This window comes from Mycobacterium attenuatum (genome assembly GCF_900566085.1).
In the GTDB taxonomy this organism is placed as follows: Bacteria; Actinomycetota; Actinomycetes; order Mycobacteriales; family Mycobacteriaceae; genus Mycobacterium; species Mycobacterium attenuatum.
Genome location: NZ_UPHT01000021.1, coordinates 1 through 48,944 on the forward strand (window position 1 = coordinate 1; position 48,944 = coordinate 48,944).

A 48,944-nucleotide genomic window follows, 5' to 3' on the forward strand; every position below is an offset into this window, starting at 1 on the left:
CGTGGGGGCTGGGGTTCATCGCGGTAGCGCCGGTGCCGAATATGGCCGCCACCGCCGCTACCGCGATGAACCCCAGCCCCCACGCGACGTCGACGACGTTGTAGCGGCCCAGCCACCGGCCGATCAGGAAGGTCGTCGAATGCACAGCGACCAGTGCCAGCGCCGAGGCGCCCGACACCAGCACGATGCCGGCCTCGCTCACCGGTCGTCCTTGCGCTCGAATGTCCATTGGACGACATCCAGATAGCCGGCCCGGAATCCCGCCTCGGAGTAGGCCAGGTAGAGCTCCCACATCCGGGCGAACACCTCATCGAAGCCCAAGTGCGCCAACCGATCCCGCCGCTCGACGAACCGCTCCCGCCACAGCCGCAGGGTCTCGGCGTAGTGCGGTCGCAGCGAGGCGGTGTCGAGGGTGCGCAGGCTGGTGTGGCGCTCGGTGATCGCTGTGATGGCTTCCGTGGACGGCAACAGCCCGCCGGGGAAGATGTACTTCTGGATCCAGGTACGGGTGTTGCGGGTGGCCCGCATCCGGTCGTGGGGCATCGTGATCGCCTGGATAGCTACCCGTCCACCCGGGCGCACCAGCTGGTCGAGCACGCCGAAATAGGTTGGCCAGCAGCGGTATCCGACGGCTTCGATCATCTCCACCGAGAGTACTGCGTCATAACGGTCGGCGCCCTGGCCCGCGTCGCGGTAGTCGCACAAGTCGATCTGCACCCGATGGGACAGACCCGCCGCGGCGACGCGCTGACGCGCCAGCCGCTGCTGCTGCACCGACAAGGTGAGGGAGCGCACCCGGGCGCCGCGGCCGGCCGCCCGGATGCACAACTCGCCCCAGCCGGTGCCGATCTCCAGTAGCCGGCTACCCGGTCCCACGCCGGCCATGTCGAGCAGCCGATCGATCTTGTGTCGTTGAGCCGCCGCCAAATCCGGCCACGAGGCCGGCAGATCGCGGAATAGCGCGGACGAATAGGTCATGGTCTCGTCGAGGAACTCAGCGAATAGGTCGTTCGACAGATCATAGTGCTCGGCGACGTTACGCCGGGCCTGATCGCGGCTGGGATCGCGCCACGTCGGCTCGAACGCGGGCGCCAGCGGGCGCAGCCACTGCAGCGCGCGCGGCACCAGGTCGGCCACCGACTGAGCCAGGACCGTCAGCACCGCAGTGAGGTCCTGCGACGACCATTCGCCGGCCATGTAGGACTCGCCGAAGCCGATCAGCCCGTGACGCCCGATCCGGCGTGCCAGCGCCTGCGGTCGGTGAACCGTGAGTGTCGCCGACATCGCGTCACCAGCACCGATCACCGTGCCGTCCGGATAGACCAGTCGCAGCGGTAGCCGGGCGACCGAGCGCCGTAACAGCCAGTCGGCGACGGCGCCCGACACCGCGGCGACAGATCCGGCCGGCACCTTGGCGACGGCCGGCCAGCGCTCGTAATCGACTGCAACGGAATTGGTTTCGCTAGCCTCGATGCTCATCGCGATACCACTGGAACTCGACGTAACCACAGTGTGATCCCCTGTATCCGGATTCGGGCGGCCACCACCAGGGGGGCCAGCGGAGAGATGATTTGCATGATCGCGACTTCTTTGGTTGTCGCGGGCCGCCGCGTCCCGCGAAGGTTCGCGGTGAATACCGGGAACGCCGGGTGCTTTTCGCCGTGCAGTGTCACCGTCACGTCGACTTCGTGGTCGGGCCGCGGCGCTCGCACCACGTAACGCCCATCGACGTCATTGAACGGCGAGACATAGAACGCCTTGGCCGTCACCACGGGCAGATCGGCCGGCGGCAGCAGGTAGGCGTGGCGTTGGCCGTAGGTGTTGTGCACTTCGGCCACCACATGGCGTAGCCGGCCGTCGCGGTCGTGACACCAATAGAGGCTCAACGGGTTGAAGACATGCCCGAGCACGCGGGCCTGGAGCAATGCGGTGATCCGGCCGTCGGGAACGGCGACGCCGCGCTCATCGAAGAACGCCTCCAGCCGGTCACGCAGCGAACCGTGCGGCCTGCCCGACGACGCGGCGGCGAAGTGATCGTCGGCGCTAAACCGTGCGAACGGCCGCAGCCACCACGGCAGTCGCGGCAGGTCGTCGACGTCGACATACCAGCTGTAGCTTCGGTATTCGAAGGCGTGGTGCACCGGGGCGCGTCGCGCGTGGGTGATGGTGGTGCGGTAGATCGCCGGAGTCAGCATGACACCACCGCCTCCCGCCGGGTCGATACCGGCCAGTCGGCGCCGAGCCGCCGGGCCGCGCGCAGCCCCGAGGCGGCACCGTCCTCGTGGAATCCCCAGCCGTGGTATGCGCCGGCGAACACCACCCGATCGTCATCGAGGGTCGGCAACGCGCTTTGGGCGGCAACCGATTCCGGTGTGTAGAGCGGATGGCTGTAGGTCATCTCGGCAAGCACCGACGCCGGATCCACCCGGTCATGGCCGCCGAGGGTGACCAGGAACCGTCGCTTGTCGTCGATGCGCATCAGCCTGCTGACGTCGTAGCTGACCACCACACGGTCGCTGCCCGGTGTCACCAGGTAGTTCCAGGACGCGCGCGCGCCACGGTGGCGGGGCAACACCGACTCGTCGGTGTGCAGCTGGGCCCGGTTGGTCGAGTAGGGGATCGCCCCCAGCACGTGCCGTTCCCAGGCGGTCGGCGCGTCGAGGAGCAGCAGGGCCTGGTCGGGATGCACGGCGACGACGGCGGCGTCGAACAATCGCGGCGCGTCGTGACCGGCTTGCACCACCACGCCATCGGCGACCCGGCGCAGCGAATGCACCGGGGTCCCCGTCGACACCTCGGCCAGCCGCGAGGCGATCACCTGCACGTAGGTGGCCGAGCCCCCGGTGACGGTGCGCCAGGTGGGCGAGCCGAACACCGACAACATGCCGTGATGGTCGAGGAAGACGAACAGGTACCGGGCCGGGTAGCGCAACGCGTCCTCGCTCGCACACGACCACACCGCGGCCACCAGCGGAGTGATGAAATAGTCGACGAAAAACGACGAGAAGCGGTGCCGCTTGAGGAACGCCTCCAATGTTTCGAGCTCGTCGCCCGCTTCCGCGCGCAGCAGCCGCGAGGCCGCACGGTGGAAGCGCAGAATCTCGGCGAGCATCAGCAGGTAGCGGGGGCGCAGTGCCTGCCGGCAGGCGAACAGTCCCCGAAATCCCAGAGCCCCGGCATATTCGAGGCCGATGTCATCGGCTCGCACCGACATCGACATGTCCGACTGCCGGGTGGCCACACCCAGGTCGTCGAACAGCCGGCACAGCGTCGGGTACGTGCGGTCGTTGTGGACCAGGAACGCCGAGTCGACCGCGATGAGGCCATCGTGGGTCCCGTCGTCTCGATCGACGTAGTGGGTGTGGGCGTGTCCGCCGAGCCGGGTGTCGGCCTCGTACAAGGTGACTCGGTCACGGCCGGACAGCACGTAGGCGGCGGTCAGGCCGGCCACGCCGCTGCCGATGACCGCTATCGAGCGTTCTGAGGGGTGTCGTTGCTGCACATCAGGTATTCGGAACCGTCGGCAGCTCGGACGGGATGGACCAAACCGGCGTTAGTGTTCGCCGCTCATCGCCATCAGCCGGTCGGTTTGCGGCTCATCCCCGGAACCGCTTGGTGCCGACCGGATTCGGGCCGGGCGTGAACGCACCTTCATCGGCCACCAGAACCAGCGGCCCAGCAGTGCGGCGATCGACGGCGTCATGAACGAGCGCACGATCAACGTGTCGAATAGCAAACCCAGGCCGATGGTGGTGCCCACCTGGCCGATCACCCGCAGATCGCTGACGGCCATGGACGCCATGGTGAACGCGAATACCAGCCCGGCGTTGGTCACGACCTTGCCGGTACCGCCCATCGCGCGAATGATGCCGGTGTTCAGCCCGGCGCCGATTTCCTCTTTGAACCGCGAGACCAGCAGCAGGTTGTAGTCAGACCCCACGGCCAGCAGAACGATCACGGACATGGCCAGCACCATGTAGTGCAACTCGATGCTGAGGATGTGCTGCCACAGCAGCACCGACAGCCCGAATGAGGCACCCAGCGAAAGCGCCACCGTGCCCACGATCACCGCCGCCGCAACAAAGGCGCGCGTCAGTATCAGCATGATGATGAAAATCAGGCACAGCGAAGAGATCCCGGCAATAAGGAGATCCCATTTGGCGCCGTCGGCGATGTCGTAGAAGACGGCCGCCGTACCGGCCAGATAGATCTTGGAATCCTCGAGCGGGGTTCCCTTGAGCGCCTCTTCGGCCGCGGTGCGGATCGCATTGACGCTGGCGATTCCCTCGGGTGATTGCGGGTCTCCCCGGTGCAAGATGATGAAGCGGGCGCTATGCCCGTCGGGCGACAGGAACGATTTCATGGCCCGCTGGAAGTCTTTGTTCTTGAAGACCTCGGGAGGCAGATAGAACGAGTCGTCGTTCTTGGCCGCATCGAACGCCTTGCCCATGGCGTTGGCGTTTTCGCTCATCTCGTTCATCTGGTCGTAGAAGCCGGCCATGGTGCTGTGCATGGTCAGCATCATGGTCCGCATGCTCTCCATGCTGTCGATCATCGGCGGGAAAGTCGCGAGCATCTGCGGCATCAGCCGGTCAATGTTCTTGGTGTCGGCCACCAGGGCGCTGAGTTTCTCGTCCACCTGGTCGAGTCCGTCCAGCGCGTCGAATATCGACCTGAAGGACCAGCAGATGGGAATGTCGTAACAGTGCTTCTCCCAGTAGAAGTAGCTACGGATCGGGCGCCAGAAGTCGTCGAAGTCCGCGATATGGTCGCGCAGTTCGTTGGTGATCTGCTGCATCTCTTCGGTGTCGGTGACGATGTGGTGAGTGTTGTCGGCCAGCTGCGACATCAGGCTGTACATCTGCTTCATGATCGTGATGGTCTTGGCCATCTCGTCGGCCTGCTTGAGCATGTCGTCGATCCGGTCCCGCTGATACTTCAGGGTCTGCACCTGACCGGCGTTTTGCATGCTGATCAGAAACGGGATCGACGTGTGGTCCATCGCCGTTCCGTCGGGCCTGGTGATCGCCTGCACCCGGGATATGCCCGGAACCCGGAAGATGCCTTTGGCCAGCCTGTCCAGCACCAGAAAGTCCGCGGGATTGCGCATGTCGTGATCCGACTCGATCATCAGCACGTCGGGCTTCATCCGGGCCTGCGAGAAGTGGCGCTCCGCGGCGGCGAATCCTTCGTTGGCGGGGATGAAGTTGGGCAGGTAGGAGCGGTCGTTGTAGTTGGTGCGGTATCCGGGCAATGCGAGCAGGCCGACCAGGGCGACGGCGCAGGTGGCGGCCAGCACCGGCAATGGCCACCGGACCACCACCGTGCCGACCCGGCGCCAGCCACGCACCTTGAGTAGCCGCTTGGGGTCGAACAGTCCGAATCGGCTGCCCACGTTCAGCACCGCGGGCCCCAGCGTCAGCGCTGCGAACACCGCCACCAGCATGCCTACCGCACAGGGGATGCCGAGGGTTTCGAAGTAGGGCATCCGGGCGAACTTGAGACAGAACGTGGCTCCGGCGATGGTCAGGCCCGAGCCGAGGATGACGTGGGCGGTACCCCGGTACATCGTGTAGAAGGCCGTTTCCCGGTCTTCCCCGGCCTGACGGGCCTCCTGGTAGCGCCCGAAGATGAAGATGCCGTAGTCGGTGCCGGCGGCGATGGCCAGTGAGGTCAACAGGCTGACCGCAAAGGTGGACAGTCCGATGGCCCCGGTGTGCCCGAGCAGTGCGACCACTCCCCGGGCCGCGGTCAATTCCACCCCGACCGTCAGCAACAGCATGACGACGGTGATCGGCGAGCGGTAGACCAGCAGCAACATCACGAAGATCACCACGACCGTCGTCACCGTGATCTTGACCATCGACTTGTCGCCGCTGTGGTGCATGTCCGCGACGAGCGCCGCGGCCCCGGTGACGTACGTCGTGACCCCGGGCGGTGCCGGCGTGTCCGCGACGATCTTGCGCACCGCTTCGACTGACTCGTTGGCCAGCGGCTCGCCTTGGTTACCGGCGAGATTCAGCTGGACGTAGGCGGCTTTGCCGTCGTTGCTTTGCGCTCCGGCGGCCGTGAGCGGGTCCCCCCAGAAGTCCTGGACGCTCTGGACATGTTTGGTGTCGGCGCGCAGTTTGCGGATCAGAACGTCGTAATACTTGTGGGCCGCGTCGTCGAGCGGCTGTTTGCCCTCCAAGACGATCATGGCGACACTGTCGGTGTTGCCCTCGTTGAACGCCTGACCGATGTGCTTCATGGCCTGATACGACGGCGCTTCCTTGGGGCTCAGCGATACCGAGCGCTCCTGCCCGACTTCTTCCAGCGACGGCACGAAAACGCTGAGCGCAACGCAGATCACCAGCCAGCCGAGAATGATCGGCACCGCGAGCGCGTGGATGATCCGCGCTATCAGCGGCTTTTCGGCGTGGCTGCCGGTGTCGGGGTCGTTCGCGTACTTGATGCTCACGCCGACTTCACCAAGCAGTAGGTGTACGCGTTGACCTCGTGTGAAACCTTCTCCGCCTTGACCACGCCGTCCACGGTGATCCGGCAACCGATGCTGTTGCTGTCACCTTGGGCCACAAGGTTTCCCATCACCGCCGCCAAATTCGTGGTGAACTGCAACGACCACGGCAGCACGGCTTGATCGACTCGCTGCGGATCGGAATTGACATCGAAATAGCTGATATCGGCCACCGTCCCGGGCGGACCGAAGACTTCGTAGGCGATCTTCTTGGGGTTGAAGGGTTTGCTGTCGAGGTTGCTGTCGGAATAGGACTCCCGTTTTTCGGACGCGAAAAAGCCCCGGATTCGGTGCACGGTGAACCCCCCGACGACGATCACCGCCAGGATTACCAGTGCGATCCACGTCCGCGACAGCGCCTTGAAGATCTCAAGTTCCCTTCGCCGGTTGGTATTTGCTACGGGCGAACCATACCCGCCTCGTAGAGGTCCTTCCGAACTTTCCCAGGCTTTCAGCGGCTTTCGCAGCAACAGAGCACCACGACCACGCAGCCGATTCGTCCGGACTCAAGGCCAACGGTGATCGCCGCATGCCGCCGTGGGTCATCGTGAATCACCTCGAGTCGGTAATACTGTGCCTAGCCTTACCTAAGTAAATCATTGCCGTCTGGGCGGCGACTCCTTCCCTGTCGGGCCATGGTGTAACGCATATCACGTGCGTAACGGGACGCTACTCGGTTGGCCTACCACTCGCAAATCACATGATGTGCGTTATCCTCGGCCCGTGGCGCAACTCACGTTCCGGCGCGCCCGCACCGAAGAGAACAAGCGTCAGCGTGCCGCAGCGTTGATGGAAGCGGCGCGTTCGCTGGCGTCCGAAACCGGGGTGGCGTCGGTGACCTTGACCGCCGTCGCCAGCCGCGCCGGGATTCACTACTCCGCGGTGCGCCGCTACTTCACCTCCCACAAGGAGGTCCTGCTGCACCTCGCGGCCGAGGGATGGGTGCGCTGGTCGAAGACGGTATGCGACAGCTTGAGTGAGCCCGGCCCGATGTCGCACTCGCGGGTGGCGCAGGCTCTGGCCAACGGTCTGGCCGCCGATCCGCTGTTCTGTGATCTGCTGGCCAACCTTCACCTGCACCTCGAACACGAGGTGGATGTCGACCGGGTGGTCGAGGTGAAGCGCACCAGCACCACCGCCGTGATCGCGCTCGCGGACGCGATCGAGAACGCGCTGCCGGCGCTGGGCCGTTCCGGGGCCTTCGATATCCTGCTAGCTGCTTACTCGTTGGCGGCGACGCTGTGGCAGATAGCCAATCCGCCGGAGCGGCTCACCGACGCCTACGTCGAGGAGCCGGACGTCCTGCCGCCTGAGTGGAATCTCGACTTCGCCTCCGCGCTTACCCGGCTCCTCACCGCGACCTGTTTCGGCCTCACCGCCGAATCTCCCTGAGCCACCGAGGATGGAAAGCTTTGTGACCAGACCACAACCGGTTGAGACCATGGCGGGGGCGAGCTTCAGCTGCCCGCCCGGGGTACGTCTAAGATACTTAGTGCAACAAACCATCGGGATGGGGTGGTCACCTACACCGGCCGTTGCCGGCCGCCTCGGGTTTGCTCCCCGGATCCCTTCGACAAACCCGGCGCGCGCGGTGGCTCGAGCGCTGCGACGCATGGTCCCGGTCCCGGCGAGCGGAAGGTGATCGGTGGCAAGGATTTCGGTTGCCGGCGCGCTGAAGCGAGTGTGGATCCCGCTCGTCATCATTGCCGTGGTCGGGGTGGCTGGTTTCAGTGTCTACCGGCTACGCGGCTTTTTCGGCTATACCGACAAGGGACCGATCACCAGCGGCATTGCCGACGACATCAAGCCGTTCAACCCCAAGCACGTGGTTTATGAGGTGTTCGGTCCCCCCGGAACCATCGCCAACATCAACTATTTGGACATCAATGCCCAACCCCAGCGGGTCAGCAATGTGCCGCTGCCGTGGACGCTATCCGTCACGACGACATTGCCCTCGGTGAGCGTGAACGTGGTGGCGCAGGGCGACAGTAACCAGATCGGTTGCCGCATCATCGTCAACGGCGAAGTCAAGGACGAAAGGTCCGAGAACGAAGTGAACGCCCAAACCTTCTGCTTGGTGAAATCGGCATGAGCGATATCCCGACGGCCACCGAAAACAGTCCCGCGGGCCTAACCGAAAACGGGGCCGGCAAACGGCCGTCGTTGGCCCGGATAATTCACCGTCTTGCGGTGCCAATCGTGCTGCTCTGGATTGGACTGGTCGTCGTTCTCAGCATTTTCGTCCCGTCGCTGGAAAAGGTGGGTAAAGACCACACCGTGTCGTTGAGCCCCAATGACGCGGAGTCGATGGTCGCGATGAAGCGTGTCGGAAAAGTCTTCCATGAGTTCAACACCGACAGCTCGGTGATGATCGTGCTGGAAGGCGACCAGCCGCTCGATGACAAAGCCCACCACTATTACGACGAACTGATCCGCAGGCTTTCCGCCGACACCAAACACGTTCAGCACATCCAGGATTTCTGGGGTGATCCCCTGACGGCGGCCGGTTCGCAGAGTCCCGATGGCAAGGCGGCCTACGTCCAGCTGAACCTCGCCGGCAACCAGGGCGAGTCCCTGGCCAACGAGTCCGTCGAAGCGGTGCGCGAGATCGTCGACAGCGTTGCGGCCCCGCCGGGTGTGAAGGCATATGTCACGGGTGCGGCCGCGCTCACCGCCGATCAGTCCACGTCCGGCGACAAAGGCGTCAAGAAAGTCACGATGATCACCTTTCTGGTGATTATCGTGATGCTGCTGTTCGTATACCGATCCATTGTCCAGGTGCTGCTGGTCCTGGTGATGGTCGGAATCGAGTTGATGGCGGCCCGGCAAGTCGTCGCTTTCCTGGGGCATTACAACATCATCGGGCTTTCCACCTTCGCGGTTAATCTGCTGGTGCTGATGGCGATCGCAGCCAGTACCGACTATGCGATATTCGTGCTCGGCCGATATCAAGAGGCGCGCGGCCTCGGTGAGGACCGGGAAAAGGCCTTCTACACGATGTTCCACGGGACGGCGCACGTGGTCCTCGGCTCCGGCCTCACGATTGCCGGCGCGATGTATTGCCTGAGCTTCACCCGGCTTCCGTATTTCCAGACCCTGGGCGCCCCGTGCGCCATAGGGATGCTGGTAGCGGTGCTTGCCGCCCTCACCCTGGGGCCGGCCGTGCTGGTCGTCGGAAGCTACTTCAAGATTTTCGATCCCAAGCGCAAGATGCGGACCCGGGGCTGGCGTCGGGTGGGCACCGCGATCGTGCGCTGGCCCGGACCGATCCTGGCCGTGTCCATCGCGATCGCCCTGATCGGGCTGCTTGCCCTGCCGGGGTACAAGACCAATTACGACAGCAAGAAGTATCTGCCGCCGTGGACCCCCGCCAATGTGGGTTACACAGCTGCCGGTCGTCATTTCTCTCAGGCCCGGATGAATCCGGAGCTGCTCCTGGTGGAAACCGATCACGATATGCGCAATCCGGCCGACATGCTGGTCATCGACCGGATCGCCAAAGCGGTCTTTCATGTGCCCGGTATTTCGCGGGTGCAGGCGATCACCCGGCCGTTGGGCAGGCCAATCGAGCACACCTCGATTCCGTTTCAGATCAGCATGCAAAACACTGTCCAGGTCGAGAACATGCAGTACATGAAGCAGCGGATGGCCGACATGCTGACCCAGGCCGACGCGATGCAGCAGTCGATCGACACCATGCAGCACATGTACGACATCATGGCCCAGACGGTGAAAGTCACCCACAATATGGATGTCTTGACGCACGAAATGGTCGTCATCACCAACCAATTGCGGGATCACATAGCCGATTTCGACGATTTCTGGCGGCCGATTCGCAGTTACTTCTATTGGGAGCGGCACTGCTACGACATTCCGATCTGCTGGTCGCTGCGGTCGATATTCGATGCGCTGGACGGTCTGGACCAGATCGACGAGAAGCTGGCGGAACTTTCCGGCAACCTGGATCAATTGGACGTGTTGATGCCGCAGATGCTTGCCCAGTTGCCGCCGCAGATCGCGACCATGAAGACGATGAAGACGATGATGCTGACCATGCACAGCTCGATGTCGTCGCTGTATGACCAAATGGACGAGATGTCCAAGAATTCGACGGCGATGGGGCAGGCGTTCGACGCGTCGCGTAACGACGACTCGTTCTACATTCCGCCGGAGGTTTTCGACAACCCCGACTTCAAGCGGGGCCTGAAGATGTTCTTGTCGCCGGATGGGCATGCGGTTCGCTTCATCATTTCCCACGAAGGTGACCCGGCCACCCCCGAAGGCATCTCACACGTCGAACCGATCTTGAAGGCGGCCAAGGAGGCCATCAAGGGAACTCCGCTGGAGGGCGCCAAGATCTATCTCGGTGGAACCGCCGCGGTCTTCAAGGATATGCGCGACGGCTCCAAATGGGATCTCATGATCGCCGGAATTGCCGCCGCCAGTTTGATTTTCATCATCATGCTGGTCATTACCCGAAGCGTGGTGGCGGCCTTCACCATTGTCGGTACGGTGCTGTTGTCGTTGGGTGCCTCATTCGGGCTTTCGGTTCTGGTCTGGCAGGACATCCTCGGTTTCGAATTGCACTGGATGGTGCTGGCGATGTCGGTCATCCTGCTGCTGGCCGTCGGATCGGACTACAACCTGCTGCTGGTATCGCGCTTCAAGGAGGAAATCGGCGCCGGGATAAAGACCGGGATCATTCGCTCGATGGCCGGCACCGGTGCGGTGGTGACTTCCGCGGGCCTGGTCTTCGCCGCCACCATGGCCTCGTTCGTCTTCAGTGATCTGAAGGTGATCGGACAGGTGGGAACGACGATCGCACTGGGTCTGTTGTTCGACACGCTGATTGTGCGGTCGTTCATGATGCCGTCGGTGGCGGCGCTGATGGGCCGCTGGTTCTGGTGGCCGCAGCGGGTGCGCACGCGCCCGGCCAGCCAGCTACTTCGGCCTTACGGCCCGCGACCCTTGGTTCGTGCCCTGTTGCTGCCCCGCGACGGCAAGTCCGCAAACCCCTCCGGAACCGCGGACACCGATCGATTCCCGGTGAGCACTCCGCATTACTGAATTACTGACGGGGATCAATCATTTTGAGCGACAGCGTGATTGACTCCAGCCGCAAGAACATGCGAAAACCTCGCGCTGCCGTCGACCTCGGCGAACGGCGGCGCCTACCCCCAGTTCCACACCGACATGTCGCCGGGCGGGTATTGGTTGCACACCTCGGTGGACTTGGCGACCACGCCCTTGTTGTTGAAGAAAATCTTCATGTGGTTGCGCCAGCCCCACCACAGCGGATCGATGGAGTCGTAAAAGTGCTCGGAGTAATCCCGGCGGTCCGCGGGTGACAACGAGAAGAACCAGTGCACCTTGTCCTGGGTCGCCTGCTGGTACTGCGCATGGTTGTTGTAGTCGATCATGTACCGCTCGTAGTACACCGGACTGGTATCCCTGGTGGCCGCCAATATTTGTTCGGCATCGCAGGTGGTGGCGATCATCCGGCGAGGGATCGGAAAGTCGTCCGTGGAATCGGCCGCCGCGGTCGTCGGGGCGACCACTGCGGCGACGCCCAACGCGAGAAAAACAACGCCTGCGCGCAGGCCGGAACTCAGCCGAGACATAGTTGTCACCGTAACACTTTCGGGGCCCGGGCATAGCGTCGGCAGTCACATTCGGTCACATTGCTAGCCCGTCTCACTATGCATTGCCATCAGGGACGATCACGTGGTTCGGGTCGGGCCGCAGCTCCGGCGGAGCTTGGCTGTAGTCGCCGAACGGGCCGTCGCGGCGCTCGATCGCGGCCCGTACCCCCTGGGTTTCGGCGGTCTTGATGAACTCGAGTGCGTCGGGGGTGTTGCGCATCAGGCCGTCGAGAATGCCGCCCAACGTCTGGGTGGACGCCAGTCCCATGTTCTCGTAGGCCTGATTGACGATCAGCTTCTGGGCCTGTAGCTGCGACAACGGGATTCGCGCCAGCTCGGTGGCGATCTCGGCGACGCGGGCCTCGAGGCGCTCGAAGGGCACCGCCTCGTTGATCAGCTCGACTTCGGCGGCCTGGACACCGGTGAGCGGCCGGCCGGTCAGCGCGTGCCATTTGACCTTGGCCAGGCTCAGCCGGTACAGCCACATCCCGGTCAGATAGGCCCCCCACATGCGGCTGTACGGGGTGCCGATCACGGCGTCGTTGCTGGCGATCACGATGTCGGCGCACAACGCATAGTCGCTGGCGCCGCCCACGCACCAGCCGTGCACCTGCGCGATCACCGGCTTCGACGCCCGCCAGATCGCCATGAACTTCTGGGTCGGGCCCGTCTCGCGGGCGCTGACCATCGCGAAATCCTTACCCGGATCCCACCTGCCGTCGGTCATCATGGCCTCACTCCAGTGCTGGAAGCCACCGCCGAAGTCGTAACCGCCGGAGAAGGCGCGTCCGGCGCCGCGCAGCACGATGACTTTGATGTCCCGGTCGCGTTCGGCCAGCCCCACCGCGGCCTCGATCTCGTCGGGCATGGGCGGAACGATGGTGTTGAGGTGTTCCGGGCGATTCAACGTGATGGTGGCGACCGGCCCGGCCGTGGCGTAGAGCAGCGTTTCGAAGTCGGGTATGGACGGGGGAACAGGCCGGGAAAAAGACATAGCCGAAGCGAAGCCGCTGGGGGACTTCAGTGTCAAGCAGTCTCAAGCGCGGTTCAGCGGGAGACACCAGCGCATGTGGGCCACCCCGGCAACGATCCCGTCGTCCTGGCGCAGCCCGTCGATGAACCGTGCGCCGGCCACGAAAATGGCGCCGCGCCTGGCGAAGAAACGCTCGGTCGCCAGGATGCCGAGCGCCAGGACGGCCACGAGGTTCAACTGTCCGGTGCGGGCGTACAGCCCGGCCGCGATCGGGATCGTTTGGCCGGGCAGCGCTACCCCGAAGCCCTCCACCCTGACCAGCGCGATTGACGGCCGCGTAAGGGTGCCCAGAGATCGGCGCCGCTAGACGTCGCGACCACGACCAGTGCGGTTACCCGCGGCCGCCCAGCATCTGGTGCAGGAATGAGTAACTCAGCGCCGATCTGAAGGCCAGCTGCTCGTTGTCGGCCGCGCCGGCGTGCCCGCCCTCGATGTTCTCGTAGTACCAGACACGATGGCCGGCGGCTTCCAGCGCTGCCGTCATCTTGCGAGCGTGGCCCGGGTGGACGCGGTCATCACGCGTGGAGGTGGTCAACAGCACCGGCGGATACTGCCGCTCGACCGAAATATTCTGGTACGGCGAGTATTCGGAGATGAATTCCCAGTCTTCGGGATTGTCGGGGTCGCCGTATTCGGCCATCCAGGAGGCTCCGGCCAACAGCAGGTGATAGCGCTTCATGTCCAGCAGCGGCACATCGCAGACCAGCGCGCCGAATTTCTCCGGGTACTTGGTCAGCATGATTCCCATCAGCAGCCCGCCGTTGCTGCCACCCCGGGCGCCGAGCTGCGCGACGGTGGTGATCTCGCGTTTCACCAAATCCGTTGCGACGGCGGCGAAGTCCTCGGCCACCTTGTGCCGGTCCGCGCGCATCGCCTGGGTGTGCCAGCCGGGTCCGTACTCACCGCCGCCGCGAATGTTGGCCAGCACGTAGGTGCCGCCGCGGGCCAGCCACAACCGGCCCAGCACGCCATCGTATGCGGGTGTCCTGGGCACCTCGAATCCGCCGTAGCCGCTGAGCAGCGTCGGGCCGGGTCCGTCGGCGTTCGCGGGTCGCACGACAAAATACGGGATGGGCGTCCCGTCGTCGGAGTCGGTGAAATGCTGTGCCACCGTGAGATTTCCGGCGTCGAAGAACGTCGGTGCAGATTTGATCTCGGCGAGTTGCCCGTCGTCGGTGCCGCGCAGCAGTCGTGACGGCCGGTCGAACCCGCTGGAGTCGAGGAACAATTCGTTACCGTGGCTGTCGGCGGTGACGACGACGGTGTGGGCCGCTGCCGGGATGCCCGACAACGGTTCGCGGCGCCAGTCGCCCGGGGCGGCGATTTCGACGCGGCTGGCCACGTCCGCCAGCGTCACGATCAGCAGCCGGTCACGGGTCCACGTGTACTGATACAGGGCGGTATGTGGGTCCGGCTCGAATACCACGTTCAATTGCGCCGTGCCAGCAAGGAATTCGTCGTAGTGAGCGGCCAGCAGGCAACCTGCGGTATAGGTGGTGGCGCCGAGCGTCCAGTCGGTGCGCAGTTCGATCAGTAGCCACTGGCGGTGCACGGACACGCTGGCGTCGGTGGGCGCATCGATACGGATCAGCTCCGCGCCGCGCAGCTCGTAGACCTCGTCGTTCCAGAAGTCGAGGGCACGCGCAATCATGGTGCGCTCGAAGCCAGGGGTTCGATCCACCGACGCCATGACGCGCACGTCGGCGCGGGCGCCCTCGAACACCGTCTGCGCCTCGGCCAGCGGGGTGCCCCGGCGCCATCGCTTGACCACGCGGGGGTAGCCGGATTCGGTGAGCGAATCGGCGCCGAAGTCGGTGCCCACCAGCACGGTATCCGGGTCTTGCCAGGTGATTTGGGACTTGGCTTCCGGCAGCTCGAATCCGCCGTCGACGAATTGGCGTGTGCGCATATCGAATTCACGCACGACGGACGCATCCGACCCGCCTGGGGACAGGCTGACCAGGGCCAGGGTGTGGTCGGGCTCGATGACGCCGGCGCCGGCCCACACCCATTTCCGGCCGTCCACCCGACCGAGTTCGTCGACATCGATCAGGACATCCCATTCCGGCTTGTCGGCGCGGTAGCTGTCCAGCGTGGTGCGCCGCCACAGCCCGCGCGGGTTGGCGGCGTCGCGCCAGAAGTTGTACAGGTAATCGCCGCGGCGCACCACGTAGGGGATTCGGGTGTCGGTGTCGAGCACCTCGAGCGCCTCGGCCCGCATCCGCTCGAACTCGCCGCTGCAGAACTGCGCCATGGCGGGCCCGTTGCGTGCGCGCACCCAGTCGAGTGCGCTCTCGCCGGTGACGTCTTCAAGCCACAAGTACGGGTCGTCCGGCGCCTCAGATGTCATGGAAGCCATTCTGACCCCGGCGGTAGTGTGAGCTGTATTACACGAGCTAACGAGGAGCCGAGCAGATGACCGTCTTTGCACGTCCGGGTTCCGCCGGTGCGCTGATGTCGTACGAATTCCGGTACGAGAACTTCATCGGCGGCGAATGGATGGCACCCGCCCAGGGCCGCTACTTCGAAAATCTCACGCCGGTGACCGGCCAGCCGTTCTGCGAGATAGCGCGGTCCGACGAAGCCGACGTCGACAAGGCGCTCGACGCCGCGCACGCCGCGGCGCCGGGGTGGGCCAAGACCGCGCCGGCCGCGCGGGCGGCGATCCTGAACAAAATCGCCGACCGCATCGACGAGAACCGGGCCGCTCTGGCCGTGGCCGAAGTGTGGGACAACGGCAAACCCGTCAGGGAGGCGCTGGCCGCCGACATCCCGCTAGCCGCCGACCATTTCCGGTATTTCGCCGCGGCGATCCGCGCCCAGGAGGGCACCCTCTCCCAGATCGACGAGGACACCGTCGCCTACCACTTCCACGAGCCGCTCGGCGTGGTCGGTCAGATCATTCCGTGGAACTTCCCCATTCTGATGGGCGCCTGGAAACTGGCGCCGGCGCTGGCGGCCGGCAACGCGGTGGTGCTCAAACCCGCCGAGCAGACGCCGGCCTCGGTGCTGTACCTGATGACGCTGATCGCCGACCTGCTGCCGCCGGGAGTGGTCAACGTGGTCAACGGATTCGGCTTCGAGGCGGGAAAACCGCTGGCGTCCAGCAACCGGATCGCCAAGGTGGCCTTCACCGGGGAGACCACGACCGGTCGGCTGATCATGCAATATGCCTCCCAGAACCTGATCCCGGTCACCCTGGAACTCGGCGGCAAGAGCCCCAACATCTTCTTCTCCGACGTGATGGCGGCCAATGACGATTTCCAGGACAAGGCGCTGGAGGGCTTCACGATGTTCGCCCTCAACCAGGGCGAGGTGTGCACCTGCCCGTCGCGCAGCCTGATCCAGGCCGACATCTACGACGAGTTCCTGGAACTGGCCGCGATCCGGACCAAGGCGGTTCGGCAAGGTGACCCGCTGAACACCGAGACGATGCTGGGCTCGCAGGCCTCCAACGATCAGCTCGAGAAGATCTTGTCCTACATCGAGATCGGCAAGGAAGATGGGGCCAAGGTCATCACCGGCGGCGAGCGCGCCGACCTGGGAGGTGACCTGGCCGGCGGGTTCTACCTGCAGCCCACGATTTTCGCCGGCAACAACGCGATGCGGATCTTCCAGGAGGAGATCTTCGGGCCGGTCGTCGCCGTCGCCTCCTTCACCGACTACGACGACGCGATCGGCATTGCCAACGACACTCTCTATGGTCTGGGCGCGGGCGTGTGGAGCCGCGACGGCAATACCGCCTACCGGGCCGGGCGCGACATCCAGGCCGGACGGGTGTGGGTCAACTGCTACCACGTCTATCCACCGCATGCGGCGTTCGGCGGCTACAAGCTGTCCGGCTTCGGCCGCGAGTGCCACAAGATGGCGCTCGAGCATTATCAGCAGACCAAGAACCTGATGGTGTCCTACAGCGACAAGGCGCTCGGGTTGTTCTGATGGATGCGCCGCCCGGTGTGGTCATCACCGCGTCCGCCGCCGAGTTGCTGGCCCGGTTGCACGACCGGCACGGTCCGCTGATGTTTCACCAGTCCGGCGGCTGCTGCGACGGGTCCGCGCCGATGTGCTACCCGCACGGGGACTTCCTCGTCGGCGACCATGACGTCCTGCTCGGCGTGCTCGATGTGACGGAAAAGGGCGTGCCGGTATGGATCTCGGGTCCGCAGTACCAGGCTCAATATCGAGACCAGCACACCCAACTGGTGATCGACGTGGTACCGGGCCGCGGCAGCGGGTTCAGCCTGGAAGCACCGGAGGGCGTGCGTTTTCTCAGTCGCGGCCGGGTCTTCACCGACGAGGAGACGTCTGCGCGGGAGGCAGTTCCAGTGATCACGGGTGCGGCTTACGCGCGCGGCGAACGGCCGCCGGTACGAGGTGAAGTCGTCGCCGACAACGCGCCGGGAGCGTGCCGGGCCACGCGCGGGTGACCGCAGTAAGGTCGTACAACGTGATTCCCCTTCCGCGAGCGCGGCTGCTGACGAGCGCGTTGCTGGTCGGTAATGCGGTCGGCTTGCTGGCGGGGGTGGCGGGAACCGTGCTGGTGCATACTCCGATCCGGCCAGATCTGGTCATTGCGCTGGTGGTCGCGATTCCCAGCGTGCTCGGGCTGGCGATCATCCTGTTTTCCGGACGCCGTTGGGTGACGACGCTGGGCGCTTTCATCCTCGCGCTGGCGCCGGGCTGGTTCGGTGTGCTGGTGGCAATCGAGGTGGCATCCCGTGGCTGACAAAGAGGCTGACCAAGATCAGGTTCCGGACCCGGGGACGGCACCGTTCGTGCCCGATTTCGACACCGGCTCGCAGCCCTTGCCCGTGTTGGCCGCCGACGCCGAGAAGGCGGACTCGGCAAGGCAGGGCAAGGAGGAACCTGACAGCCCGCCTTCCACCCCGCCTGTCGCGGAAGCACCCACCGACGCGTCGACGGGCGAGCCGGCTGCCGCACCCGTGCAGGTGCCCGGCCGCTACCAGTACCTGAAGTGGTGGAAGTTGTTGCTGGTCATCCTCGGCGTGTGGTTCGGTGCGGCCGAGGTCGGGCTGAGTCTGTTCTATTGGTGGTATCAGACGCTGGACAAGACGGCGGCCGTCTTTGTCGTCTTGGTCTATGTCGTGGCGTGCGCCGTCGGCGGCGTGATTCTGTCGATGGTGCAGGGTCGGCCCATGATCGCGGCATTGTCAATCGGGGTGATGTCGGGGCCGTTCGCCTCCGTCGCCGCTGCGGCACCGCTGTACGGCTATTACTACTGCGAGCGGGTGGGCCACTGTCTGGTCGGCGTCATCCCGTACTAGATGCTCGCGAGCACGGTGTGGGCAGCGTCGAGCGAACCTGGCTGCCAACCGGTCGGCAGCATGGGGACCTGCGCCCCGCCGCCTGACTCGACGCCGCCGATCGTGGCCAACCCGCCGGCCTGCATCAGCGCGCCGGTGGGTGTGGTCCCGGCGAACCCCATCGCGCCAGCACCCTGATCGGCAGCCGCCACCGGCGCCGATATGGTCGATATGGCCGGCGTTGTGACTGCCGACACCAACGGCGCTTGCGGCAATACCGCCGATGCACCTGCCAGCGTCCCTAGCGCGCCAGCAGCCGCCCCCGTCGCCGGCGCAGCGGTCAGCGCGCCCACGCTCGACTCGGCAGCGGTCATTGCCACTCCAGCGGTCGACAGCGCCATCCCGTCAGCAGCTGACGTCGCCAAAGCCGGAACAAGACCAAAGCCCGCGCCCCCGAGAATCCATTCGATTACCGCACCTATGAAAAAGAATGGATTGAGCACGAGGTAAAAGGCGTTTACGGCGACCAATTGCCAGAGCAAACCGAGGACCTGCAGCATGAGAAGTGCGGCAGCGGGCTGAGTCAATAATAACAAGAAGGCCTCAATGAGCATCGGCCCGGTAAATAGTGCTCCGATCAAAAAGTAGCCAACAAATTCCACCGCCGTGAACAGCTCTACGGTAAGAAATATCTGGAATGCTTGTAAAAATTGCTGCCATGGCGTGAGCCCGAACTGGACAACGCCGGCCGCGATGTTTCCGATGACGTCTGCTCCGGGTTTGACAATGACCGGTGCCGGACTCGTGTGCGGCACGGAGGATAGGACGGCGGCCGTGCTGATTTCGTAAACGCTCATCGTGGTGGCGGCTTGGATCCACATCCGCGCGTAGTCAACCTCATTCAGGGCGATGGGGATGGTGTTGAGGCCAAAGAAATTCGTCGCCACCAACACGGCGTGGGTGGCGTGGTTAGCCGCCAACTCGCCTAGCGTCGGCATGGTCGCTAAGGCACTCACATAGGCCGTCGCCGCGGCCTCATGAGCAGCAGCGGCTTGCGTACTGTCGGCGCTGGCCTGCAGCAACCACGCCGTGTACGGCGCGTAGGCCGCGATGCAACACTCCGCGGTGGGACCGTCCCACGTGCCGGCTTGCATCGCAGCGAGCACCGCGGTCAATTCCTCAGCAACCGACCCGTACTCCGCACTGAGCGCTGCCCAGGTTTGCGCCGCGGCCTGCAACGAACCCGGTCCGGGGCCCGTATGAAGTAATGCAGAATGCACCTCCGGCGGCGACGCCGACCACAGCGGCGCCGTCACTTCGCACCACTTGCGAGCACCTTCGAGACCATGGCGGCATCGCGGGCCGCGAAGCCACCAGCGTGGCGATGAGCGCCGATCCGCCAGCGGCCCAGTACCTGGCCTGCGGGTCTGTTCGCCGCGGCTTGCGCGGTGCTCGGCGATATCGGACTGCCCGCGGGGGCGCCCGGCGTGGTGGTCGCTGGCGTAGCAGCGGGGTAGGTCGTGCGCCGGATAGCACGCAATGACTCCCGCGCGGCAACGATGGCCGCCGGGGATGTCGGACCCACCGGATACGTCATTTCACTACTCCCGTTCGCTGGTTCGCCTAACAACCGATCTGACCACCAAAAAACAATTAGCTCACCGAAGTATTTAACCGCCAGCGACGTTCAATTGTTATCGGTGGAACCTGCGTTATTGAAGACGTCGGCTACGGTAACGTAATTGTCGCCGGCGCCGACTAGATTGCTATATTCCAACGCCGAAAGCGCCGCCACGCTCATACCGTGGTAGTCGGGTGTGTCGGCGTAAGGGTCGATCAACGGAATCTGCATTGAAGACTGCTCGGTATTCACCTCATAGTCGCCCGCGTTATAGTCAGGAATATTATTGTTCGAGAGGTTCGAGAGGTTCGAGAGGTTATCATTGGAAAGGCTGTTACCGAGAGCAACGAAGACGGAATTATCTTCTTCCCCACTCAATACCGTCGCGTCCGACTCAGAACTGTCACGCTGGTCTGACGCAGAAATCTCAGGTAAATTCGCGCGCAGGGTAGTTAAGTGGTCGTCAATGTTGTCTCTCGAAAATCCGAATTTGCTCTCACCCACCTCAGAGTTGAATTGGTTGAGCTGATCCTGTAATTCGTCCAGCTCATTCCTGAATCTACTGGCGAAACTCTCATCTACCCAACCGACGTCGGGTATGAAATATGGAGTCTCTGCTGTTCTTGTCGAGGATAGGTTCGTTGGAGTGAATACGCTTCTGAACTCCGCTTCTGCCTCCGGTGTGTCGATTTCCTCGAATATCCTTCTGACTGTTTCCACGGGATTAGTAGGTTCGAATGATTCGCTCGATGATTCTTCAAACTCATCGAGCTGGACCGGAAGATTTCGTACGGCCTCGGATTCTTCAGATTCAGAGAGGAGCGCCAGGGCGCGTATCGGCATGGGCTCGGGGATGCGGATGCGTGCCGTATGAGGATTGGTGGTCGCGTTGTTTGACGGCGTTTCTCCCATGCCGTCTGAATCGTCGGTGGATGTGGTGACAGAACCGCCAGGGTCCTCTGATGTGCAGGTATCGAGTTTGAATACCTCGTGAGCATTCAGCGTGATAGCGAGTCGGCCTACGCCGAGCTGAGAACTCGTCACCGATTCGGGTGCCGCGACATCCAGGCTGGCACTGGCGGCGCTGGTCAGGGCGAGTGCTCCCAGTGCGACGCCGGCCACCCGGGCGCGTTGCCGCGGTGATTTGCCTGCTCGGGATTTACCGCGACTCGCCGCGCGATTCAGGCCGTCGGCCTTGGCGTCGCCGTGACAACTGGAGGCTTCTCGCTTAGCCGACATGTGCCACCACCGTGTGCATCGCCGGTGCGGCAGCGGCGTGCGCGGCCGCCGGTCGAGCGCTCGGCACCGCTACGGCGCCAGCCGCGCTCGCCATGTCGTCAGGGACGGCCCACAACATCACCGGCACAACCCCTTCCAGGTCATCTCAAGATTGTGAAGCTGACGCCGCCGGATTCCGCGACGTCATACGGATGTATTGTATAGGATACAACTGTATTGGGACATAGTTGCACAAGTCACCTGTGCGGCCAGCTGTCGGTGCCGGATTATCGACCCGGCTGCTGGCGGCGTCGCTGCATCGACCGACGACGTTTGCACAGAGACGCTGCGGCCCATCGTCGTCGGGCGCAGTCGCGTGCGTGGGCAGTTATCCGCGAAGGCCCCCGACCCCGCTGAGTTCGGCACCAAGTGTGGTCCTCTTGAGGTCGGGATATGCGCGCGCCGCGTAATACCACACCAATGCAGGCAAGTCGGCGACCCGCACAACCAGGCTCTCAAATGGCGACAGCGATATCGCAACCATGTGCCCTTCGGCCCGGTCAACCTCGGTTGGCGCAATCAGCACTACCCCTCGCAGGGTGGGCCGTGCTATCGCGGGTGAGAAGAAAGGCGAGACGATGCCCTTCAATAGCCTCAGCTCGGATTCAGGGCAGTAATCCGCCGGATTGATCCGGCAATCTTTCACGGCACGTTTGGCAAGTCCCAATTCCGCTGCGACGCGGTGTAATAACCGGCGATTGATGGTGAAGTCGCCCGCCCCGGTGAACAGAAAATGCTGGTTATCCAGCCGCACCGTCATCGTCTTGTTGACCAGTAGCACGCTGCCGTCGAGCCCACCTGCTATCAGGGTCTGCTTAGTGCTGGCTTTCACGGAGGGCGGATGGCGAATAATCGTGTGGAAAATACCCAGTCTGGAAATGAGGAGATGCAGGAGCTCGATCGCGGGACAGGAAAGAGTCGCGACATCGAGCAGATTTTCACGCCGCTTCAGTTGGGTCGTCGCCACGGCGTCGGGCAGCCTCGCCCAAACCTCCTCAATCGGCGGCAGCGTCGCAATACGACGTTCGATCGTGGTGAACGACCACGATGGTAGCCCGCTTACGGCGAGCATCGTGGCCGTGGTGGTGCCGCTGTCCCGGGGACGGCCCGGCGATCCGCCGGGCCGCGACGATGCTCGCAGATATAGATTCCCATTGCGCTCATTTCTTCGATCGTGTCAATTCTAGGGTCGCGGCCCCGGCCTCCGCGCTGAATCGGCGAAGTAACTAGCGTCCGCGGCCGATCGGACGGGCGCAGGCAGTTCCCGGTGCCCACCGAGTACGGCACCGTCACGGCCGCTGACGGAATCGCGGCGGCTATACCAGTCGCCGCCGCAGTGCCGACGGCTGTGGGATCGCCGCCGCGACTGCCGTGACTCGATCCCTGCCCAGGCATTGCAGCCGTTAGGGTAGTGCCCGTGACTCACTATGACGTCGTCGTCCTCGGGGCCGGTCCGGGCGGATATGTGGCCGCCATTCGTTGCGCACAGCTCGGTCTCAACACCGCAATCGTCGAACCCAAGTATTGGGGCGGCGTTTGCCTCAACGTCGGCTGCATCCCGTCCAAGGCGTTGCTGCGCAACGCCGAACTCGTGCACATCTTCACCAAGGACGCCAAGACGTTTGGCATCAGCGGCGAGGCCACGTTCGACTACGGCGTCGCCTTCGACCGCAGCCGGAAGGTGGCCGAGGGCCGCGTTGCCGGCGTGCATTTCTTGATGAAGAAGAACAAGATCACCGAGATCCATGGCTACGGCAGGTTCACCGACGCCAATACGCTCTCGGTTGAACTGAACGACGGCGGTACCGACACGGTGACCTTCGACAACGCCATCATCGCCACCGGCAGCAGTACCCGGCTGGTGCCCGGCACGTCGCTGTCGGCCAACGTGGTGACCTACGAGGAACAGATCCTGTCCCGCGAGTTGCCGAAGTCGATCATCATCGCCGGAGCCGGAGCCATCGGCATGGAGTTCGGCTATGTGCTCAAGAACTACGGCGTCGATGTGACCATCGTCGAATTCTTGCCGCGGGCACTGCCCAACGAAGACGCCGAGGTGTCCAAGGAGATCGAGAAACAGTTCAAGAAGCTGGGCGTCAAAATTCTCACCGGAACCAAGTGCGAGTCGATCTCCGACAACGGCTCCGAGGTTGTCGTGGTGGTGAGCAAGGACGGCAAATCCGAGGAACTCAAGGCCGATAAGGTGTTGCAGGCCATCGGTTTTGCGCCCAACGTCGACGGCTACGGGCTGGACAAGGCCGGGGTCGCGCTGACCGACCGCAAGGCCATCGGCATCGGCGAGTACATGCAGACCAGCGTTTCACACATCTACGCCATCGGTGATGTCACCGGGCAGTTGATGCTGGCCCATGTCGCCGAGGCCATGGGCGTTGTGGCGGCCGAAACCATCGCCGGCGCAGAGACTTTGGCGCTGGGCGACTACCGGATGTTGCCTCGTGCGACGTTCTGCCAGCCCCAGGTCGCCAGCTTCGGGCTCACCGAGCAGCAGGCGCGCGACGAGGGTTACGACGTTGTGGTGGCGAAATTCCCGTTCACCGCCAACGGCAAGGCCCACGGCCTGGGCGACCCCAGCGGTTTCGTCAAACTGGTGGCCGACGCCAAACATGGCGAGCTGCTGGGTGGGCACCTGATCGGCCACGACGTGTCCGAGCTGTTGCCCGAGCTCACCCTGGCGCAGAAGTGGGATTTGACGGCCACCGAGCTGGCCCGCAACGTCCACACACACCCGACCATGTCGGAGGCGTTGCAGGAGTGCTTCCATGGCCTAACCGGGCACATGATCAACTTCTGAGTCACCCGATGATTCGCACCGAGACTCTCCTGGGCGCCATCGGTGGTGTGGCCACCGGCTATGTGCTGTGGCTGGTTGCCATTTCGATCGGCGAAGACCTCACCACGGTGAGCAGCTGGAGCGTGGCGGTGCTGATGCTGTCGGGTGTGCTAGCCGTCTGCGCCGCGCTGGGCGGTTTGCTGCTGCGCTGGCGCAGCAACCACCTGGGGGCGGCCTTCGTGTTCGGCCTGCCGATTCTGCCCGTGGTGCTGACGTTGGCCGTGCTGGCCGACATCTACCTCTAAACCGCTAGCGCGGGTTGTCCAACGGAATGTTGAGCGCCGTTATTGTCGCCGCGAGCCCGTCGTATTGGGTTGCGAGCATGCAGAATTCGATCAGCTGACGCTGTTTGAGGTGGGTCGCCAGCTGCTGCCAGGTTTCGGTGGTGATCGACCGGTCTCTGATCAACTCGTCGGTCGCCGTCAACAACGCCTGCTGCCGCGCGCTGAGTACCTTTCGGGGCCCGTCGCCCCCCGGAGCGTCCGGCCAGGCGAAGATCGTGGCCTGGGTCTGCGCATCCAGACCCGCGTCGCGCGCCATCCGGCGATGGTGCTGCAACTCGTATTCGCACGATCGCAAATGCGCCACCCGCAGAATCACCAGCTCGGTGTCGATGCGGGGCAGCCGTCCGCGCAGCAGCCGGCCGCCGTAGATCAGCCAGGCCCAGAACAGTGACTGGCGGTAGCCCAGCGTGGTGAACAGGTGCATCTCCGGCGCTCGGACCGCACGGGCTCCCAGCTTTGCGAGGACCCAGTTCACCGGTCCCAGCTGGCGCAACCGGCCCGACGGAATGCGCGCGACCTGGTCCCCGGTCATGGCTGCTTGACCAGGTAGGGCGACACCGTACTGCGATGCTCGTTTAGGTCGAGTGCGCGGCCCAGCGCGGGAAAGGCCCGCTGCGGGCAATTGTCGCGTTCGCATACCCGGCAACCCGCGCCGATCGGTGTTGCGGTGATGTTCGGATCCCCGGACAAGTCGAGTCCTTCCGAGTAGACGAGTCGGTGCGCGTGGCGAAGTTCGCAACCCAGTCCGATCGCGAAGGTTTTACCGGGCTGACCATACCGGGCGGCCCGTCGTTCCACGGTGCGGGCCACCCACATGTAGTTGCGCCCGTCGGGCATCTGGGCGATCTGCACCTGGATCTTGCCCGGATTGGCGAACGTCTCGTAAACGTTCCACAAAGGACAGGTGCCCCCGCTGGAGGAGAAGTGAAAACCCGTGGCGGACTGGCGTTTCGACATGTTTCCGGCCCGGTCGACGCGGATGAAGGAAAATGGCACGCCGCGCATCGACGGCCGTTGCAGCGTCGACAGCCGGTGTGCGATGGTCTCGTAGCTCACCGAGTAGAACGCCGACAGGCGCTCGACGTCGTAGCGGAAATTCTCGGCGACATCGTGGAATTGGCGGTAGGGCAGCACCGCGGCCGCCGCGAAGTAATTCGCCAGCCCCAGCCGGGCCAGCGTGTGCGACTCGTCGCTGGTGAACTTGCCCTCTTCGACCAGGGAGTCGATGAGGTCGCCGAATTCGAGGTAGGCCAACTCTGCGGCCATCTTGAACAACTGCTGGCCAGGCGCGAGGTGGTTGCTGATTTCCAGCGTCTTGGACGTGGGGTCGTAGCGGTGCAGTACGCCGTCGCCGAGATCGATCCGCTTGTTGATATGCACGCCGTGGACCTCGGCGAGGCGGCGCGTCAACTCGCGGCTCAGATCGCCGTGGTGCATCCGCATCTGGACCGTCAGGTCCTCGGCGGCCGTGTCCAGTTCGTGCAGATAATTCTGGCGCTGATAGAAGTAGTCGCGCACTTCTTCGTGCGGCATGGTGATCGACCCGGTGCCGCTGCCGTCGGAGAACCGCTCCTCGGTGGCGGCGGCCAGCTGGGCGGTGGTGATGCGGTAACGCCGGTGCAAGTTGACCATCGCCCGCGCCAGGGTGGGGTGTGCACCGACCACTTCGGCGACCTCGGTCGGGTCCACGTCGATGTCCAGGTCACGGTCCAGGGTGACCTCCCGCAACTCGGCGACCAGCCGGGTGTCGTCCTGGGAGGCGAAGAAGGTCGCGTCCACCCCGAACACCTCGGTGATCCGGAGCAGCACCGCCACCGTCAGCGGACGGACGTCGTGCTCGATCTGGTTGAGGTAGCTCGGTGAGATCTCGAGCATCTGGGCCAGCGCCGCCTGGCTGAACCCGCGCTCACTGCGCAGCTGGCGGACCCGGGAGCCGACGAACGTCTTGGACACTTCAATGAGCGTACCGGCTGTGCGAAGCCATGTTTCGCAGAGTTCGCATCTCGGCGCCGAACGGCGTTCCGATTGGTGTTTTCAACGCGTCGTTGGCATGATTCGCATCAGCCTCTCAGGGTAAACCTGGGGTTCGCACAAGGAGGGAACGGGGAGTAGAGCCGTGAGCCTGGACAAAGAATTGATGCCGGTGCCGGACGGTCACCCCAGCGTGTTCGATCGCGAGTGGCCATTGCGTGTCGGCGACATCGACCGCACCGGCAGGTTGCGGTTGGACGCGGCGTGCCGGCATATCCAGGACATCGGCCAGGACCAGTTGCGCGAGATGGGTTTCGAGGAGACCCACCCGTTGTGGATAGTCCGGCGCACCATGGTGGACATGATCCGGCCGATCGAGTTCCAGGACATGCTGCGGTGTCGGCGCTGGTGTTCGGGAACCTCCAACCGGTGGTGTGAAATGCGCGTTCGTATCGACGGGCGCAAGGGCGGGCTGATCGAGTCCGAGGCGTTCTGGATCCACGTCAACCGGGAAACCGAGATGCCGGCGCGCATCGCCGACGACTTCCTGGCGGGCCTGCACAAGACCACCTCCGTTGACCGGCTGCGGTGGAAGGGCTACCTCAAGCCCGGCGGCCGCGATGACGCCACCGAAATCCACGAGTTTCCGGTCCGGGTCACCGACATCGACTTGTTCGACCACATGAACAACTCGGTGTACTGGAGCGTGATCGAGGACTACCTGGCCGGTCACACCGAGCTGATGCAAGGCCCGCTACGGGTGACCATCGAGCACGAGGCGCCGGTGGCACTGGGCGACAAACTGGAGATCATCTCGCACGTTCATCCGCCCGGTTCGACCGAGCAATTCGGCTCCGGCCTGGCCGACCGGACTGTTACAACGCTCACATATGCGGTTGGCGACGAGACCAAAGCCGTTGCGGCCATCTTCGCCCGCTAAGGCCGGCCCGTTACCGCAAATCCACCTGCTGACCTGCGGCTTTGCCGTTACTGACGGGTAATTTCTGTAACGGTTCAGTTCAACTGCAACTTTGCAAAATTAGCAAAATCGCCGAAAGTCGTTGCTGAACTTGGCAAATGAAATGGATGGACCTGGTTAGCTGGCTGTGTCATGGTCGAATTAGCACACCAGTGAAGTTGAGCCCTCCGCACCGTCGGGGTCGCGCTGTGGTCTCAGCAGTCCAGCAAATTAAGTGACCGTTAGGAGCAGTCCAATGTCTGTGGTTGGCACCCCGAAGAGCGCTGAGCAGATCCAGCACGACTGGGACCACAACCCCCGGTGGCAGGGCATCACCCGCACCTACACCCCCCAGGAGGTCGTCGCACTGCAAGGCCACGTCGTCGAGGAGCACACCCTCGCCCGGCGCGGCGCCGAGGTGCTCTGGGAGCAGCTGCACGAGATGGACTTCGTCAACGCGCTGGGCGCGCTGACCGGCAACATGGCCGTCCAGCAAGTGCGCGCCGGCCTGAAGGCCATCTATTTGTCGGGCTGGCAGGTCGCCGGCGACGCCAATCTGTCGGGCCACACCTACCCCGACCAGAGCCTGTACCCGGCCAACTCGGTGCCGCAGGTCGTCCGCCGCATCAACAACGCGCTGCTGCGCGCCGACGAGATCGCCAAGGTCGAAAACGACCGTTCCGTGGACAACTGGCTGGTGCCGATCGTCGCCGACGGTGAGGCCGGCTTCGGCGGTGCGCTCAACGTCTACGAGCTGCAAAAGGCCATGATCGCCGCGGGTGTCGCCGGCAGCCACTGGGAGGACCAGCTGGCCTCGGAGAAGAAGTGCGGACACCTCGGTGGCAAGGTACTAATCCCCACCCAGCAGCACATCCGGACGCTGACCTCGGCGCGGCTGGCGGCCGACGTCGCCGGTGTCCCTACGGTCGTCATCGCCCGCACCGACGCCGAGGCAGCCACGCTGATCACCTCCGACGTCGACGAGCGCGACCGCCCGTTCATCACCGGTGAGCGCACCGCCGAGGGCTTCTACCGGATCAAGAACGGTCTGGAGCCCTGCATCGCCCGTGCCAAGGCTTACGCGCCGTTCTCCGACCTGATCTGGATGGAGACCGGTACTCCCGACCTGGAGTTGGCCAAGAAGTTCGCCGAGGGTGTCAAGTCGGAGTACCCCGACCAGATGCTGGCCTACAACTGCTCGCCGTCGTTCAACTGGCGCAAGCACCTCGACGACGCCACCATCGCCAAGTTCCAGAAGGAGCTGGGTGCCATGGGCTTCAAGTTCCAGTTCATCACGCTGGCCGGCTTCCACGCGCTCAACTACTCGATGTTCGACCTGGCCTACGGCTACGCCCGCAACCAGATGAGCGCGTATGTCGAGCTGCAGGAGCGCGAGTTCGCCGCCGAGGAGCGCGGGTACACCGCTACCAAGCACCAGCGCGAGGTCGGTGCCGGCTACTTCGACCGGATCGCGACCACGGTGGACCCGACGTCGTCGACCACGGCTCTGGCCGGTTCGACCGAAGAGGGCCAGTTTCACTGACGAGGAGCGGGGTGCAGCCCGCGACGAGGAAGTGCAACCGAAGGCTCGGGTCACTGACCGCTGGCCGAGCAGACGCAGAGTCGCATGTCTAGCCCACAGTTGATGCGAGTCTGCGTCTGCTCGCGGGAGAAGTTGACAGCATAGGTCCCGCCCAGTCAACCTGGGCGGGGCCTATTGCGGTGCAAGGCAATACGATTCGAAAGAGAGAACAGTGAGTGACGCAGCGATCCAGCGGGTAGGGGTGGTCGGGGCCGGGCAGATGGGGTCCGGCATCGCCGAGGTCTCGGTACGCGCAGGCGTCGACGTGACGGTGTTCGAGACGACCGAAGCGCTAGTCACAGCGGGGCGCAACCGCATCGTGAAGTCGCTGGAGCGAGGCGTCAGCGCGGGCAAGGTGACCGAGCGTGAGCGGGACCGTGCGCTGGGCAACTTGACCTTCACCACCGACATGAATGACCTGGCCGACCGGCAGCTGGTAATCGAGGCGGTGGTCGAGGACGAGTCCGTCAAGGCCGCGATCTTCGCCGAACTCGACAGCGTGGTCACCGATCCCGCCGCGGTGCTGGCCTCCAACACCTCCAGTATCCCGGTCATGAGGATCGCCGCGGCCACGAAGAACCCGCAGCGAGTGTTGGGTCTGCATTTCTTCAATCCGGTCCCGGTGCTGCCGCTGGTCGAATTGGTCACCACACTGGTCACCGACGAGGCCGCCGCCGCGCGCACCGAGGAGTTTGCCGGCACCGTCCTGGGTAAGCAGGTGGTGCGCTGCTCCGACCGATCCGGGTTCGTGGTGAACGCACTTCTGGTGCCGTATCTCTTGGCGGCGATCCGGATGGTCGAAGCCGGGTTCGCCACGGTCGAAGACGTCGACAAGGCCGTCGTTGCCGGGCTGTCCCACCCGATGGGGCCATTGCGCCTATCCGACCTCGTCGGTCTGGACACGCTCAAGCTGATCGCCGACAAGATGTTCGAGGAGTTCAAGGAGTCGCTGTACGGGCCGCCGCCGCTATTGCTGCGGATGGTCGAGGCAGGCCAACTGGGCAAGAAATCCGGCCGGGGTTTCTACACCTATTGACCGCCCGGCACCGGCACCCCGGTGCCGGGCAACGACGCGACGCTACTTTTCCAACGTGAACTGGTCGACGTCGGTGTAGCCCTCACGGAACAGTTTTGCGCAGCCCGTGAGGTACTTCATGTAGCGGTCGTAGACCTTCTCAGACTGGATCGCGATCGCCTTTTCCCGGTTGGCTTCCAACGCGGCGGCCCAGGTGTCCAGTGTCTTTGCGTAATGCAGCTGCAACGACTGCACCCGAGTGAGCTTGAAACCGGCCGTGGTGGCGTGCTCTTCGACGGTTGGGATGGTTGGCAGCCAGCCGCCGGGAAAGATCTCGGCCAGGATGAATTGCGTGAAGTGCACGATTTCGTGGGTCAGGGTCAGTCCCCGTGCCCGGGCGTCTTTGAAGGTGGGGCGAGCGATGGTGTGCAGCAGCATCACGCCGTCGCCGGGCAGTACGTCGTAGGCCATCTTGAAGAAGCGCGGATAGCGCTGACGGCCGAAGTGTTCGAAGGCGCCGATCGACACGATCCGGTCGACCGGCTCGTGGAATTTCTCCCACCCTTCCAGCAACACCTGCCTGGTGCGGGGGGTGTCCATGTTGGCGAACATCTGCTGGACGTGGGCCGCCTGATTCTCCGATAACGTCAGGCCCACGACGTTGACGTCATATTTTTCGATGGCGCGCCGCATGGTGGCCCCCCAGCCGCAGCCGATGTCCAGCAACGTCATCCCGGGCTCGAGCTTGAGCTTTCCCAGCGCCAGGTCGATTTTTGCCAGCTGCGCCTCTTCCAGCGTCATGTCGTCGCGCTCGAAGTATGCACAACTGTAGGTCTGGGTGGGGTCCAGGAACAGCCGGAAGAAATCATCGGACAGGTCGTAATGGGCTTGGACGTTCCCGAAATGCGGCGTGAGCTGCACGGACATAGCGGTCGGGCCTTTCTGCTTCGCAGGGCTTGGCTCAGCGCACCCTGGTCTCCCCCCCCGGGATGCCCCTCAAGCATGTTAGCCGTTTCGAACAGCCTGCGACGGTCACGGCAGCCGCCCGTGGGTCCGGACCGGCGCCACGGGCCACGCTCGCTCTTCCCGGGTGCCTATTCCACCGGTTGCCGTGGCGGCACGATCGGCGACGGATGCGGCTGCTCGCGGAACTTTTCCAGCGACCCGCCGGCCTCCACGATCCCGCACAGCGCACTCCAGCTCAGCATCGTCAGATAGTCGATCAGCTCATCACTGGTCATCCGCGGGGCCGACATCCAGGAGTGGGTGGCCAGCTGGACTCCGCCGACGATCAGGTACGCCCAGGGTTCCACCCCGCCGGTGTCCATCCCCACCTCTTGCATGCGGCGGCGCAGCATCACCGCGATCATGCGGGCAATGATCCGTTCGGAGTCCGCGATCACCTTGCTCTTGCTGGCCGAGCTGTTGGCCATCACGAACCGGTACGGCTCGGGCTCGGACGCCACCGTTTCCACATAAACCCGGATGACTTCACGGGTCAGCTCGTAGCCATCGAGGTTCGACGACAGCGCGCCAGCCATGTTGGGAATCAATGTGGTTTGCGCGAACCGCATCATCACTGCGGTCGTCAGGTCATTCTTGTCGACGAAATAGCGGTAGAGGACGGTCTTGGAGACGCCGATTTCCGCCGCAATCTCGTCCATGCTCAGGGATTGCCCGCGGACGCGAATGGCCTCAATGGTGCCGTCGACGAGTTCGTTGCGCCGCTCCACCTTGTGCTGGTGCCAGCGCCGCTTGCGACCATCCGTTTTGCCCGTCACGGCCGGGATATGCTCTGTCACTCTCCGCCGATTCCCATTCACTAGACGCAGTCGATACTACGGCGTGCGGGGTCTCACATGGCTCATCGGCTACCCATGCGTGCAGCCCCACAGGGTGCGTCAGGCCGATTGGTCGCCGCGATAGCGGATGATGGTGTGGTGGCACACAGAGTCGACGCGTCGGGCTCGCCGCCGAGGCTCGACGTGAGCACGCCCACCTCCGGGGTGCGCCGGCCGTCCCTGGCGGAGTCCTTCGCGGGCGCCGATCCGCAGGCGGACGCCGAGCGGAGGGTGGCGCTGCGCCGAATGAAATTGGTGGCGCTGAGTTTCCTGCTCGGCGCCACGGTCGTCTTTCTCGCCTGCAGGTGGGCGCAGGCGGACGGCGCCGCGCCGACGTGGGTTGGCTACGTCGGTGCGGCCGCGGAGGCCGGCATGGTGGGCGCGCTGGCCGACTGGTTCGCGGTCACCGCGCTGTTCAAGCATCCGCTGGGCATTCCGATCCCGCACACCGCAATCATCAAGCGCAAGAAAGACCAGTTGGGGGAGGGTCTGGGCACTTTTGTCCGCGAGAACTTCCTGTCCGGGCCGGTGGTGGAGACCAAACTGCGCGACGCACAAGTGCCCAGCCGGCTGGGCAAGTGGCTATCGGAGCCCGACCACGCGCGTCGGGTGGCCGCCGAGACCGCCACGGTGTTGCGGGTATTGGTGGAGTTGCTCGACGACGATGAGATTCACCAGTTGATCGACCGGATGATCATGCGTCGCATCGCCGAGCCGCAGTGGGGTCCGCCGGTGGGACGGATGTTGCAAACGGTGCTGACCGAGAATCGCCAAGAGGCACTGATTCAGCTGCTGGCCGACCGCGCGTTTCAATGGTCGCTCAATGCCGAGATGGTCATTCAGCGAGTGGTGGAGCGCGATTCGCCGACGTGGTCGCCGCGGTTCATCGACCATCTGGTCGGCGACCGCATCCATCGCGAATTGTTGGACTTCACCGACAAGGTCCGTCGCAATCCCGATCATGAGCTGCGCCGTTCGGCGACGCGTTTCCTGTTCGAGTTCGCCGACGACTTGCAGCACGACCCGGCCACCATTGCGCGTGCCGATGCGGTCAAAGAACAACTGATGGCGCGCGACGAGGTCGCCAACGCCGCCGCGACGGCGTGGAAGACGCTCAAGCGGCTGGTCCTCGAGGGTGTCGACGACCCGTCCAGCAGCTTGCGCACCCGGATCACCGACACGGTGATCCGGATCGGGGAATCACTGCGCGACGATGCCGCGCTGCGCGACAACGTCGACAATTGGATGGTTCGGGCCGCCCAACACCTGGTTTCGCAGTATGGGGTAGAGATCACAGCCATCATTACCGACACCATCGAACGCTGGGACGCGGAGGAAGCCAGTCGGCGAATCGAATTGCATGTGGGCCGCGACCTGCAATTCATTCGGATCAATGGGACCGTGGTAGGCGCATTGGCGGGGCTGAGCATCTATGCCGTCGCCCAGGTCTTCTTCTAGGGTGCTAACAAGCGCTTGCAAAAGCAAGCACCTGTCCGTACCCTGGTGGCGTCAAGATCAGCAGCATTACGTCAAGACGTAAGGAGTGCGCCAATGCCGCCGGAGGAGAAATTCGGCGCCAAGGTGTCCAGCGTGACTTCCAGGGCGTCCGACATCGGCAGCTTCATCAGGACGCAACGCGAAACGGCGCAGGTTTCGATGCGCCAGCTTGCCGAACGGTCCGGGGTCAGCAACCCCTACCTCAGCCAGGTCGAGCGTGGCCTGCGTAAGCCGTCGGCCGACGTCCTGGCCCAGATCGCCAAGGCGTTGCGGGTTTCCGCCGAGGTCCTGTACGTGCGCGCCGGGATCCTCGAACCCAGCGAGACCAGCCAGGTCCGGGACGCCATCATCACCGACACGGCAATCACCGAGCGTCAGAAGCAGATCCTGCTGGATATCTACGCGTCCTTCACCCAGCAGAACGAAGCCGCCCGGGAGGAGTGTCCGAGCTCACCCGAGATTGACGATTGATCACCAGTCGGCCGTCGGATGTGACGTCGCTGAGGTCTAGACCGACGGCCTTCGGGCAACCCGACAAGGAGGGGGACCGGCCCGGATCATTACGAACTCGACTATCCACCGACCCGACAAATCAGGAGGTTTCCAGCAAGTCGCGTGTGAAGTCAATCCGCGGGTCTTGACTACTCCCCCAAGGGAGCCGACGCTTGCTCCAACTTCATATCACGATGCAATAACGCCAATAGCAATACAATTTATGAAAGGAAACACCATGGCTGAAAACCCGAACATCGAGGACCTGCGGGCTCCGTTGCTCGCCGCGCTTGGTGCCGCCGACCTGGCTCTGGCCACCGTCAACGACTTGATCGCCAACTTGCGCGAGCGTGCCGAGGAAACCCGCACCGACACCCGTACCCGCGTTGAGGCCCGCGTCGAGGAGAGCCGCGCTCGCCTGACCAAGCTGCAAGAGGACCTCCCCGAGCAGTTCAGCGAACTCCGTGAGCGTTTCACCGCCGATGAGCTGCGCAAGGCTGCCGAGGGCTACCTCGAGGCTGCCACCAACCGGTACAACGAACTGGTCCAGCGCGGTGAGGCCGCCCTGGAGCGCCTGCGTAGCCAGCCGGTCTTCGAAGACGCGTCGGCGCGTGCCGAGGGCTATGTCGACCAAGCTGTCGAGCTGACCCAGGAGGCGCTGGGCACCGTCGCGTCGCAGACCCGCGCCGTCGGTGAGCGTGCCGCCAAGCTCGTCGGTATCGAGCTGCCGAAGAAGGCGGAGTCCGGTAAGAAGGATGTGGCCAAGAAGGCGCCGGCGCCCGCCAAGAAGGCCGCCCCGGCCAAGAAGGCGCCTGCCAAGAAGGCTCCGGCCAAGAAGGTCACCCAAAAATAAGCTGGCCCGGTAACTCGGACCACTCGACTCCGAGTCGCCCTGTGGGGCGACTCGGAGTCGACGTTTTTTGTGGGCCGAGTCGCCTGTGGACTGGGCCGGTCGCCCCACGGGGCGACTCGGAGTCGACGTTTTGGGCGGTGCCCGCATAGTCTTTAAGCGTGAGCCACCTTGTGGGTACCGTCATGTTGGTCTTGCAGATCGCCGTGTTGGTCACGGCGGTGTATGCGTTTGTGCATGCGGCGCTGCAGCGGCCGGACGCCTATACCGCTGCTGACAAGCTGACCAAGCCGGTGTGGTTGGTGATCCTGGGCGCGGCGGTGGCGCTCACGTCCATCCTCGGGTTCGTCTTTGGGGTGCTCGGGATGGCTATCGCCGCCTGCGCGGCCGGCGTGTATCTGGTGGACGTGCGGCCCAAGCTGCTGGAAATCCAGGGCAAGTCGCGCTAGCCGGATGAAAGCCTTGCTGGCGGCGCCGGCTGCGGTGCTTGCCGGCCTGCTGTGCACTATCCCCGGCGCTATCCCCGGCCCATTCACCGCCCAAGGCGGCCCCGGTAGCGGCGCGGTTGACCAACCTGACCCGGCGTTTTCACCGCCGTTCATCGACCACACCCACTGGTCATATTCGGGGCGTCTGAGCAGCCTGCGGGTCTACCCGACGCCATCTGGTCGCGCGGCGTCCCGCAATCCCGGCACCGCCGCCGCTGACGAAGCATGGGCCGAGGTACTCGCCCTCACCCCCGAGGCCGATATGCCCGGCATGCGGGCACAGTTCGACTGCCACTGGCAACTGGCGGAGGCCGCCGAACCCGGGAAGGTCAGCTGGAACCTCGAGCCGTGGCGGCCGGTCGTCGACGACACCGACATGCTTGCATCCGGGTGCAACCCAGGCGCTCCCGAAGAGCAGTTTTGATGCCCATCCAGCAGACCAGGCGACAGGTGGCGGCATTGGTCGACCACACCCTGCTCAAGCCCGAAGCCACCGCTGCCGATGTGGCGGGGCTGGTCGGCGAAGCTGCCGAGCTGGGCGTCTACGCAGTATGCGTCTCGCCGTCGATGGTGTCGGCCGCATGCAGCGCCGCGGCAGCTGGTGGCCTGCGGGTTGCGGCGGTGGCGGGTTTCCCGTCGGGCAAGCATGTCCCTGCGGTCAAGGCACAAGAGGCGGCGCAGGCCGTCGCGTGCGGGGCAGATGAGATCGACATGGTGATCGACATCGGCGCCGCGCTCGCCGGCGACCTGGATGCCGTGCGGTCGGACATCGCGGCGGTGCGTACCGCAACAGCCGGGGCGGTGCTGAAGGTCATCGTCGAGTCGTCGGTGCTGTTGGGCCGCGCGGGGGAGCATCTGCTGACGGCGGTGTGTCGCGTCGCCGAAGGCGCCGGCGCTGACTTCGTCAAGACCTCAACGGGGTTTCATCCCGCGGGTGGGGCGACCGTCGATGCCGTCGCGCTGATGGCCGACGCCGTCGGCGGGCGGCTGGGGGTCAAGGCCAGTGGCGGCATCCGCACCGCCGCCGAGGCCGTCGCCATGCTGCGCGCAGGTGCCACCCGACTGGGCCTGTCCGGCACCCGTTCGGTTCTCGAGGGGCTCGCCCCCGACTGACCGGCGTCGTCAGAGGTTGGCGAAACAGGGATCCTGCTCGCCGCCGGCAGGGATGGTGGCGTTGCGGGTCGATAGGTGAGCAACCACACCGGTATCAGTGACTTGCACGCTGTCCCAGTGGATTCCCAACGGGAAATCCTTGGTCAGCTTGCTGAAGAAGTCATCGATCATCGATTGCACCGACTCCTTGGGCAGCGTGAAGCCAAGTGCGTTGAAAGTTTCGATCGGCAGCTGCAGCTGGTTGCCGGTCACCCGCGGCTTGACCACGATGTTGTCGAGAAAGCCCTTCATTTCGACAGTGCCGTCTCTGGGGTGGGTCGTCACGGTGTTGGAAACGAACGGGCCCAGCACCGGTATCGCGTTTTGGAACGATTCCTTGATGCCCTCGGAGGTCCACGTGACGGTGGCATCCAGCGCGCCCACTGTGCCCTGGGAAGTAGGGGTGTTTCTGAGCTGGACGTCCTGAATGTTGATTTTCAGTTTCATGCCCTTGGCATCGCGAACCTGATTGCCCGCGGTCTCCGCCGAGATGTTGGTGAAATGCTTGGTCGCGAGCTGCCACAAGACCAGCGGGGCCACACCGAAGGAGGCGCTGGCTTTGTCCTTGACCTCACATGCCACCGCTTCGGCGATCTTGCTATTGGCTTCGTGACGAACATACAGCTCGGCCCCGATCAGCCCCGCGACGACCAGCGAAAAAACGATGATCAGGATCAGGAAGATCGACAATGGGTCGCGGCGCCAGCGGCGCTTCCGGGTGGGTTTGCCCCCGTCGGCGTCTTCTTGCGGCTTGGCCAGCGGAGTCGTCTTGGCCGCGCCCGCGGCCGCCGGCGGTGGACCGGGTCGCTGCGCATCGGCATTGGCCGCAGCCAGCTGCTCGGTTGGCTGGGTTGCCTGGCCGGCCCCCGGTCCGGCCTGAGTAGGCGGATCCTGGGCGTGGGCGTCGGTGGCGCCTCCGGGTCGCAATTGCCCGGCGGAGGGATCCGTGGGCGCGGGAGGCCGGCCAATGGGACCTGGATTGTTGGGACGCGACCATGTCGACGGGCCCTCGTTGGGTGGCCCTTGCGGGTTCGTCACCTACGCAATTGTGCCCTATCAGTTTGAACGAACTCTGAGCGGTTGCGCAGCACGGCGATGCTTTCGCGAGCCGCGCTCACGTTTTCGAGATCGATATCGGTGACCACGAGTTGCGGTTCGGCACCGGCCGACGCCACCACCTGACCTAGCGGCGAAGCCACCAGGCTGCCGCCGACGCCGGTAGGCGCACCCGAGCTGGACAGGGTGCTGCCGGGGTCCGCCTGACCTACCGCGGCGACATAGCTGGTGGAATCCAGCGCTCGGGCCCGGGCCAGCAACGTCCACTGCTCGAGTTTGCCGGGACCCGAACCCCAGGACGCGCAAACCGCGATCAGCGCCGCGCCGCGCCGCGCCAGTTCGGTGTAGAGCGCCGGAAAGCGGATGTCATAGCAGACGGTCAAGCCCACCCGCACGTCGTTGACCGTGATCACCGCCGGCTCGCGCCCCGGGGCGACGGTACGCGACTCGGTGAAGCCGAACGCGTCGTACAGGTGGATCTTGTGGTAGTGCGCATCGGGCTGATTCGGCGTCCCTGGACCCGCCGCGACCAGCGTATTCATCACCCGCCCGGCATCGGCGGGGGTGAACATGCCCGCGATCACGGTAATGCCTGCTTCGGTCGCGATCCGTCGCACACCGCTGGCCCACGGCCCGTCCAGGGGCTCGGCGATCGGAGCCAGCGGCACACCGAACCGGCACATCGTTGCTTCAGGAAACACCACCAGCTCCGCGTCGACGTCGGCAGCCCGGCTGGCGTACTCGCGCACCAGGAGCAGGTTCGCTGCCGGGTCGGTGCCGCTGAGTATTTGCGCCAACGCGATCCGCATACTGGCCAGCTTAAGAGCCGCCGATACCCGCGCTGGTGTGGCTAGGCGTTGTTGGCGATCCACTGTGTGGTGAAGCGTTGCTCCATCATCACCAATTGGTGCAGTTCGGTGCCGATGATGCGCTCCAGCTTTCCCCCGATCAGGGGAATACGTACCTGGATGGTGACTTGCAACGACAACCGGGAGCCGCCCGAGTCGGCGTTGGGCGCCAGCACGGCGGTGCCCCACAGGTTGGCGGGTGCGTCGATGATGGCCCCGGCGATGGATGCCGTGGCGACGCCGTCGGTCACCGGGCTCCACATCTCCTCACGCCGCACGCACAGATCGCCCCGGTGCAACTGGGTGACCAGACCGGGAAGGTTGTGTCTGTGGACGGTCTGCAGCGTGACCACCTCGATGGTGCCTTGGCTTCCGGATTCGCCACCTATCCGCATCGAGTGCAAGCTGGCGATGTCGACCGGGGTTTCCGCCAGCCGGGCTCGCCAGTAGTCCTCATCGTGGAAAGCCCGGTGTACTTCTTCGACGCTGCCTTCGTAGTCGGCCGACATGTCGAATGAACGCGGCATAGCTGGTGAGGCTACCGTTACGGCCCATGAAATGGAGCGCAGTCGGTTCACGGTTTGCCGGTGCGCGCGTCGAGGAGTCGGTGCCGCTGGCGCCGTTGACGACATTGCGGGTGGGACCCGTGGCGCGGCGGGTAATCACCTGCGTGACCACCGAGCAGGTGGTCGCGGTGGTGCGGCAGCTGGACGCGGATGCGCGGGCCGGGCGGTGCGGTCCGGTGTTGGTGTTTGCTGGGGGATCCAATGTGGTGATCGGCGATGCCGTCGCGGACCTGACTGTGGTCCGGCTGGCCAACGACGGCATCACTATCGACGGGAACATGGTGCGCGCCGAGGCGGGAGCGGTGTGGGACGACGTGGTGCTCGGGACGATCGACCGCGGCCTGGGCGGGCTGGAGTGCCTGTCGGGGATCCCCGGGTCGGCCGGTGCGACGCCGGTACAGAACGTGGGGGCCTACGGGGTGGAGGTCTGCGATGTCATCACCCGGGTGCGGCTGTTGGACCGCGACAGTGGCGAGGTGCAGTGGCTTCCGGGCGCCGCCTTGGGCTTCGGCTACCGCACCAGTGTGCTCAAGCAGGCCGACGGGCTTCGGTTACCGGCGGTGGTGCTGGAGGTGGAGTTCGCGTTGGATGCTTCGGGTCGCAGCGCACCATTACGCTACGGCGAGCTGACGGCGGCGCTGGGTGCGGCCAGCGGCGAACGTGTCGACCCGCTAGCGGTCCGCGCGGCCGTCTTGGCAGTGCGGGCGCGCAAGGGGATGGTGCTCGACGCGGCCGACCATGACACCTGGAGCGTGGGATCGTTTTTCACCAACCCCGTCGTCGCACTGGAGGTCTATGAACGGTTGGCGGCGAAGGTGGACGGTCCGGTGCCGCACTATCCGGCACCGAAGGGCGTCAAGCTGGCCGCGGGCTGGCTGGTCGAACGCGCCGGTTTCGGAAAGGGCTATCCGGATCCGGGTATCACCGGGGCGGCTGCCCCGTGCCGGCTGTCCACCAAGCACGCGCTGGCATTGACCAACCGCGGGGCCGCCACGGCGGCCGACGTGATGCTCTTGGCCCGCACCATCCGCGACGGGGTTCGTGATGTGTTTGGTATCACATTGCAACCCGAACCGATCCTGATCGGTTGCCGGTTGTAGCTGCTACTTTCGTGTCCGATACGCTCGCCGCGCCGTTGGTGTGGTGGCTTCGTCGGCGCTTGCAGCCGGTCGCGTACGGCTTGGCCCGGTATCTTTGATTCCCGTGACCACCTCCAGCTCCCCCCAAAGTCCAGGGCCGATCAACCGGCGCATGGCTTTGATGGCCCTGGGGGCCGGGGTGTTGGCGCCCAGCGTGCTGGCGGCCTGTGGGGGCGGTGTCACCAGGCAATCCGAGAAGAGGCCGCCGGCTGCGCCCCATCTCACATTCCGGCCGGCAGATGCCGCCGACGACGTGTTGCCGATCGCTCCGATCAGCGTCGAGGTCGGCGACGGCTGGTTCCAGCGGGTGACCCTGACCAACCCCGCCGGCAGGGTCGTTGCCGGCACCTACAACCAGGACCGCACGGTGTTCACCATCACCGAGCCGCTGGGCTACGACACGACCTACAGCTGGAGCGGAGCGGCCGTCGGCCATGACGGCAAGGCGGTACCGGTCGCGGGCAAATTCACCACCGTGACGCCCAAGAAGAAAATCGACGGCGGCTTCCAGTTGGCCGACGGCCAGACCGTCGGCGTCGCGGCGCCGATCATCATCCAGTTCGACGCACCGATCAGCGACAAGGCGTCCGTCGAGCGGGCGCTCACGGTCACCACCAACCCGCCCGTCGAGGGCAGTTGGGCCTGGCTGCCCGACGAGGCGAAAGGTGCTCGAGTGCACTGGCGCCCCCGCGACTACTACCCGGCGGGCGCCACCGTCAACGTCGACGCGAAGCTATACGGGCTGCCGTTCGGCGACGGCGCCTACGGCGCGCAGGATTTCTCGTTGAACATCCAGATCGGCCGCCGGCAGGTGGTCAAGGCCGAAGTCTCCTCCCACCGTATCCAGGTCGTCACCGACGAGGGCGTCATCATGGACTTCCCGTGCAGCTACGGCGAAGCCGACAAGGCGCGCAACGTCACTCGCAACGGGATTCACGTGGTCACCGAGAAATACGCGGACTTCTACATGTCCAACCCGGCCGCCGGCTACAGCAATGTGCACGAGCGCTGGGCCGTGCGCATCTCCAACAACGGCGAATTCATCCACGCGAACCCGGCCAGTGCCGGCGCGCAGGGCAACAGCAACGTCACCAACGGTTGCATCAACCTGTCGACCTCGGATGCCGAGCAGTACTTCCACTCCGCGGTCTACGGTGACCCGGTTGAGGTGACCGGCAGCACGATCCAGCTGTCCTACGCCGACGGCGACATCTGGGACTGGGCCGTGGACTGGGACACCTGGGTGTCGATGTCGGCGCTGCCACGCCCGAGCGCCCGCCCCCCGGGGACGCAGATCCCGGTCACCGCGCCGGCCACGCCGTCAACGGCGCCCAGCTTGTCCGGTACGCCGGAACCTAGCGCGGGTCCTGGTGGTTAGCCCGGCGCGTCGCTGAGGCCTGGTCGCGCGGTCGGATGATGATCTGGTCCAGGTTGACGTGCGGGGGCCGCGAGGCCACGAACCCGATCACCTCGGCGATGTCGGCGGCTACCAGCGGCGTCATCCCGGAGTAGACGGCGTCCGCGCGCTGCTGGTCGCCGGCGAATCGGACCAGCGAAAACTCGGTCTCGACCGCCCCGGGGGCGATCTCGGTGAGCCGGACTGGCTTTCCCAGCAGCTCGCCGCGTAGCGTGCGGTGCAACGCACCCTGGGCGTGCTTGGCGGCCGTGTAGCCCGCACCGCCGTCGTAAATCTCAAGTGCCGCAATAGAAGTGACGGTCACGATCAACCCGTCGCCGGACTCGATCAACTTGGGCAGCAGCGCCCTTGTCACCCGCAGTGTGCCCAGTACGTTCGTCTCCCACATCCAGCGCCAGTGCTGCAGATCGGCATCGGCGACAAATTCCAGGCCCTTTGCGCCGCCGGCGTTATTGACCAATACGTCGACGCGGCTCAATCCGGCGGCCAGCGCCGCGACCGCCGCGTCGTCAGTGACATCAGCCACAACCGGGGTGCCGCCGATCTGACGCGCCAGCTCGGTGATCCGGTCCTGGCGGCGAGCTACCGTCACTACATGAAACCCTTGGGCCGCAAGGATTCTCGCGGTCGCTTCGCCGATACCGGAGCTGGCGCCGGTAACCACCGCTACCCGGTTCGGAGCGTCGGGAGTCGTCATCGGGACCACTCTAATAAACGTGCTAAATTTTCGGTGTGTACTGCAGCGCCTGGTTCAACACGACGGCCGCGCATCTATGCGCGGGCGCCTGTTGTTGCCGAGTACTTTGTCGCGCCTGACTCAGCTCAGGTAACCGCGGCCAAGGACCCGGCCAGTTGAACTCGGAATAAGGACGCCAGTGCACTCGACAACTCTCACCACCCATCGCTCCGCCACTACCGGCCGGCCGCGGCGGTACCGCCAGGTCGTGCCGCCGTCGCTGCACCTCGCCGACTCCGCGGCGGCGTCGGTCTTCCGGGCCGTGCGGTTGCGTGGCCCCGTTGGCCGTGACGTCATCGCCAGTGTTACCTCGCTGAGTATTGCGACCGTGAACCGCCAGGTCATCGCGCTACTTGAGGCTGGTCTGCTGCGGGAGCGCGCCGATTTGGCCGTCTCCGGCGCGATCGGGCGGCCCCGAGTCCCCGTGGAGGTCAACCACGAGCCATTCGTGACGCTGGGCATCCACATCGGCGCGCGCACGACCAGCATAGTGGCCGCCGACCTGTTCGGCCGCACGCTCGACGCCGTCGAGACGCCGACACCGCTCAGCCCCGCGGGGGCGGCGCTGGGGTCACTGGCCGACAGCGCCTGCCGCTACCTGAGGCGCTGGCATCGGCGCCGGGCATTGTGGGTGGGCGTGGCGATCGGTGGCACCGTCGACAGCGTCACCGGCCACGTCGATCACGCCCGGCTGGGCTGGCAGCGCGCGCCGGTCGGGCCGGTGCTTGCCGACGCGCTGGGCCTTCCCGTCTCGGTGGCATCGCACGTGGACGCCATGGCCGGCGCCGAGCTACTACTCGGTATGCGACGTTTCACCCCGGGCTCTTCGACCAGCCTTTACGTCTATGCCCGCGAGACCGTGGGGTATGCGCTGGCGATCGACGGGCGGGTGCACTGCCCGGCCAGCGGCCCCGGCACCATTGCGGGCCTACCGGCCCGCTCCGAGCTGCTGGGCGGCACCGGTCAACTCGAGTCCACCGTCAGCGACGAGGCGGTATTGGCGGCCGCGCGCCGGCTCCGGATCTTGCCGGCAGCGTCGGCAACGCGCGGCAATGGCTCGGCCGGTGCGGTCACCGACCTGCTACGGGCAGCTCGTGCCGGTAACCAACAGGCCAGGGACCTCCTGGGGGAGCGGGCCCGGGTGCTCGGCGAGACGGTCGCCCTGCTGCGCGACGTGCTCAACCCCGACGAACTGGTAGTAGGTGGCCAGGCGTTCACCGAGTACCCCGAAGGGATGGAGCAGGTGGAGAAGGCCTGCGCCGCCTGCTCCGTGTTGCCGCCGCGAGACATCCGGGTCACGGCATTCGGCAACCGAGTGCAAGAAGCCGGGGCCGGCATCGTGTCGCTGGGCGGGCTCTATGCCGACCCGTTGGCCGCAATGCGCCGTGCTGGCGCACTGGAGACCCGGGTGCCCGATACCGAACCGGAGGCGCTCGCTTAGCGCGCTGATGCCCGTGCGCAGGCCAGGTCCCGGAATGCGTCCTGTAAAGATGACAGTGTGCGCCACAGCGACGTTCCCCGGCTAGCCGCAGACGAAGACCCGCGCCGGGTCGCCCTGTTGGCGGTGCATACGTCGCCGCTGGCCCAGCCCGGCACCGGAGATGCCGGCGGAATGAATGTCTATGTGCTGCAAAGTGCGTTGCACTTGGCCCGGCGGGGTATCGAGGTGGAGATCTTCACCCGGGCCACCGCCTCCACCGATCCACCGGTGGTGCAGGTAGCACCGGGCGTACTGGTGCGCAACGTGGTCGCCGGGCCCTTCGAGGGTCTGGACAAATACGACCTGCCCACCCAGTTGTGCGCCTTTGCGGCGGGGGTGCTGCGCGCCGAAGCCGCCCACGAGCCGGGCTACTACGACATCGTGCACTCGCACTATTGGTTGTCCGGCCAGGTCGGCTGGCTGGCCCGGGATCGCTGGGCGGTGCCGCTGGTGCATACCGCTCATACGCTGGCCGCGGTGAAGAATGCGGCGCTGGCCGACGGTGACGCCCCCGAGCCCCCACTGCGCGTCGTTGGCGAACAGCAGGTGGTCGACGAGGCGGACCGGCTCATAGTCAACACCGAAGATGAAGCCCGCCAATTGATTTCGATTCACCACGCAGACCCGGCGTGCGTTGACGTCGTTCATCCCGGTGTTGACCTGGACGTGTTCTCACCCGGTGACCGGCGAGCGGCGCGGGCCGCGCTGGGATTGCCGCTCGATGGCCAGGTGGTGGCCTTCGTCGGACGGATCCAGCCGCTGAAGGCACCCGACATCGTGCTGCGCGCCGCGGCCAGACTTCCGGGAGTGCGCGTCATCGTTGCCGGCGGGCCGTCGGGCAGTGGACTGGCCGCGCCGGAGGGACTGGTGCAACTGGCCCGCGATCTCGGCATCGCGCAGCGGGTGACGTTCCTGCCGCCGCAGTCCCGCACGGATCTGGCGACGGTTTTCCACGCCGCAGACCTGGTTGCGGTGCCCAGCTATTCGGAGTCGTTCGGTCTGGTGGCCATCGAAGCGCAGGCCTGCGGTACGCCGGTGGTGGCGGCGGCGGTCGGAGGGCTGCCGGTCGCCGTGCGCGACGGGATCACCGGCACGCTGGTATCCGGACACGACGTGCGCCAGTGGGCGGACGCGATCGAGCAGCTGCTGCGTCGCAATGCCGGCCCGCGGGGCTGGGGGATGAGCCGCGCGGCTGCCGCGCACGCAGCCGGGTTCTCGTGGGAAAACACCACCGATGCGCTGCTGGCCAGTTACCGCCGGGCGATCGGCGACTTCACAGCGGGGCGCCGGCGCCGGCTGCGTGACCTGGTTGCGGTGCGCAAACCGCGCCGCTGGACGGCTCGTCGCGGGGTGGGCGCGTGACTTCTTCCCCGCAGCCCTCCGATGCCTCCGAGACTGTGGCGCAGGTGATCGAACAGGCGCTGCAGGCAAGCCGACTGGACTATTCGCGACATGCCGGCGCGCACGGCGGGCCGGCGGGCATCATCGTGGAATTGCCGGGTGAACGCAAGCTTAAGACCAACACGATCTTGAGCATCGGTGAGCATTCGGTGCGCGTCGAGGCCTTCGTGTGCCGCAAACCGGACGAGAACCACGAGGGTGTCTACCGGTTCCTGCTCAAACGCAATCGCCGGCTCTACGGTGTCGCGTACACCTTGGACAAGGTCGGAGACATCTATCTGGTGGGTCGGATGTCGCTGGCGTCCGTCGACGCCGATGAGATCGACCGAGTGCTCGGGCAGGTGCTCGAGGCGGTGGATTCGGACTTTAACACGTTGCTGGAGTTGGGTTTTCGTTCGTCGATTCAAAAAGAGTGGGAATGGCGGGTGTCGCGCGGTGAATCGCTGAAGAACCTGCAGGCCTTCGCGCATCTGATCGACGGCGATGACGGTGATGACGGTGAGAACGCGTGAGAGACTTGCCGGCATGGGAGACACTGCCACGTTGGTGCTGCTGCGCCACGGTGAGAGCGACTGGAATGCCCTCAACCTGTTCACCGGCTGGGTCGACGTCGGCCTAACCGACAAGGGCCAGGCCGAGGCGGTCCGCAGCGGCAAGCTGCTGGTCGAGCATGACTTGCTGCCCGACGTGCTCTACACATCGTTGCTGCGACGCGCGATCACCACCGCGCATCTGGCACTGGACCGCGCCGATCGACTGTGGATTCCGGTGCGGCGCAGCTGGCGGCTCAACGAACGCCACTACGGCGCCCTACAGGGTCTCAATAAGGCGGAGACGAAGGCGCGCTATGGCGAAGAGCAATTCATGGCCTGGCGGCGCAGCTACGACACGCCGCCGCCACCGATCGAGAAGGGCAGCGAGTTCAGTCAGGACGCCGACCCGCGCTATGCCGATATCGGCGGTGGCCCACTGACCGAGTGCCTGGCCGACGTCGTGGCCAGGTTTCTGCCCTACTTCACCGACGTCATCGTCGGGGACTTGCGGTCGGGCAAGACCGTCTTGATCGTCGCGCACGGTAACTCGTTGCGCGCGCTGGTCAAGCACCTGGACCGAATGTCTGACGACGACATTGTCGGACTGAACATCCCGACGGGCATTCCGCTGTGCTACGACCTGGACCACCAATTGCGGCCGCTTCAGCCCGGTGGTCGCTACCTGGACCCGGAGGCCGCGGCGGCCGGAGCTGCCGCGGTAGCCAGTCAAGGCGCGGCCAAAGTCTGATCGTCGGCAGCGGTAGAGTCGTTTGCTGAATAACGCGTGAACGGCAGTCGAACACCTGTTGCGAATGGTGTGACTTGTCCGATTTCGGCCTCGCTCGGCTAGGGCCGCGTTCATCGGAGTTTGTAGGATTTCGCTTGTGACTGTGTTCTCGGCACTGTTGCTGGCCGGGGTGTTGTCCGCGCTAGCGCTGGCCGTAGGTGTTGCGGCGGGAAACCGTCTGTCGCAGCAGGTCGCGCGGCGCCGCCAGCAAGCGGCCACCGAGCGGGCCGGAATCACCGTCGCGCAGATGCTGCAACGCATCGTCGCCTTGATGCCGATGGGTGCGGCGGTGGTGGATGCCCATCGCGATGTCGTCTACCTCAACCACCGGGCCAAGGAGTTGGGTCTGGTGCGCGACCGGCAGCTCGACGACCAAGCCTGGCGGGCTGCGCAGCAGGCGCTGGGCGGCGACGACGTCGAGTTCGACCTTTCCCCCGGCAAGCGTGCGGCCGGCCGATCCGGGCTGTTGGTGCACGGGCACGCCCGGTTGCTGAGCGAGGAAGACCGCAGGTTCGTGGTGGTCTTTGTCCACGACCAGTCCGACTATGCACGGATGGAGGCAACCCGGCGCGACTTTGTGGCCAACGTCAGCCACGAGCTCAAAACTCCGGTTGGTGCCATGGCGCTGCTCGCCGAAGCCCTGCTCGCCTCACCCGAGGATCCCGATACCGTTCGGCGGTTCGCCGAGAAGGTGCTCATTGAGGCCAATCGACTGGGCGACATGGTAGCGGAGCTGATCGAGCTGTCCCGGCTGCAGGGCGCCGAGGGGCTGCACAATGTGACCGACGTTGACGTCGATACCATTGTGTCCGAGGCGATTTCACGTCACAAAGTCGCCGCGGACACTGCCGACATCGAGGTTCGTACGGACGCGCCAAGCGCGTTGCGGGTGCTGGGCGACCAAACCCTGCTCGTTACCGCGCTGGCCAACCTGGTTTCCAATGCGATCGCCTATTCACCACGCGGGTCGCTGGTTTCGATCAGCCGGCGCCGCCGCGGCGACAACGTCGAGATCGCGGTCACCGACCGCGGAATCGGGATCGCGCTCGAGGACCAGGAGCGGGTCTTCGAGCGCTTTTTCCGGGGCGACAAGGCGCGCTCGCGGGCAACCGGCGGCAGCGGACTGGGACTCGCCATCGTCAAACATGTGGCCGCCAACCACAACGGCAGCATCGGGGTGTGGAGCAAGCCGGGAACCGGGTCCACGTTCACGTTGTCCATCCCGGCTGCGCCGGAGCGAGACGATGCAGAGCAGCCGGATCAACCGCGTGCCCGTGAGGCACGACCCAACCGGCCGCAACGAGAGGAAGAGCTGAGGCGATGACCCGCGCCGGCGACGATGCAGTGCGAAGCAATGAGGAGGAGTGGCGCTGATGACCAACGTACTGATCGTGGAGGACGAGGAGTCATTGGCCGACCCGCTGGCATTTCTGCTGCGCAAGGAGGGCTTTGAGGCGACCGTGGTCACCGATGGCCCTTCCGCGCTGGCCGAGTTCGACCGGGCCGGCGCCGACATCGTGCTACTCGATTTGATGCTGCCGGGGATGTCGGGCACCGACGTGTGCAAGCAGCTGCGCGCCCGGTCCAGCGTGCCGGTGATCATGGTGACAGCCCGCGACAGCGAGATCGACAAAGTGGTCGGGCTGGAGTTGGGCGCTGACGACTACGTGACCAAGCCGTATTCGGCACGCGAGTTGATCGCCCGGATCCGCGCGGTGCTGCGCCGCGGCGGCGACGACGACGCTGAGTCCGGCGACGGCATCCTGGAATCCGGGCCGGTGCGCATGGACGTCGAACGCCATGTCGTCTCGGTGAACGGCGAAGTCATCACGCTGCCGCTCAAGGAATTCGATCTGCTCGAATACCTGATGCGCAACAGCGGGCGGGTGTTGACCCGCGGACAGCTGATCGACCGGGTCTGGGGTGCGGACTACGTCGGCGACACCAAGACGCTCGATGTCCACGTCAAGCGGCTGCGGTCCAAGATCGAGGCCGACCCGGCCAACCCGGTGCACTTAGTGACGGTGCGGGGCCTGGGCTACAAGCTGGAGGGCTAACCGGCTTGCTCCGGGTCCGGCGGGTTGGTATCGATCCCGGAGCCGCTCTGTGGTGGAAAGCCGAAGGTGATCACGCCCCGAGAGTTTGCGTAGGCCGCGGGACGTTCGCCGACGGACACCATCTGGCGCCGACGCGGGGAATCCAAAGACCAAGTTCCACAACAGCTTCGGTGGGTCAGCTCTAGAATAGTCTCGGCACGGTCCCTGATGGGCCGGGCTGGCCGGCTTTGCCGGCAATGCCGGCCGTGCCGGCAGTGCCATCGGTGCCGTCGATCCCGGCGGTGCCCGCGAACAACCCGGTTCCGGCGGCTCCGCCGACACCGGCGGCCCCAGCGGCACCGGCCGCGCCGCCTGCACCAGCAGCCCCGCCCGATCCCACCGGGCCGATGCCAAGACCACCTACTCTGAACCCGCCGTCGCGGGAGGGTCCGAGCAATCCACCCACGCCAGACGTTCCAGCCGCCCCGCCGTCGCCGCCGTCGCCGCCGTCGCCGCCGTCGCCGCCATCACCGCCGTCGCCGCCATTACCGCTCCTGCCGTCTATACCCGCGGTGAACTCACCCCCGGTACCGCCGGCCCCACCGGCCC

Annotated in this window: 48 protein-coding genes; 26 read left to right on the forward strand and 22 right to left on the reverse strand. The window is 65.0% G+C overall.

Annotation, left to right across the window (positions count from 1 at the left end; all coding sequences use genetic code 11):
- The 6 genes from EET13_RS03455 to EET13_RS03480 all read right to left on the reverse strand — a co-directional run.
- Positions 1-181 (reverse strand): DUF1295 domain-containing protein (locus EET13_RS03455; protein WP_122441024.1); only part of this gene is annotated, 181 nt, incomplete at its 3' end.
- Between the two features lie 17 nt (positions 182-198).
- Positions 199-1,479, reverse strand: a complete 1,281-nt coding sequence (locus EET13_RS03460) for a class I SAM-dependent methyltransferase (protein ID WP_122440986.1) — start codon at positions 1,477-1,479, stop codon at positions 199-201.
- Positions 1,476-2,195 carry a DUF1365 domain-containing protein gene (locus EET13_RS03465; RefSeq protein WP_122440987.1) on the reverse strand — a complete coding sequence of 240 codons (720 nt, stop codon included), beginning with the start codon at positions 2,193-2,195 and terminating at the stop codon, positions 1,476-1,478. The genes EET13_RS03460 and EET13_RS03465 overlap by 4 nt, the downstream gene beginning before the upstream one ends.
- The gene (locus EET13_RS03470) at positions 2,189-3,502 is read right to left on the reverse strand and encodes an NAD(P)/FAD-dependent oxidoreductase (protein ID WP_122440988.1); all 1,314 of its coding nucleotides are present in this window, start codon (positions 3,500-3,502) and stop codon (positions 2,189-2,191) included. Before EET13_RS03470 ends, EET13_RS03465 begins: the two co-directional genes overlap by 7 nt.
- A gap of 51 nt (positions 3,503-3,553) precedes the next feature.
- Entirely contained in the window at positions 3,554-6,460 is a 2,907-nt protein-coding gene (locus tag EET13_RS03475; RefSeq protein ID WP_122440989.1) for an MMPL/RND family transporter, read from the reverse strand.
- Positions 6,457-6,873, reverse strand: a complete 417-nt coding sequence (locus EET13_RS03480; RefSeq protein WP_122441025.1) for an MmpS family transport accessory protein — start codon at positions 6,871-6,873, stop codon at positions 6,457-6,459. The genes EET13_RS03475 and EET13_RS03480 overlap by 4 nt, the downstream gene beginning before the upstream one ends.
- Before the next feature lie 349 nt (positions 6,874-7,222).
- Here EET13_RS03480 and EET13_RS03485 point away from each other — a divergent pair, with 349 nt between their 5' ends.
- From EET13_RS03485 to EET13_RS03495, 3 genes are all read left to right on the forward strand, one after another.
- Positions 7,223-7,909: a TetR/AcrR family transcriptional regulator gene (locus tag EET13_RS03485; RefSeq protein WP_122440990.1), complete on the forward strand. Its 687-nt coding sequence runs from the start codon at positions 7,223-7,225 to the stop codon at positions 7,907-7,909.
- Positions 7,910-8,162: 253 nt separating this feature from the next.
- Positions 8,163-8,609 (forward strand): MmpS family transport accessory protein, encoded by a 447-nt coding sequence (locus tag EET13_RS03490; protein ID WP_122440991.1) that lies wholly within the window; start codon positions 8,163-8,165, stop codon positions 8,607-8,609.
- Positions 8,606-11,584: an MMPL/RND family transporter gene (locus EET13_RS03495; RefSeq protein ID WP_122440992.1), complete on the forward strand. Its 2,979-nt coding sequence runs from the start codon at positions 8,606-8,608 to the stop codon at positions 11,582-11,584. Before EET13_RS03490 ends, EET13_RS03495 begins: the two co-directional genes overlap by 4 nt.
- A 104-nt stretch (positions 11,585-11,688) precedes the next feature.
- Here EET13_RS03495 and EET13_RS03500 read toward each other — a convergent pair whose 3' ends face one another.
- The 4 genes from EET13_RS03500 to EET13_RS03515 all read right to left on the reverse strand — a co-directional run bounded on the left by EET13_RS03500 (position 11,689) and on the right by EET13_RS03515 (position 15,542).
- Positions 11,689-12,138, reverse strand: coding sequence for a DUF5078 domain-containing protein (locus EET13_RS03500; RefSeq protein WP_023370345.1), 450 nt, complete (start codon positions 12,136-12,138; stop codon positions 11,689-11,691).
- A gap of 76 nt (positions 12,139-12,214) precedes the next feature.
- Positions 12,215-13,153 carry a crotonase/enoyl-CoA hydratase family protein gene (locus tag EET13_RS03505; protein ID WP_023370347.1) on the reverse strand — a complete coding sequence of 313 codons (939 nt, stop codon included), beginning with the start codon at positions 13,151-13,153 and terminating at the stop codon, positions 12,215-12,217.
- A gap of 42 nt (positions 13,154-13,195) precedes the next feature.
- Positions 13,196-13,444: a DedA family protein gene (locus EET13_RS03510; RefSeq protein ID WP_023370349.1), complete on the reverse strand. Its 249-nt coding sequence runs from the start codon at positions 13,442-13,444 to the stop codon at positions 13,196-13,198.
- A gap of 79 nt (positions 13,445-13,523) precedes the next feature.
- Positions 13,524-15,542: a prolyl oligopeptidase family serine peptidase gene (locus EET13_RS03515; protein ID WP_168991225.1), complete on the reverse strand. Its 2,019-nt coding sequence runs from the start codon at positions 15,540-15,542 to the stop codon at positions 13,524-13,526.
- Between the two features lie 65 nt (positions 15,543-15,607).
- Here EET13_RS03515 and exaC point away from each other — a divergent pair, with 65 nt between their 5' ends.
- Genes exaC through EET13_RS03535 form a run of 4 tightly spaced genes read left to right on the forward strand, consistent with a single transcriptional unit; the run spans position 15,608 to position 18,477 of the window.
- On the forward strand, positions 15,608-17,131 hold the full coding sequence (gene exaC / locus EET13_RS03520; RefSeq protein WP_122440994.1) for an acetaldehyde dehydrogenase ExaC: 1,524 nt from the start codon (positions 15,608-15,610) through the stop codon (positions 17,129-17,131).
- On the forward strand, positions 17,131-17,619 hold the full coding sequence (locus EET13_RS03525) for a DUF779 domain-containing protein (protein WP_122440995.1): 489 nt from the start codon (positions 17,131-17,133) through the stop codon (positions 17,617-17,619). Before exaC ends, EET13_RS03525 begins: the two co-directional genes overlap by 1 nt.
- Positions 17,620-17,639: 20 nt before the next feature.
- Positions 17,640-17,918: a putative holin gene (locus EET13_RS03530; protein ID WP_211186332.1), complete on the forward strand. Its 279-nt coding sequence runs from the start codon at positions 17,640-17,642 to the stop codon at positions 17,916-17,918.
- A complete protein-coding gene (locus EET13_RS03535; protein ID WP_122440996.1) occupies positions 17,911-18,477 on the forward strand; it encodes a hypothetical protein in 567 nt (188 codons plus the stop codon). Before EET13_RS03530 ends, EET13_RS03535 begins: the two co-directional genes overlap by 8 nt.
- Here EET13_RS03535 and EET13_RS03540 read toward each other — a convergent pair.
- The 3 genes from EET13_RS03540 to EET13_RS03555 form a co-directional block, all read right to left on the reverse strand.
- Complete coding sequence (locus EET13_RS03540) at positions 18,474-19,772, reverse strand: PPE family protein (protein WP_122440997.1); 1,299 nt, start codon at positions 19,770-19,772, stop codon at positions 18,474-18,476. The genes EET13_RS03535 and EET13_RS03540 overlap by 4 nt on opposite strands.
- Before the next feature lie 371 nt (positions 19,773-20,143).
- On the reverse strand, positions 20,144-21,316 hold the full coding sequence (locus EET13_RS03550; RefSeq protein ID WP_136623097.1) for a hypothetical protein: 1,173 nt from the start codon (positions 21,314-21,316) through the stop codon (positions 20,144-20,146).
- Between the two features lie 367 nt (positions 21,317-21,683).
- Entirely contained in the window at positions 21,684-22,427 is a 744-nt protein-coding gene (locus EET13_RS03555; RefSeq protein ID WP_122441000.1) for a hypothetical protein, read from the reverse strand.
- A 345-nt stretch (positions 22,428-22,772) separates the two neighbouring features.
- Here EET13_RS03555 and lpdA point away from each other — a divergent pair, with 345 nt between their 5' ends.
- Together lpdA and EET13_RS03565 are read left to right on the forward strand one after the other, a co-directional pair.
- A complete protein-coding gene (gene lpdA, locus EET13_RS03560) occupies positions 22,773-24,167 on the forward strand; it encodes a dihydrolipoyl dehydrogenase (protein ID WP_122441001.1) in 1,395 nt (464 codons plus the stop codon).
- An 8-nt stretch (positions 24,168-24,175) separates the two neighbouring features.
- Complete coding sequence (locus EET13_RS03565; RefSeq protein ID WP_122441002.1) at positions 24,176-24,451, forward strand: hypothetical protein; 276 nt, start codon at positions 24,176-24,178, stop codon at positions 24,449-24,451.
- 4 nt (positions 24,452-24,455) lie between these two features.
- Here the strand turns inward: EET13_RS03565 and EET13_RS03570 are convergent, their stop codons facing one another.
- Both EET13_RS03570 and ramB read right to left on the reverse strand, forming a co-directional pair.
- On the reverse strand, positions 24,456-25,022 hold the full coding sequence (locus EET13_RS03570) for a carboxymuconolactone decarboxylase family protein (protein WP_122441003.1): 567 nt from the start codon (positions 25,020-25,022) through the stop codon (positions 24,456-24,458).
- Complete coding sequence (gene ramB, locus EET13_RS03575) at positions 25,019-26,443, reverse strand: acetate metabolism transcriptional regulator RamB (RefSeq protein WP_122441004.1); 1,425 nt, start codon at positions 26,441-26,443, stop codon at positions 25,019-25,021. Before ramB ends, EET13_RS03570 begins: the two co-directional genes overlap by 4 nt.
- 163 nt (positions 26,444-26,606) lie before the next feature.
- On the opposite strand from ramB, the gene EET13_RS03580 reads away from it, so the two are divergent.
- From EET13_RS03580 to EET13_RS03590, 3 genes are all read left to right on the forward strand, one after another.
- Positions 26,607-27,401, forward strand: coding sequence for an acyl-[acyl-carrier-protein] thioesterase (locus tag EET13_RS03580; protein WP_122441005.1), 795 nt, complete (start codon positions 26,607-26,609; stop codon positions 27,399-27,401).
- Positions 27,402-27,675: 274 nt separating this feature from the next.
- On the forward strand, positions 27,676-28,962 hold the full coding sequence (gene aceA / locus EET13_RS03585; protein ID WP_122441006.1) for an isocitrate lyase: 1,287 nt from the start codon (positions 27,676-27,678) through the stop codon (positions 28,960-28,962).
- A gap of 211 nt (positions 28,963-29,173) precedes the next feature.
- Positions 29,174-30,037, forward strand: coding sequence for a 3-hydroxybutyryl-CoA dehydrogenase (locus EET13_RS03590; protein WP_122441007.1), 864 nt, complete (start codon positions 29,174-29,176; stop codon positions 30,035-30,037).
- A 42-nt stretch (positions 30,038-30,079) separates the two neighbouring features.
- On the opposite strand, the gene pcaA is transcribed toward EET13_RS03590, so the two are convergent.
- Positions 30,080-30,943 carry a cyclopropane mycolic acid synthase PcaA gene (gene pcaA / locus EET13_RS03595; RefSeq protein WP_122441008.1) on the reverse strand — a complete coding sequence of 288 codons (864 nt, stop codon included), beginning with the start codon at positions 30,941-30,943 and terminating at the stop codon, positions 30,080-30,082.
- 167 nt (positions 30,944-31,110) lie between these two features.
- Positions 31,111-31,818 carry a TetR/AcrR family transcriptional regulator gene (locus tag EET13_RS03600; RefSeq protein WP_122441009.1) on the reverse strand — a complete coding sequence of 236 codons (708 nt, stop codon included), beginning with the start codon at positions 31,816-31,818 and terminating at the stop codon, positions 31,111-31,113.
- A 135-nt stretch (positions 31,819-31,953) separates the two neighbouring features.
- On the opposite strand from EET13_RS03600, the gene EET13_RS03605 reads away from it, so the two are divergent.
- The 6 genes from EET13_RS03605 (at position 31,954) to deoC (ending at position 36,297) form a co-directional block, all read left to right on the forward strand.
- A complete protein-coding gene (locus EET13_RS03605; RefSeq protein WP_122441010.1) occupies positions 31,954-33,315 on the forward strand; it encodes a DUF445 domain-containing protein in 1,362 nt (453 codons plus the stop codon).
- 93 nt (positions 33,316-33,408) lie between these two features.
- Positions 33,409-33,825, forward strand: a complete 417-nt coding sequence (locus EET13_RS03610; RefSeq protein WP_122441011.1) for a helix-turn-helix domain-containing protein — start codon at positions 33,409-33,411, stop codon at positions 33,823-33,825.
- Between the two features lie 259 nt (positions 33,826-34,084).
- Positions 34,085-34,699, forward strand: a complete 615-nt coding sequence (locus EET13_RS03615; RefSeq protein ID WP_122441027.1) for a heparin-binding hemagglutinin — start codon at positions 34,085-34,087, stop codon at positions 34,697-34,699.
- Between the two features lie 158 nt (positions 34,700-34,857).
- Positions 34,858-35,145: a DUF2516 family protein gene (locus tag EET13_RS03620; protein WP_023370391.1), complete on the forward strand. Its 288-nt coding sequence runs from the start codon at positions 34,858-34,860 to the stop codon at positions 35,143-35,145.
- A gap of 4 nt (positions 35,146-35,149) precedes the next feature.
- A complete protein-coding gene (locus tag EET13_RS03625) occupies positions 35,150-35,608 on the forward strand; it encodes a DUF2599 domain-containing protein (RefSeq protein WP_122441012.1) in 459 nt (152 codons plus the stop codon).
- Positions 35,608-36,297 (forward strand): deoxyribose-phosphate aldolase, encoded by a 690-nt coding sequence (gene deoC, locus EET13_RS03630; protein WP_122441013.1) that lies wholly within the window; start codon positions 35,608-35,610, stop codon positions 36,295-36,297. The genes EET13_RS03625 and deoC overlap by 1 nt, the downstream gene beginning before the upstream one ends.
- Before the next feature lie 9 nt (positions 36,298-36,306).
- Here deoC and EET13_RS03635 read toward each other — a convergent pair whose 3' ends face one another.
- The 3 genes from EET13_RS03635 to EET13_RS03645 are packed head-to-tail and all read right to left on the reverse strand — an operon-like array spanning position 36,307 to position 38,767.
- A complete protein-coding gene (locus EET13_RS03635) occupies positions 36,307-37,374 on the reverse strand; it encodes an LmeA family phospholipid-binding protein (protein ID WP_122441014.1) in 1,068 nt (355 codons plus the stop codon).
- Entirely contained in the window at positions 37,371-38,201 is an 831-nt protein-coding gene (locus EET13_RS03640) for a carbon-nitrogen hydrolase family protein (protein WP_122441015.1), read from the reverse strand. Before EET13_RS03640 ends, EET13_RS03635 begins: the two co-directional genes overlap by 4 nt.
- Before the next feature lie 41 nt (positions 38,202-38,242).
- The gene (locus EET13_RS03645; protein WP_122441016.1) at positions 38,243-38,767 is read right to left on the reverse strand and encodes a DUF2505 domain-containing protein; all 525 of its coding nucleotides are present in this window, start codon (positions 38,765-38,767) and stop codon (positions 38,243-38,245) included.
- A gap of 26 nt (positions 38,768-38,793) precedes the next feature.
- On the opposite strand from EET13_RS03645, the gene EET13_RS03650 reads away from it, so the two are divergent.
- Complete coding sequence (locus tag EET13_RS03650) at positions 38,794-39,906, forward strand: UDP-N-acetylmuramate dehydrogenase (protein WP_122441017.1); 1,113 nt, start codon at positions 38,794-38,796, stop codon at positions 39,904-39,906.
- A 94-nt stretch (positions 39,907-40,000) separates the two neighbouring features.
- Entirely contained in the window at positions 40,001-41,323 is a 1,323-nt protein-coding gene (locus tag EET13_RS03655; protein ID WP_211186334.1) for a L,D-transpeptidase, read from the forward strand.
- Here EET13_RS03655 and EET13_RS03660 read toward each other — a convergent pair.
- Positions 41,301-42,059, reverse strand: a complete 759-nt coding sequence (locus tag EET13_RS03660) for an SDR family NAD(P)-dependent oxidoreductase (RefSeq protein ID WP_122441019.1) — start codon at positions 42,057-42,059, stop codon at positions 41,301-41,303. The genes EET13_RS03655 and EET13_RS03660 overlap by 23 nt on opposite strands.
- A 178-nt stretch (positions 42,060-42,237) precedes the next feature.
- On the opposite strand from EET13_RS03660, the gene EET13_RS03665 reads away from it, so the two are divergent.
- From EET13_RS03665 to regX, 6 genes are all read left to right on the forward strand, one after another.
- The gene (locus EET13_RS03665; protein ID WP_244603744.1) at positions 42,238-43,539 is read left to right on the forward strand and encodes an ROK family transcriptional regulator; all 1,302 of its coding nucleotides are present in this window, start codon (positions 42,238-42,240) and stop codon (positions 43,537-43,539) included.
- A gap of 57 nt (positions 43,540-43,596) precedes the next feature.
- A complete protein-coding gene (gene mshA, locus EET13_RS03670) occupies positions 43,597-44,940 on the forward strand; it encodes a D-inositol-3-phosphate glycosyltransferase (protein ID WP_168990661.1) in 1,344 nt (447 codons plus the stop codon).
- Positions 44,937-45,491: a type III secretion system chaperone family protein gene (locus tag EET13_RS03675; RefSeq protein ID WP_211186335.1), complete on the forward strand. Its 555-nt coding sequence runs from the start codon at positions 44,937-44,939 to the stop codon at positions 45,489-45,491. The genes mshA and EET13_RS03675 overlap by 4 nt, the downstream gene beginning before the upstream one ends.
- 13 nt (positions 45,492-45,504) lie before the next feature.
- Positions 45,505-46,260 carry a phosphoglyceromutase gene (locus EET13_RS03680; RefSeq protein WP_122441021.1) on the forward strand — a complete coding sequence of 252 codons (756 nt, stop codon included), beginning with the start codon at positions 45,505-45,507 and terminating at the stop codon, positions 46,258-46,260.
- A gap of 136 nt (positions 46,261-46,396) precedes the next feature.
- Positions 46,397-47,623: a sensor histidine kinase gene (locus tag EET13_RS03685; protein ID WP_122441022.1), complete on the forward strand. Its 1,227-nt coding sequence runs from the start codon at positions 46,397-46,399 to the stop codon at positions 47,621-47,623.
- Positions 47,624-47,672: 49 nt separating this feature from the next.
- A complete protein-coding gene (gene regX / locus EET13_RS03690; RefSeq protein ID WP_122441023.1) occupies positions 47,673-48,356 on the forward strand; it encodes a two-component sensory transduction protein RegX in 684 nt (227 codons plus the stop codon).
- Positions 48,357-48,537: 181 nt separating this feature from the next.
- Here the strand turns inward: regX and EET13_RS30160 are convergent.
- Positions 48,538-48,944: hypothetical protein (locus tag EET13_RS30160; RefSeq protein WP_211189020.1), on the reverse strand; the 407-nt coding region annotated here is incomplete at its 5' end.

Coding starts and splice junctions, on each gene's coding strand:
- EET13_RS03550 (WP_136623097.1), bottom strand. CDS start 21,316: ATGTCGGCTAAGCGAGAAGCCTCCAGTTGTCACGGCGACGCCAAGGCC.
- EET13_RS03680 (WP_122441021.1), top strand. CDS start 45,505: ATGGGAGACACTGCCACGTTGGTGCTGCTGCGCCACGGTGAGAGCGAC.
- EET13_RS03500 (WP_023370345.1), bottom strand. CDS start 12,138: ATGTCTCGGCTGAGTTCCGGCCTGCGCGCAGGCGTTGTTTTTCTCGCG.
- EET13_RS03525 (WP_122440995.1), top strand. CDS start 17,131: ATGGATGCGCCGCCCGGTGTGGTCATCACCGCGTCCGCCGCCGAGTTG.
- EET13_RS03565 (WP_122441002.1), top strand. CDS start 24,176: ATGATTCGCACCGAGACTCTCCTGGGCGCCATCGGTGGTGTGGCCACC.
- EET13_RS03465 (WP_122440987.1), bottom strand. CDS start 2,195: ATGCTGACTCCGGCGATCTACCGCACCACCATCACCCACGCGCGACGC.
- EET13_RS03570 (WP_122441003.1), bottom strand. CDS start 25,022: ATGACCGGGGACCAGGTCGCGCGCATTCCGTCGGGCCGGTTGCGCCAG.
- EET13_RS03640 (WP_122441015.1), bottom strand. CDS start 38,201: ATGCGGATCGCGTTGGCGCAAATACTCAGCGGCACCGACCCGGCAGCG.
- aceA (WP_122441006.1), top strand. CDS start 27,676: ATGTCTGTGGTTGGCACCCCGAAGAGCGCTGAGCAGATCCAGCACGAC.
- EET13_RS03515 (WP_168991225.1), bottom strand. CDS start 15,542: ATGACATCTGAGGCGCCGGACGACCCGTACTTGTGGCTTGAAGACGTC.
- EET13_RS03645 (WP_122441016.1), bottom strand. CDS start 38,767: ATGCCGCGTTCATTCGACATGTCGGCCGACTACGAAGGCAGCGTCGAA.
- EET13_RS03625 (WP_122441012.1), top strand. CDS start 35,150: ATGAAAGCCTTGCTGGCGGCGCCGGCTGCGGTGCTTGCCGGCCTGCTG.
- EET13_RS03495 (WP_122440992.1), top strand. CDS start 8,606: ATGAGCGATATCCCGACGGCCACCGAAAACAGTCCCGCGGGCCTAACC.
- exaC (WP_122440994.1), top strand. CDS start 15,608: ATGACCGTCTTTGCACGTCCGGGTTCCGCCGGTGCGCTGATGTCGTAC.
- deoC (WP_122441013.1), top strand. CDS start 35,608: ATGCCCATCCAGCAGACCAGGCGACAGGTGGCGGCATTGGTCGACCAC.
- EET13_RS03460 (WP_122440986.1), bottom strand. CDS start 1,479: ATGAGCATCGAGGCTAGCGAAACCAATTCCGTTGCAGTCGATTACGAG.
- EET13_RS03505 (WP_023370347.1), bottom strand. CDS start 13,153: ATGTCTTTTTCCCGGCCTGTTCCCCCGTCCATACCCGACTTCGAAACG.
- EET13_RS03615 (WP_122441027.1), top strand. CDS start 34,085: ATGGCTGAAAACCCGAACATCGAGGACCTGCGGGCTCCGTTGCTCGCC.
- regX (WP_122441023.1), top strand. CDS start 47,673: ATGACCAACGTACTGATCGTGGAGGACGAGGAGTCATTGGCCGACCCG.
- EET13_RS03555 (WP_122441000.1), bottom strand. CDS start 22,427: ATGCTCGCCGTAAGCGGGCTACCATCGTGGTCGTTCACCACGATCGAA.
- EET13_RS03650 (WP_122441017.1), top strand. CDS start 38,794: ATGAAATGGAGCGCAGTCGGTTCACGGTTTGCCGGTGCGCGCGTCGAG.
- EET13_RS03610 (WP_122441011.1), top strand. CDS start 33,409: ATGCCGCCGGAGGAGAAATTCGGCGCCAAGGTGTCCAGCGTGACTTCC.
- pcaA (WP_122441008.1), bottom strand. CDS start 30,943: ATGTCCGTGCAGCTCACGCCGCATTTCGGGAACGTCCAAGCCCATTAC.
- EET13_RS03660 (WP_122441019.1), bottom strand. CDS start 42,059: ATGACGACTCCCGACGCTCCGAACCGGGTAGCGGTGGTTACCGGCGCC.